This is a genomic window from Agrobacterium sp. CFBP2214, assembly GCF_030209895.1.
Taxonomy (GTDB): domain Bacteria; phylum Pseudomonadota; class Alphaproteobacteria; order Rhizobiales; family Rhizobiaceae; genus Agrobacterium; species Agrobacterium radiobacter.
The window spans coordinates 113,672-171,342 of sequence record NZ_JARVRC010000011.1 but is presented as its reverse complement, the minus strand read 5'-3'; the positions used below and the strand labels follow the sequence as shown (position 1 = coordinate 171,342).

49 protein-coding genes (2 of these 49 running past the window's edge) are annotated in these 57,671 nt (G+C 60.3%); 32 read left to right on the top strand and 17 right to left on the bottom strand.

Translation table 11 applies throughout. The features are described 5' to 3' along the window. Together QRN60_RS23585 and QRN60_RS23580 are read right to left on the bottom strand one after the other, a co-directional pair. Positions 1 to 861, bottom strand: partial view of a LacI family DNA-binding transcriptional regulator gene (locus QRN60_RS23585; protein ID WP_031234012.1) — the 5' portion only. Its footprint begins 162 nt before the window's first position; the window shows 861 of its 1,023 coding nt (coding positions 1-861); it begins with the start codon at positions 859 to 861; its stop codon lies off the left edge, out of view. Positions 862 to 1,018: 157 nt separating this feature from the next. Then, positions 1,019 to 1,339 (bottom strand): hypothetical protein, encoded by a 321-nt coding sequence (locus QRN60_RS23580; protein WP_003505663.1) that lies wholly within the window; start codon positions 1,337 to 1,339, stop codon positions 1,019 to 1,021. 294 nt (positions 1,340 to 1,633) lie between these two features. On the opposite strand from QRN60_RS23580, the gene QRN60_RS23575 reads away from it, so the two are divergent. From QRN60_RS23575 to QRN60_RS23520, 12 genes are all read left to right on the top strand, one after another. Then, positions 1,634 to 2,437, top strand: a complete 804-nt coding sequence (locus tag QRN60_RS23575) for a transporter substrate-binding domain-containing protein (protein ID WP_020810902.1) — start codon at positions 1,634 to 1,636, stop codon at positions 2,435 to 2,437. Positions 2,438 to 2,503: 66 nt separating this feature from the next. Continuing rightward, positions 2,504 to 3,208 (top strand): amino acid ABC transporter permease, encoded by a 705-nt coding sequence (locus QRN60_RS23570; protein WP_060727219.1) that lies wholly within the window; start codon positions 2,504 to 2,506, stop codon positions 3,206 to 3,208. Continuing rightward, the gene (locus QRN60_RS23565; RefSeq protein ID WP_020009852.1) at positions 3,205 to 3,864 is read left to right on the top strand and encodes an amino acid ABC transporter permease; all 660 of its coding nucleotides are present in this window, start codon (positions 3,205 to 3,207) and stop codon (positions 3,862 to 3,864) included. Before QRN60_RS23570 ends, QRN60_RS23565 begins: the two co-directional genes overlap by 4 nt. After that, positions 3,845 to 4,576 carry an amino acid ABC transporter ATP-binding protein gene (locus QRN60_RS23560; protein ID WP_020810951.1) on the top strand — a complete coding sequence of 244 codons (732 nt, stop codon included), beginning with the start codon at positions 3,845 to 3,847 and terminating at the stop codon, positions 4,574 to 4,576. Before QRN60_RS23565 ends, QRN60_RS23560 begins: the two co-directional genes overlap by 20 nt. 23 nt (positions 4,577 to 4,599) lie before the next feature. Next, a complete protein-coding gene (locus QRN60_RS23555) occupies positions 4,600 to 5,535 on the top strand; it encodes a 2-hydroxyacid dehydrogenase (RefSeq protein ID WP_020810952.1) in 936 nt (311 codons plus the stop codon). Between the two features lie 228 nt (positions 5,536 to 5,763). Next, entirely contained in the window at positions 5,764 to 7,938 is a 2,175-nt protein-coding gene (locus QRN60_RS23550; protein WP_111784970.1) for a putative bifunctional diguanylate cyclase/phosphodiesterase, read from the top strand. Between the two features lie 186 nt (positions 7,939 to 8,124). Continuing rightward, positions 8,125 to 9,048, top strand: a complete 924-nt coding sequence (locus tag QRN60_RS23545) for a LysR family transcriptional regulator (RefSeq protein WP_003505672.1) — start codon at positions 8,125 to 8,127, stop codon at positions 9,046 to 9,048. Between the two features lie 116 nt (positions 9,049 to 9,164). Beyond that, complete coding sequence (locus QRN60_RS23540; protein WP_031234029.1) at positions 9,165 to 9,644, top strand: formate dehydrogenase subunit gamma; 480 nt, start codon at positions 9,165 to 9,167, stop codon at positions 9,642 to 9,644. Next, positions 9,641 to 11,197: a formate dehydrogenase beta subunit gene (locus QRN60_RS23535; RefSeq protein WP_020810955.1), complete on the top strand. Its 1,557-nt coding sequence runs from the start codon at positions 9,641 to 9,643 to the stop codon at positions 11,195 to 11,197. The genes QRN60_RS23540 and QRN60_RS23535 overlap by 4 nt, the downstream gene beginning before the upstream one ends. A gap of 4 nt (positions 11,198 to 11,201) precedes the next feature. Further along, positions 11,202 to 14,084, top strand: coding sequence for a formate dehydrogenase subunit alpha (gene fdhF, locus QRN60_RS23530; RefSeq protein WP_020810956.1), 2,883 nt, complete (start codon positions 11,202 to 11,204; stop codon positions 14,082 to 14,084). 71 nt (positions 14,085 to 14,155) lie between these two features. After that, positions 14,156 to 14,500: a formate dehydrogenase subunit delta gene (locus tag QRN60_RS23525; RefSeq protein ID WP_020810957.1), complete on the top strand. Its 345-nt coding sequence runs from the start codon at positions 14,156 to 14,158 to the stop codon at positions 14,498 to 14,500. A 115-nt stretch (positions 14,501 to 14,615) separates the two neighbouring features. After that, complete coding sequence (locus QRN60_RS23520) at positions 14,616 to 16,268, top strand: OFA family MFS transporter (protein WP_020810958.1); 1,653 nt, start codon at positions 14,616 to 14,618, stop codon at positions 16,266 to 16,268. Between the two features lie 112 nt (positions 16,269 to 16,380). Here QRN60_RS23520 and QRN60_RS23515 read toward each other — a convergent pair whose 3' ends face one another. From QRN60_RS23515 to QRN60_RS23505, 3 genes are read right to left on the bottom strand one after another with little or no spacing between them, the layout of a single operon-like run. Further along, a complete protein-coding gene (locus QRN60_RS23515; RefSeq protein ID WP_129565025.1) occupies positions 16,381 to 17,277 on the bottom strand; it encodes a dihydrodipicolinate synthase family protein in 897 nt (298 codons plus the stop codon). Between the two features lie 29 nt (positions 17,278 to 17,306). Further along, positions 17,307 to 18,188, bottom strand: a complete 882-nt coding sequence (locus QRN60_RS23510) for an SMP-30/gluconolactonase/LRE family protein (RefSeq protein ID WP_111791435.1) — start codon at positions 18,186 to 18,188, stop codon at positions 17,307 to 17,309. Positions 18,189 to 18,242: 54 nt separating this feature from the next. Then, on the bottom strand, positions 18,243 to 18,962 hold the full coding sequence (locus QRN60_RS23505; RefSeq protein WP_080864427.1) for a FadR/GntR family transcriptional regulator: 720 nt from the start codon (positions 18,960 to 18,962) through the stop codon (positions 18,243 to 18,245). A 300-nt stretch (positions 18,963 to 19,262) separates the two neighbouring features. Between QRN60_RS23505 and QRN60_RS23500 the strand changes: the two genes are divergently transcribed. The 12 genes from QRN60_RS23500 to QRN60_RS23445 all read left to right on the top strand — a co-directional run bounded on the left by QRN60_RS23500 (position 19,263) and on the right by QRN60_RS23445 (position 35,314). Then, positions 19,263 to 21,212 carry an ABC transporter substrate-binding protein gene (locus QRN60_RS23500; protein ID WP_020810963.1) on the top strand — a complete coding sequence of 650 codons (1,950 nt, stop codon included), beginning with the start codon at positions 19,263 to 19,265 and terminating at the stop codon, positions 21,210 to 21,212. A gap of 121 nt (positions 21,213 to 21,333) precedes the next feature. Continuing rightward, the gene (locus tag QRN60_RS23495) at positions 21,334 to 22,320 is read left to right on the top strand and encodes an ABC transporter permease (RefSeq protein ID WP_003505682.1); all 987 of its coding nucleotides are present in this window, start codon (positions 21,334 to 21,336) and stop codon (positions 22,318 to 22,320) included. A 9-nt stretch (positions 22,321 to 22,329) separates the two neighbouring features. Then, on the top strand, positions 22,330 to 23,454 hold the full coding sequence (locus QRN60_RS23490; protein WP_020810964.1) for an ABC transporter permease: 1,125 nt from the start codon (positions 22,330 to 22,332) through the stop codon (positions 23,452 to 23,454). Between the two features lie 7 nt (positions 23,455 to 23,461). Next, a complete protein-coding gene (locus QRN60_RS23485) occupies positions 23,462 to 25,186 on the top strand; it encodes an ABC transporter ATP-binding protein (RefSeq protein WP_162690408.1) in 1,725 nt (574 codons plus the stop codon). A gap of 43 nt (positions 25,187 to 25,229) precedes the next feature. Beyond that, a complete protein-coding gene (locus QRN60_RS23480) occupies positions 25,230 to 26,417 on the top strand; it encodes a galactarate dehydratase (protein ID WP_003505685.1) in 1,188 nt (395 codons plus the stop codon). Continuing rightward, the gene (locus QRN60_RS23475) at positions 26,404 to 27,270 is read left to right on the top strand and encodes an aldose epimerase family protein (protein ID WP_107676768.1); all 867 of its coding nucleotides are present in this window, start codon (positions 26,404 to 26,406) and stop codon (positions 27,268 to 27,270) included. The genes QRN60_RS23480 and QRN60_RS23475 overlap by 14 nt, the downstream gene beginning before the upstream one ends. 136 nt (positions 27,271 to 27,406) lie before the next feature. After that, positions 27,407 to 28,207, top strand: a complete 801-nt coding sequence (locus tag QRN60_RS23470; protein WP_080867391.1) for a FadR/GntR family transcriptional regulator — start codon at positions 27,407 to 27,409, stop codon at positions 28,205 to 28,207. 78 nt (positions 28,208 to 28,285) lie between these two features. Further along, complete coding sequence (locus QRN60_RS23465) at positions 28,286 to 29,794, top strand: ABC transporter substrate-binding protein (protein ID WP_031234031.1); 1,509 nt, start codon at positions 28,286 to 28,288, stop codon at positions 29,792 to 29,794. Between the two features lie 66 nt (positions 29,795 to 29,860). Continuing rightward, positions 29,861 to 30,808, top strand: coding sequence for an ABC transporter permease (locus tag QRN60_RS23460; RefSeq protein WP_080867393.1), 948 nt, complete (start codon positions 29,861 to 29,863; stop codon positions 30,806 to 30,808). A gap of 11 nt (positions 30,809 to 30,819) precedes the next feature. Continuing rightward, positions 30,820 to 31,692, top strand: a complete 873-nt coding sequence (locus tag QRN60_RS23455; RefSeq protein ID WP_003505690.1) for an ABC transporter permease — start codon at positions 30,820 to 30,822, stop codon at positions 31,690 to 31,692. 21 nt (positions 31,693 to 31,713) lie between these two features. Then, positions 31,714 to 33,498, top strand: a complete 1,785-nt coding sequence (locus QRN60_RS23450; protein ID WP_111791838.1) for a gamma-glutamyltransferase family protein — start codon at positions 31,714 to 31,716, stop codon at positions 33,496 to 33,498. Between the two features lie 4 nt (positions 33,499 to 33,502). Continuing rightward, positions 33,503 to 35,314: an ABC transporter ATP-binding protein gene (locus QRN60_RS23445; RefSeq protein WP_111791854.1), complete on the top strand. Its 1,812-nt coding sequence runs from the start codon at positions 33,503 to 33,505 to the stop codon at positions 35,312 to 35,314. Positions 35,315 to 35,354: 40 nt separating this feature from the next. Here the strand turns inward: QRN60_RS23445 and QRN60_RS23440 are convergent, their stop codons facing one another. From QRN60_RS23440 to QRN60_RS23415, 6 genes are read right to left on the bottom strand one after another with little or no spacing between them, the layout of a single operon-like run. Next, a complete protein-coding gene (locus QRN60_RS23440; RefSeq protein ID WP_080864420.1) occupies positions 35,355 to 36,164 on the bottom strand; it encodes an inositol monophosphatase family protein in 810 nt (269 codons plus the stop codon). Beyond that, the gene (locus QRN60_RS23435; protein ID WP_112278131.1) at positions 36,161 to 36,997 is read right to left on the bottom strand and encodes a glycerophosphodiester phosphodiesterase; all 837 of its coding nucleotides are present in this window, start codon (positions 36,995 to 36,997) and stop codon (positions 36,161 to 36,163) included. The genes QRN60_RS23440 and QRN60_RS23435 overlap by 4 nt, the downstream gene beginning before the upstream one ends. Before the next feature lies 1 nt (position 36,998). Then, the gene (locus tag QRN60_RS23430) at positions 36,999 to 38,033 is read right to left on the bottom strand and encodes an ABC transporter ATP-binding protein (RefSeq protein WP_112278132.1); all 1,035 of its coding nucleotides are present in this window, start codon (positions 38,031 to 38,033) and stop codon (positions 36,999 to 37,001) included. A gap of 9 nt (positions 38,034 to 38,042) precedes the next feature. Then, the gene (locus QRN60_RS23425) at positions 38,043 to 38,867 is read right to left on the bottom strand and encodes an ABC transporter permease (protein WP_020810974.1); all 825 of its coding nucleotides are present in this window, start codon (positions 38,865 to 38,867) and stop codon (positions 38,043 to 38,045) included. Between the two features lies 1 nt (position 38,868). Next, the gene (locus QRN60_RS23420; RefSeq protein WP_020810975.1) at positions 38,869 to 39,753 is read right to left on the bottom strand and encodes an ABC transporter permease; all 885 of its coding nucleotides are present in this window, start codon (positions 39,751 to 39,753) and stop codon (positions 38,869 to 38,871) included. Further along, positions 39,750 to 40,901, bottom strand: a complete 1,152-nt coding sequence (locus QRN60_RS23415) for an extracellular solute-binding protein (RefSeq protein WP_003505702.1) — start codon at positions 40,899 to 40,901, stop codon at positions 39,750 to 39,752. Before QRN60_RS23415 ends, QRN60_RS23420 begins: the two co-directional genes overlap by 4 nt. A gap of 273 nt (positions 40,902 to 41,174) precedes the next feature. Between QRN60_RS23415 and QRN60_RS23410 the strand changes: the two genes are divergently transcribed. Further along, positions 41,175 to 41,357, top strand: a complete 183-nt coding sequence (locus QRN60_RS23410; protein ID WP_113100917.1) for a hypothetical protein — start codon at positions 41,175 to 41,177, stop codon at positions 41,355 to 41,357. A 48-nt stretch (positions 41,358 to 41,405) separates the two neighbouring features. On the opposite strand, the gene QRN60_RS23405 is transcribed toward QRN60_RS23410, so the two are convergent. Further along, positions 41,406 to 41,609: a CsbD family protein gene (locus QRN60_RS23405; RefSeq protein ID WP_020810978.1), complete on the bottom strand. Its 204-nt coding sequence runs from the start codon at positions 41,607 to 41,609 to the stop codon at positions 41,406 to 41,408. 182 nt (positions 41,610 to 41,791) lie between these two features. On the opposite strand from QRN60_RS23405, the gene QRN60_RS23400 reads away from it, so the two are divergent. From QRN60_RS23400 to QRN60_RS23380, 5 genes are all read left to right on the top strand, one after another. Continuing rightward, a complete protein-coding gene (locus QRN60_RS23400) occupies positions 41,792 to 42,112 on the top strand; it encodes a GCG_CRPN prefix-to-repeats domain-containing protein (RefSeq protein WP_020810979.1) in 321 nt (106 codons plus the stop codon). A gap of 199 nt (positions 42,113 to 42,311) precedes the next feature. Further along, positions 42,312 to 43,007 carry a superoxide dismutase gene (locus QRN60_RS23395; protein WP_020810980.1) on the top strand — a complete coding sequence of 232 codons (696 nt, stop codon included), beginning with the start codon at positions 42,312 to 42,314 and terminating at the stop codon, positions 43,005 to 43,007. Between the two features lie 115 nt (positions 43,008 to 43,122). Next, positions 43,123 to 44,112, top strand: coding sequence for a Bug family tripartite tricarboxylate transporter substrate binding protein (locus QRN60_RS23390; RefSeq protein ID WP_020810981.1), 990 nt, complete (start codon positions 43,123 to 43,125; stop codon positions 44,110 to 44,112). 438 nt (positions 44,113 to 44,550) lie between these two features. Continuing rightward, positions 44,551 to 46,353 (top strand): ABC transporter ATP-binding protein, encoded by a 1,803-nt coding sequence (locus QRN60_RS23385; protein ID WP_113100916.1) that lies wholly within the window; start codon positions 44,551 to 44,553, stop codon positions 46,351 to 46,353. A 179-nt stretch (positions 46,354 to 46,532) separates the two neighbouring features. After that, positions 46,533 to 48,140 carry an ABC-F family ATP-binding cassette domain-containing protein gene (locus QRN60_RS23380; RefSeq protein ID WP_111793335.1) on the top strand — a complete coding sequence of 536 codons (1,608 nt, stop codon included), beginning with the start codon at positions 46,533 to 46,535 and terminating at the stop codon, positions 48,138 to 48,140. Here QRN60_RS23380 and QRN60_RS23375 read toward each other — a convergent pair. The 4 genes from QRN60_RS23375 to QRN60_RS23360 are packed head-to-tail and all read right to left on the bottom strand — an operon-like array spanning position 48,134 to position 52,729. After that, positions 48,134 to 49,084 (bottom strand): Csu type fimbrial protein, encoded by a 951-nt coding sequence (locus QRN60_RS23375; RefSeq protein WP_020810984.1) that lies wholly within the window; start codon positions 49,082 to 49,084, stop codon positions 48,134 to 48,136. The genes QRN60_RS23380 and QRN60_RS23375 overlap by 7 nt on opposite strands. Continuing rightward, positions 49,081 to 51,519, bottom strand: a complete 2,439-nt coding sequence (locus QRN60_RS23370; RefSeq protein WP_111791842.1) for a fimbria/pilus outer membrane usher protein — start codon at positions 51,517 to 51,519, stop codon at positions 49,081 to 49,083. Before QRN60_RS23370 ends, QRN60_RS23375 begins: the two co-directional genes overlap by 4 nt. Beyond that, on the bottom strand, positions 51,491 to 52,210 hold the full coding sequence (locus QRN60_RS23365; protein WP_060727215.1) for a fimbrial biogenesis chaperone: 720 nt from the start codon (positions 52,208 to 52,210) through the stop codon (positions 51,491 to 51,493). Before QRN60_RS23365 ends, QRN60_RS23370 begins: the two co-directional genes overlap by 29 nt. 21 nt (positions 52,211 to 52,231) lie before the next feature. Then, positions 52,232 to 52,729, bottom strand: a complete 498-nt coding sequence (locus QRN60_RS23360) for a Csu type fimbrial protein (protein ID WP_113100915.1) — start codon at positions 52,727 to 52,729, stop codon at positions 52,232 to 52,234. Positions 52,730 to 53,092: 363 nt separating this feature from the next. On the opposite strand from QRN60_RS23360, the gene QRN60_RS23355 reads away from it, so the two are divergent. Together QRN60_RS23355 and catB are read left to right on the top strand one after the other, a co-directional pair. Next, on the top strand, positions 53,093 to 55,882 hold the full coding sequence (locus QRN60_RS23355; protein ID WP_060727213.1) for a bifunctional aconitate hydratase 2/2-methylisocitrate dehydratase: 2,790 nt from the start codon (positions 53,093 to 53,095) through the stop codon (positions 55,880 to 55,882). A 334-nt stretch (positions 55,883 to 56,216) separates the two neighbouring features. Beyond that, entirely contained in the window at positions 56,217 to 56,852 is a 636-nt protein-coding gene (gene catB / locus QRN60_RS23350; protein WP_060727212.1) for a type B chloramphenicol O-acetyltransferase, read from the top strand. Positions 56,853 to 56,898: 46 nt separating this feature from the next. Here the strand turns inward: catB and QRN60_RS23345 are convergent, their stop codons facing one another. Then, positions 56,899 to 57,671: the 3' portion of an NAD(P)/FAD-dependent oxidoreductase gene (locus QRN60_RS23345; protein ID WP_111784972.1), read on the bottom strand. Its footprint extends 1,030 nt past the window's final position; the window shows 773 of its 1,803 coding nt (coding positions 1,031-1,803); the start codon falls outside the window, past its right edge; the stop codon is at positions 56,899 to 56,901.

Sequence of the window (57,671 nt, the reverse complement as noted above, 5' to 3'; positions counted from 1 at the left end):
AATCGCCGGATAACATTGCCTGCCGATATCGAAATCGCCAAAACCGAGGATGGAAATGCGTTCGGGCACATGAATGCCGCGGCGATGACATTCCATCAGTGCGCCGACGGCGGAAATATCCGAGACGGCGAAGATGGCCTCGACATCCGGTGCCTTGGCCAGCAGCGAGCCGAGCGTCTTTGCCCCGTGGTCATAGGAGACCGGCGCACTGCCTTCGCGGATGATAAGGTCGTCGGCAATGCCGGCTTCGCGCAGCGCCGCGCCAAAACCGAGAAGGCGGGTTTCGCCGCGCCAGTCCTTCACGTCGCCATCGGCTCTTGAGCCGAGCGCGCCGATTCTTTTAAATCCAAGTGATATCAGATGTTTGGCGGCGGTTCTTCCCACTTCGTAATTGGAAAAACCGACAGCATGATCGATCGGATGTTCGGGAACGTCCCAGATTTCCACGATGGGGATACCGGCGCGCATCAAGACTTCGCTTGCCATCTTGGTATGCACCGTGCCGGCGACGACAATGGCGTCGGGGCGGCGCTCCATCATGGTGCGGATGACGCGCTCTTCCTCCTGCAGATCGTACATGGTGTAACCGATCAGCAACTGGTAGTCGGCCGCGCGCAGCGCATTGGCGAGCCCTTGAGCGCTATCGGCGAAGTTGGAGTTGGTGAGCGTCGGCAGGATGGCGGTGATGAAATTGGTACGGCGGGAGGAAAGCGATCCGGCGATTCGATCCGGCACATAACCGAGCTTCTCGATGGCCTTCATCACCTTCTGGCGTGTCTCTTCAGACACCAGCGCAGGATCGGCCAGCACCCGCGAAACGGTCATCTTGGAGACGCCCGCGAGTTTCGAGACGTCGCTCATGGTAGCTTTTTTTGACGTGACTAACGCTGCGGCCAAGGGCGTGCGCTCCACCAAAGCATGTCTCCCTAAATTCGAACCGGTTCAGGACAAGACATACACGAAGATATCAAGGGAAAGCACGCCGCATGATTGCATATCGGTGCGGCGTGCACCGGATTTATGCGACGCGGCTATAGACCAGATGGTAAAAGCGGCCGTCGCACATGCTCATCATCTCATCCGTCAGCACACGGCCTTCCAGCCGCACGGGAGAAACCAGTGCTTCTTCCACCGCCTCCATCGACGGATAGTCGATTTCCTGCACCATGATGATCGAGGCCGCATCCGGGTCGGTGCGCTCGGTGCGCATCACCCGCACGGCCTGCGCGTTCGGCATGCGCTTCCAGACCGGCAGCAATTTCTCCTCCACGATACGGAAAAACTCCTCCTCCCGACCGGGGTGAATCCTGCCTTCGAAAATTGCCGAGCGTGTGTACATGTTTCCTCCCGAATGAATGCCGACCGAAACAGTTCTGTAGATCGGACTTGCAATGATACCGATAACATGCATTATTAGTCCTGCCAAGAACGTGAAACGGTGTCGAGCAGAGGAAAATCGATAACCAGCCGAAATTGTTGAATTTCATAGGGAATTCATCTGGTTTTGTGCTTTCGCGGTTTCTTGGGAGGAGTTTTTAGTCAATCGCGTTAAAATGTTATCGAGAACATTTTCCGGTTTGCGCAAGGCCGCTGTTCCACTTTGGGCAGCCACTATAGGGTTGGAGGAGAAACCATGAGCATATCCAGATTTCTGAAGAACATGACCGTTGCAGTCGGTGTTGTCGCAGCTTCGCTTGCTGCCACCACGTCCGCCCATGCCGTCTCGCTCAGCGAGATCACGGCGCGTGGCAAGGTCAAGATCGGCGTTCTCACCGGTGCACCGCCGATGGGCATGGTGGACGAGAAGGGCAATCCTTCCGGTTATGACGTTGATGTCGCCAATCTGATCGGCTCTTACCTGTCGCTGCCGGTGGAACTGGTGCCGCTGACACCGCCGGCGCGTATCCCGGCACTTCAGACCGGCAAGGTCGATTTCCTTGTCGCGACGCTTGCGCCGACCGGCGAACGCGCCAAGACCGTCATGTTCACGCAGCCCTACAGCGCGTTCAACATGGACATCATCTCCGGCAAGGACCAGAAGTTCGAAAATCTCGACAGCCTCAAGGGCAAACGCGTTTCGGTCAATCGCGGTTCCTCGCAGGAAACCGCGCTGCGCAAGGCTAATGTCGAAGGTCTTGAAATCGTTGTCTATGAGGACGATTCCACCAGCGCCCAGGCTCTGCTTGCTGGTCAGGTAGATGCCGTGGCCCTGCCGTCCACGGTTGGCGAAGCGATCATCAAGCAGCGTCCGGAAGCCGGTCTGCAGGTTGGTTTCACCTTCTTCCAGCAGGGCAATTCCATGGCGACGAAGATCGAGGATTTCGAGCTGCGTCAGTGGCTGAACACTTCCATCTATCTCATGAAGATGTCGGGCGATCTCGACCGTATCTCGGTGAAGTGGACCGGCCGTCCGCTGCCGCAATTGCCAAGCTTCTGATTGAGCCTTTCAACGCGCCCGCCGGGGAACATTCCGGCGGGCCGGGAAATGTCAACGGAGTGACGCATGTCCTATACTTTTCAATTCGGCGCGCTCGCCCAATATCAGAATGAGATTCTGAACGGCATATGGCTGACGATCAAGCTGTCGGTCCTCTCCATCGTGCTGGGCTGCGCTTTCGGAATTCTTCTAGCCTCGCTGCGCTCCATCAATGGCGGCATCGTCCGTATCATCGTGGACGGTTATGTGGAGGTGATCCGCAACACGCCGTTTCTGGTGCAGCTTTTCATCGTCTATTTCGGTTTGCCCGGTCTCGGCTTTCGCGTCGGGGCGGATACGGCAGCGCTGATCGGCATGACGATCAATCTTGCTGCCTATTCGACGGAAATCATCCGCGCCGGCATCGAGGCGGTGCACAAGTCGCAGATCGAGGCGGGCGAGGCTCTGGGCTTCACAAAATACCAGATCTACCGTCACGTCATCCTCGTGCCTGCCATCGCCAAGGTCTATCCCTCGCTTTGCAGCCAGTTTGTGCTGATGATGCTGGCATCGAGCATATGCTCGGCCATTTCCACCCATGAGCTTGCGGCCGCCGCAGCCTTCGTGGAATCGCAGACCTATCGCTCCTTCGAGGTCTATATCGTCGTCACGCTCATCTATCTTGCGCTGGCGCTCAGCCTGCGGCTCATCCTTGCCCTTGTCGGCATGTGGCTGTTCGGCCGCCGCGTGGCCCGCAAGACGATGACCGCCATGCCGGAGGTGCAGTCATGACTCTTCGAACTTTCGGCTGGAACGAGTTCGGCTTCCTGCTGACCGCCCTGCAATGGACCGTGCTTCTGACGATCATTGCGCTCATCGGCGGTGGCCTCGTCGGTTTCTTCGTGGCGCTGGCCCGCACCTCGAATTTCAAGGCGCTGCGCATTGCCGCCGGCACCTATATCCAGGTTATTCAGGGTATTCCGGTGCTGATGATCCTGTTCCTGTCCTATTACGGCCTCAGCCTTGCCGGACTGGAACTGCCGCCACTGATTGCCGCCGGCGCATCGATGACGATCTATACGTCGGGTTATCTCGCCGAAATCTGGCGCGGCTGCATCCAGGCGGTGCCGAAGCAGCAGTGGGAAGCATCGGAATCGCTGGCGCTTACCCGCGCCCAGCAATATCGCTACGTCATCCTGCCGCAGGCGATCCGCATTTCCCTGCCGCCGACCGTCGGTTTTGCCGTTCAGGTCGTCAAGAATACGTCCATCGCATCGATCATCGGTTTCGTCGAACTGGCGAGAGCGGGGCAGCTCATCAACAATGCCACGTTCCAGCCGTTCCGCGTCTTCGTCGCGGTGGCCGTGCTTTATTTCATCGTCTGCTACCCGTTGTCCCAGCTGTCTCGTTGGCTGGAAAGGAGGCTTCATGCCGGAAGTAATCGTTGAAAACGTTCACAAGAGCTTTGGCGCTCTGGAAGTCCTCAAAGGCGTGTCGCTGACGGTCGGCCGTGGTGAAGTTTTCGCCCTCATCGGCCGCTCCGGCTCGGGCAAGAGCACGCTGCTGCGCTGCATGAACGGGTTGGAGAAGATCAATTCGGGCCGCATCGAAATCGCCGGCCATGCGCTGGGCGGAGATGCCACAGCGCTGCGCAAGCTGCGCACCGATGTTGGCATCGTGTTCCAGAGCTACAATCTTTTCCCGCATCTGACGGTCGGCGAAAACATCATGCTCGCTCCGCGCATCGTCAAGGATGTGGCAAAATCGGAAACGAAGGACATTGCCCGCGAGGTTCTGCAACTCGTCGGCCTGTCGGAGAAATTCGATTCCTATCCCGACCAGCTTTCCGGCGGCCAGCAGCAGCGCGTGGCGATTGCCCGCTCGCTTGCCATGCGGCCGAAGGTGATGCTGTTCGACGAGGTGACCTCAGCACTCGATCCCGAGCTGACCGAGGAAGTGCTGACCGTGATGGAAAACCTCGCGAAAGACGGCATGACCATGATCCTCGTCACCCATGAAATGGCTTTTGCGCGCCGCGTGGCGACCGAGACCATCTTCATGCACAAGGGCAAGATCTGGGAGCAGGGCCGTTCTTCTGAATTGTTCGCCAATCCGCAAACGCCGGAACTCCGGCAATTCGTCAAGGCCGATGTGAAGTAGTTCACCGGCGCAAAGGAAACTCCATGACCACTGAAATCGTGCAACTGTGCCCGCTTATCCCGGCACTGGAACAGGAACTTGCCGAGCGCTTCACCGTGCATCGCCTGTTCGAAGCCGCAGACAAGGCGGCGTTCCTTGCTGAAAAGGGCGCGGCGATCCGCGGCGTCGTCACCGGCGGCCATATCGGCCTGCCGGCGGATATCGGCGCGGCGCTTTCCAATCTTGAAATCGTCGCCATCAACGGCGTTGGTTTCGACAAGGTCGATCTGACTGACGCGAAACGGCGCGGCTTCCGCGTCTCCAATACGCCAGACGTGCTGACGGCCGATGTCGCCGACCTCGCGCTTGGCCTCGTTTTGGCGCAGGCGCGCAAGCTGCCGCAGGCGGATCAGCATGTGCGCACCGGCCAATGGCTGAAGGGCGATATGGGGCTTTCCACCCGTGTGGCCGGCCGCCGTTACGGCATTTTCGGCCTTGGCCGCATCGGTCAGGCGATCGCAAAGCGGCTTGAGGGTTTTGATGCGCGCATTTCCTACACGGCGAGAAGCCGTCGCGATGTCGCCTATGATTATCATGACAGCATCGAAGCGCTGGCTGCCAATTGCGACGTGCTGATCATCGCCGCCGCCGCCACTGCAGAAACGCGCCATATCGTCAATGCGGATGTGCTGAAGGCGCTTGGACCGCAGGGTGTGCTCGTCAATGTGGCGCGCGGTTCGCTGGTGGATGAGAAGGCGTTGGTCGAAGCGCTTTCGAACGGCGTAGTCGGTGGCGCGGCGCTGGATGTCTTCGAGGATGAGCCGCGGGTGCCGGAAGCGCTTTTCGCCTTCGATAACGTCACACTCGCCCCGCATGTCGGCAGCGGCACGCACCAGACGCGGCGCGCCATGGCCGATCTTGTTCTCGCCAATCTCGATGCGCATTTTGCCGGCAAAGAGCTGCCGACGCCGGTTGTGTGACGGACAACGAATTGCCTCCTATAGGCTGACGGCGCAGCTTCTGCTGCGCCGTTCCTATTCAGGCAGGCGGGACGTCATGGAGCCAGTTGCAAAAGGCAGGTTTCCCGGCAATCTCTTTTCGCCGTTCATATTTATATAATACGTATAAACCTACTATTCTGCTTCCTTGCAAAGTAATGAGGCGGAGAGGTGCGTTCCAAAGGCCCGAAGACAGCCGAGCAGAACCTGATGCCGCGAAAAAAGCGCGGCGTCACGCCATCTGCCACTCCTGCCATGAGCGAGAATGCCAATCCTTCCGACCGGCACGCGCTTCTGGAAGCGATGATCGACCACGTACCGGATTTTATCTATGCCAAGGATCTGGAAGGACGCTTCCTTTTCGCCAATCGCGCCATCGTCACCGAAAACGGCTTTGATACGGTCGAGCAACTGATCGGGCTCACCGATTACGATATTAACGGTGAGGCAGCGCGGCGTGCCGGCATTCCCGATACCGAGGCGCGGGTCATGCGCACCGGCGAACCGGATCTCGGTTACGAGGAACGCGCCATGCGCGGTGATATCGACCGCTGGCTCATGATGTCGCGCGTGCCGCTGAAGGACAAGGCTGGCAACATCATCGGCGTGGTCGGCGCCTCGCGGGATATAACCCAGAAAAAGGCTTCGGAGAGACTGCTTCAGGCGCAGGCGCATATTCTGGAAATGATCGTCGCCGCCGCGCGTATTGAGGATTTTCTCGAGGAGTTCGTCAAGGCCATCGAAAATCTCGCAACCGGACTGGCCTGCGCCGTGCGGGTGTTTGATGCGGCAGATGGGGAGCCCTCCGTTTATGCCTCGCCCGCACTTGCGCAGGAGGAGGGGCTGGCCGCACTTGTTTCCAGCGTCAGTGATCCTGAGTGCCTCACCCATCCGGCAGAACACATCGCCTTCAGTTTCGATATCCCCGCCAGCGAAGGCAAGGCGCATGGTTTCGTCTGGTGCATGCTGGCCAGCCGCAAGCCGGAGGCGGCGCTGCTGGAGTTTATCGGTGCTGCGGCGCGTATGGCGGGCCTGGCGATTGACCGCAAAAGGGCGTCGGAACATATCGCCTTTCTGGCTGATCACGACATGCTGACCCGGCTGCCAAACCGTCGTTTCCTCGATACGAGATTGCCTGAAATTTTGGCGGCGGCGGCAAAGACGCACCGACGGGTCGGCATCGGCTTCCTCGATCTCGACAATTTCAAGCAGATCAACGATACGCTCGGCCACAGCATCGGCGATACGCTTTTGTCGAAAACCGCCGAGCGCATTGCGAAAAGCCTCCGGAAAAACGATCTCGTTCTCCGGGTAGGCGGGGATGAATTCGTCATCATTCTTGAAGAAGGCAGGAACGATGTAGAAGCCCGGCTGCAGCGCATCCGTGCCGCGGTCTCGCAGCCATTGCGCATTGGTAATTACGATATCAAGGTCACATGCAGCATCGGCATGGCCTTTTTCCCGGAGCATGGGGAAACCACGGCGGAAATCGTCGCGGCCGCCGATCTTGCCATGTATGAAGCCAAACATAACGGGCGCGACAGCATTGCCACCTTCACCCCCAATATGGCGGATGATCTGAGGAAGAAGTTCACCCGCATCGAGGAATTGCGCAAGGCCGTGAAGAGAGACGAGTTCGTGCTGCACTTCCAGCCGCAGGTCGATCTTGTCAGTGGCGCAATCAGCGGCGTGGAGGCGCTGGTGCGCTGGCAGCACCCCACGGAAGGTTTGCTTGGCCCTGCGGAATTCATCGGGCTTGCGGAAGAAACCGGGCTGATCGTGGAACTCGGAGAAAGCATTCTCAGGAATGCCTGTCGTCAGGCGCAGGCATGGGCGGCCGCCGGCCTCTTGCCCGTCAAGATGGCGGTCAATATCTCGCCGCGGCAGTTTCAGGGCGGGCTGGTGCAGCAGATCAGGTCGGTGCTGAAGGAAACCGGCCTTGCTCCATCGCTCCTGGAAATCGAAATCACCGAGACGCTCATCATTCAGGATGTCGAAACATCGGTCCGGATCATGCGGGCCATCAAACAGATGGGTGTCAGCCTGGCGTTGGATGATTTCGGGATCGGTTATTCCTGTCTTGGCATGCTGAAGACCTTTCCGCTGTCCTGCATGAAGATAGACCGCTCGTTTCTCACCCACCTGCCCAAAAAAACCAAGGACAGCGCCATCGTCTCGATCATGATCCAGCTTGCCGGGTCTCTGGGTATCGATGTCATTGCCGAAGGTGTGGAAGCCGGCGAACAGGCGGCATTTCTGCGTGATGCCGGTTGCCCCTATGGCCAGGGTTATTATTTCAGCCGGCCGGTGCCCGCAGAGGTGATTGAAAACATGCTGGCGAAGAAGACGATATTCCCCACCGGCTTAACCGAAGACAGCAAATAGGCTGCCCCGGCGGCCGATTGTTTCAAATCGGCCAGACGTGGCTGTCCCCGTTTGAGGGAATTTGGTCTTGTCGTCAGCGCACGGTTTGCAGGAAAATACCCGCATCCATTTGCGGGCTTCCCCGCCTCGCTTTAGTGTTCTTCTGCTCGCACCATCCGCATGGTCGCGAGTCACGCGGGAGGATGCATGATCGACAAGCTGGAATTTTTCATTGCATTGGCGCGAGCAGAGCATTTCGGCCGTGCCGCGGAGGAGTGCGGCGTTTCCCAACCCAGTCTCTCGGCTGCGATCCGGCAGCTGGAGGACCAACTGGGTGTCGTTCTGGTGGTGCGTGCGGCGCGTTTTCAGGGGCTGACACCGGAGGGCCAGCGTGTCCTCGAATGGGCGCGCCGCATCGTTGGCGATACTCGCACCATGCGTGAGGAAATGCGCGCAGCCCGCAAGGGTCTGGCGGGCCACATCCGGCTTGCCGTCATTCCGACGGCGCTTGCGATGGTCCCGCGATTGACGGAGTCCTTCCAGGCGCGTCATCCTGATGTGACCTTTTCAGTCACGTCGCGCACCTCGCTTCAGGTGTTGAGCCAGATCGAAAACCTCGAGATCGATGCGGGAATCAGCTATCTCGACAACGAACCACTTGGTCGAGTGACCACGGTACCGCTTTATTCGGAGCGATATCACCTCATCACGGCAGGCGGAACGCCGCTCGCCGATCAGGAAAGCGTTACCTGGAAGCAGGTTTCCGGTCTTAGGCTATGCCTATTGACTTCGGATATGCAGAATCGCCGCATCATCAACAAGCATATGGCCGAGGCAGGCGTGGAGGCAAAGCCGACGCTCGAATCCAACTCCATGATCGTGCTGTTTTCCCATATACGAACCGGACAATGGGCTTCAATAATGCCGCGTAACCTTGCGGAATCATTTGGTTTCCCGAAACAGATAAAAATCATTCCGATCACCGAACCGGACGCGGAGCATCTCGTGGGCTTGATTGCCACACACCGCGAACCACACACGCCGCTTGTTTCCGCGCTGCTTCACGAGGCTCGTCAACGGGCCGCGGAAAAGGCGTTTGATAGGAATTTCCTATCAACTGACGGAAACTGATTATTGACCTGATCCCGCCCATCTCGACATTCTTCCAAACGATGCAGGGGCTGCGAAGGGATTTCACTATATCCCGCTCATCATTCCTTGCCCCGTCGGTTTGGGAGGACTGGCTTATGAATATCAGAGCGGTTGCCGCAGATGAGGCGGCCCGTGTTTCCGCCGTCATTGACGAACATCTCCACCTGGAGGGGCCGCTGTTGCCCATTCTGCACGCGGTGCAGGAAGAATTCGGCTACATCCCGGAAAGCGCCAAACAGATCATCGCATCCGCGTTGAACATCTCACGCGCGGAAGTCCATGGCGTCATAACCTTCTATCCCGATTTTCGCGATCATTCTTCCGGCCGACATGTCTTAAAGCTCTGTCGCGCCGAGGCCTGCCAGTCGATGGGTGGCGAGCCTCTTGCGGACACCATCAAGACCCGGCTCGGCCTCGACTGGCACGAAACCGCCGCTGACGGCTCTGTCACGCTGGAACCCGTCTTCTGCCTCGGGCTTTGCGCTCAGGCGCCGGCCCTGATGCTGGACGGCGAAGTCCATGCCCGTCTTGACGAGGACTGTCTTGGCGACATTCTGGCGGAGGCGCGCCGATGAGTGTCACCATTTTTATTCCCGGCGATTCCGCCGCGCTGGCTGTTGGCGCAAACCGCGTGGCCGAAGCGATCACCCGCGAGGCGACCAGCCGCAATCTTGATGTGCATATTGTCCGCAACGGTTCGCGCGGCATGCTCTGGCTTGAAGTGCTTGTGGAAGTGCGCACCGAACATGGCCGTATTGCCTACGGACCGGTCAAGGCAAGCGACGTTGCTTCGCTCTTCGATGCAGGGTTTCTCACCGGCGGCGAGCATCGTCTCTGTCTCGGGCCAACCAAGGATATCCCATTCCTGAAAAGCCAGACGCGTCTCACATTTGCGCGTTGTGGCGTCACCGATCCGCTGTCGCTTGAGGACTATCGCGCTTATCAGGGCATGAAAGGTCTCGAAAAAGCCGTCGCCATGGCGCCGCTGGACATTGTTGCCCAGGTGACCGAGAGCGGCCTGCGCGGACGTGGCGGCGCGGGTTTCCCGACGGGTATCAAATGGAAGACCGTTGCGGATGCGGTCGCCGACCAGAAATACATCGTCTGCAATGCGGACGAGGGCGATAGCGGCACCTTTGCCGACCGCATGATCATGGAAGGTGATCCCTTCGTGCTGATCGAAGGCATGGCGATTGCCGGCCTTGCCGTCGGCGCGACGAGGGGCTTCATCTATACGCGTTCGGAATATCCTTACGCTATCAAGGTCATGGAACAGGCGATCGAGATCGCCCGGCGCGAAGGCATTCTTGGCCCGTCCGTGCTCGGCTCCGGCCGCGCCTTTGATATGGAAGTACGCATGGGCGCGGGCGCTTATGTCTGCGGCGAGGAAACCTCGCTTCTGAACAGTCTTGAAGGCAAACGCGGCACGGTGCGCGCCAAGCCGCCGCTGCCTGCCCTGCAGGGTCTGTTCGGCAAGCCCACCGTCGTCAACAATGTCATTTCGCTCGCCTCCATTCCGGTCATCATGGATCGCGGCGCGGCGTTTTATCGCGATTTCGGCGTTGGCCGTTCGCATGGCACGATCCCGATCCAGCTTGCCGGAAACATCAAACATGGCGGGCTTTACGAGACCGCCTTCGGCCTGCCGCTCGGACAGCTCGTCAATGATATCGGCGGCGGCACGATCACCGGCCGCCCCGTCAAGGCGGTGCAGGTGGGTGGTCCGCTCGGGGCCTATTTCCCGGTTTCCTTATTCGACACGACCTTCGACTACGAGGCCTTTACCGCTGCCGGTGGCCTGATCGGCCATGCGGGTATCGTGGTTTTCGATGACACGGCCGACATGCTCCATCAGGCGCGGTTTGCGCTTGAGTTCTGTGCCGTCGAAAGCTGCGGCAAGTGCACGCCCTGTCGCATCGGCTCGACGCGTGGCGTCGAGACGGTGGACAAGATCGCGCTCGGCATCGAGCGGGAGAAAAACACCGCACTCCTCGAAGACCTCTGCGAAACCATGAAATTCGGTTCGCTCTGCGCGCTCGGCGGCTTCACGCCCTATCCAGTGATGAGCGCGCTCCGGCATTTCCCTGCTGATTTTGCCCCCATCCCACGTGTTGAAGCGGCGGAGTAAGACCATGGCCCTTGTGACAGAATTCGACTATGGAACCCCCAAATCCCTCGCGACTGACATGGTGACGCTCACCATCGACGGACGTCAGGTAACCGTCCCGGCCGGAACGTCGATCATGCGCGCCTCGCGCGAAGCTGGCATCGATGTTCCCAAGCTCTGCGCCACCGATATGGTGGATGCCTTCGGCTCCTGCCGCCTCTGTCTTATCGAGGTGGAGGGCCGCAATGGCACCCCCGCCTCCTGCACCACGCCGGTCGCTGCCGGTCTCGTCGTGCACACGCAGACGGAGCGGCTGAAGCAGATCCGCAAGGGCGTGATGGAGCTTTATATCTCTGATCACCCGCTTGACTGTCTGACCTGCGCCGCCAATGGCGATTGCGAACTGCAGGATATGGCGGGTGCCGTTGGCCTGCGCGATGTGCGTTACGGTTATGAAGGCGACAACCACGTCAAGGCCCGCGACGGTGATGGCGATCTCAATGCCCGCTGGATGCCGAAGGACGAAAGCAATCCCTATTTCACCTACGATCCTTCCAAATGCATCGTCTGTTCCCGCTGCGTGCGCGCCTGCGAGGAAGTGCAGGGCACCTTCGCACTGACGATCGAAGGGCGCGGTTTTGAGAGCCGGGTCTCGCCCGGCGCACATGAGGCTTTCCTCGATTCCGACTGCGTTTCCTGCGGCGCCTGCGTGCAGGCCTGTCCGACGGCGACGCTTACCGAAAAATCGGTGATCGAGATTGGCCAGCCGGAACATTCGATGGTCACGACCTGCGCCTATTGCGGTGTGGGGTGCTCCTTCAAGGCGGAAATGCGCGGTGAAGAGCTGGTGCGCATGGTACCGTGGAAGGACGGGCAGGCCAATCGCGGCCATTCCTGCGTCAAGGGCCGTTTTGCCTATGGTTACGCCACCCACAGGGACCGCATTCTCAACCCGATGATCCGCGAAAAGATCAGCGATCCATGGCGGGAAGTCACGTGGGAGGAGGCCTTCTCTCACGTTGCCTCGGAGTTCCGGCGTATCCAGGGGCAATATGGCCGGGAATCCATCGGCGGTATCACCTCGTCCCGCTGCACGAATGAAGAAACCTTCCTCGTCCAGAAACTCATCCGCGCCGGCTTCGGTAATAACAACGTCGATACCTGCGCCCGCGTCTGCCATTCGCCGACGGGTTATGGTCTCGGGCAGGCTTTCGGCACCTCCGCCGGCACGCAGAATTTCGACAGCGTCGAGCAGTCCGATGTCGTGCTTGTGATCGGCGCCAATCCGACGGATGGCCACCCTGTTTTCGGCTCGCGGCTGAAGAAGCGGCTGCGTCAGGGCGCAAAACTCATCGTCATCGATCCGCGCCGCATCGATCTCGTGCGTACGCCGCATGTAGAGGCCGCTTTCCATCTGCCGTTGCTTCCGGGAACCAATGTTGCCGTGCTGACGGCACTGGCGCATGTGATCGTCACGGAAGGGCTGTTCAACGAGGCCTTCATCCGCGAGCGCTGCGACTGGTCGGAATTCGAGGACTGGGCGGCTTTCGTGGCCGAGCCGCGGCACAGCCCGGAAGAGACGGAACGTTTTACGGGCGTTCCGGCGGAAGATCTGCGTGGTGCTGCCCGGCTTTATGCCAAGGGCGGCAATGGCGCGATTTATTATGGTCTCGGTGTCACCGAACACAGCCAGGGTTCGACCACCGTCATGGCGATCGCCAATCTGGCCATGGCGACCGGCAACATTGGTCGTCCGGGCGTGGGCGTCAATCCGCTGCGCGGCCAGAACAATGTGCAGGGCTCCTGCGACATGGGGTCTTTCCCGCACGAGCTTCCGGGCTACCGGCATATTTCAGACGATGCGACGCGTGACGTCTTCGAGAAACTCTGGGGTGTGAAGCTCAACAACGAGCCGGGGTTGCGTATCCCCAATATGCTCGATGCGGCCGTGGATGGCAGCTTCAAGGGCATCTACATTCAGGGCGAGGACATTCTGCAATCCGACCCGGATACGAAACATGTGTCCGCCGGTCTCGCCGCCATGGAATGTGTCGTGGTGCACGATCTCTTCCTGAACGAGACGGCGAATTATGCCCATGTCTTCCTGCCGGGTTCCACCTTCCTTGAAAAGGACGGCACCTTCACCAATGCCGAGCGCCGTATCAACCGCGTGCGCAAGGTCATGTCGCCGAAGAACGGTTATGCCGACTGGGAAGTGACGCAGAAGCTGGCGCAAGCCATGGGTCTTGCGTGGAATTACGCCCATCCGTCCGAGATCATGGATGAGATCGCCGCAACGACGCCGAGCTTTGCCAGTGTTTCCTACGCCTATCTGGAAGAAAAGGGCTCGGTGCAGTGGCCCTGCAACGAGAAGTTCCCTGACGGTTCGCCGATCATGCATGTGGACGGTTTCGTGCGTGGCAAGGGCAAGTTCATCCGCACGGAATATGTGGCGACGGACGAACGCACCGGGCCGCGTTTCCCGCTGCTGCTCACCACCGGCCGCATCCTGTCGCAATACAATGTCGGGGCGCAGACACGGCGCACCGAAAACGTCGTCTGGCACGAGGAGGATCGTCTCGAAATCCATCCGCATGATGCTGAACAGCGCGGCGTGAAGGATGGCGACTGGATCAAGCTCGGCAGCCGGTCTGGAGACACGACGCTGAGAGCGCTGATCACCGACCGTGTGGCGCCGGGTGTGGTCTATACGACCTTCCACCACCCCGGCACGCAGGCAAATGTCATCACCACCGACTTCTCCGACTGGGCCACCAACTGTCCCGAATACAAGGTGACCGCCGTGCAGGTCTCGCCCTCCAACGGGCCGACCGAGTGGCAGGAGGAATATGATGCGCTTGGCCGCCGTGCACGGCGCATCGCCGGCAAGCTCGAAGCGGCGGAATAAGGAGGGCCGGGTGCGCCCGGCCTTGTCACACACAGAGGCGTCGGCTGACGGTCGGCGCGGGGGAATAGGTCATGTTGCTCAACCACACCGATGAAAAACTGGTGAGAATGGCGAACCAGATCGCGACATTTTTTCTGTCGCAGCCGGAAGATATTCGCATCAACGGTGTCGCCACGCACATCAACAAGTTCTGGGAGCCGCGCATGCGTCGCCGGTTCTTCGAGATGGTGGATGCCGGGGCCGGTCATTTTCTGCCGCTTGTGCTTGCTGCGTCGAAGGAGATCAAGCGGCCCGGTGATCCGGCAGCCGATGCGGTTGGTCTCGGCGGTGATGCGAAGGGCGCGCCGGGCGGGAAGGGCGCAATTGCGGGTGAGTCCCTTTCCGAGCCGAGCATACCCGAAAACGCGGGGGCGTGAGCGGCAAGACCACAATTCAGACTTTCCGCCGGACAGGAGGACGTCCGGCAATATCGATGTTCGCCTGGCGGGGCGAATTTGAGATGTCCAGACATTCACGAGGGAGGTAATGTCAATGGCAGTAGCAGACGCAACGGCGGGAGAGGCGGCGCAAGCCGGGTTTTTGGACCGCGAACGAATAATCGCAAGACCGGGTTTCAATCGCTGGCTGGTGCCCCCGGCGGCCCTTGCCATTCATCTATGCATCGGCATGGCCTATGGCTTCAGCGTGTTCTGGCTACCGCTGTCGAAGGCGTTGCCGGCGACGGACCCCAGCTGCTCCAGCCTTACCCTTCTGGGCGCACTGTTCACCACCGAGTGCAACTGGCGCGTGGCCGATCTCGGCTGGATCTATACGCTCTTCTTCGTTCTTCTTGGCTGCTCGGCCGCCATTTGGGGCGGCTGGCTGGAAAGAGTGGGGCCGCGCAAGGCCGGTTTCGTTTCCGCCTGCTGCTGGTGCGGCGGCATTCTGGTGGCGGCGGTCGGCGTCATCACCCATCAGCTATGGCTGATGTGGCTGGGCGCTGGCGTCATCGGCGGCGTCGGGCTCGGCCTTGGCTATATTTCGCCCGTATCGACGCTGATCAAATGGTTTCCGGACCGTCGCGGCATGGCGACCGGCATGGCCATCATGGGCTTCGGCGGCGGGGCGATGATCGGCGCGCCGCTCGCCAATCTTCTGATGAACAGCTTCAAGACGGATGTTTCGGTCGGCGTCTGGCAGACTTTCGTTGTCATGGCCCTGATCTATTTCGTCTTCATGATGGCGGGCGCCTTCGGTTACCGCATTCCGCCATCGGGCTGGCGTCCGGAAGGCTGGACGGCGCCTTCAGCAAAAAGCGCCATGATAACCCATCGCCATGTGCATCTGCGCGACGCGCACAAGACGCCGCAGTTCTGGCTCATCTGGGCGGTGCTGTGCCTCAACGTATCGGCCGGTATCGGCGTCATCGGCATGGCCTCGCCCATGTTGCAGGAAATCTTCGCCGGCTCGCTGATCGGCCTGCCTGGCGTGGGTTTTGCGGATCTTGACGCCGGGCAGAAGGCGCAGATTGCGGCGATTGCTGCCGGTTTCACCGGCCTGCTTTCGCTGTTCAACATCGGCGGACGTTTCTTCTGGGCGTCGATGTCCGACAAGATCGGCCGCAAGAACACTTATTTCTGCTTCTTCATTCTCGGCATCATTCTTTATGCGCTGGCGCCGACGCTGGCGACGATGGGTAACAAGGCGCTGTTCGTTCTGGCCTTCGGCATCATCCTGTCCATGTATGGCGGTGGTTTCGCAACCATTCCCGCTTATCTCGCCGATATCTTCGGTACGCAGTTCGTCGGCGCAATCCACGGTCGCCTGCTGACAGCCTGGGCGACTGCCGGCATTGCCGGTCCCGTCGTCGTCAACTACATCCGCGAAGCGCAGATCGCGGCGGGTGTCGCGCCCGGGCCGGCGCTCTACACCAGCACCATGTATATTCTGGCGGGCATGCTGGCGATCGGCCTCGTGGCCAACGCCTTCGTGCGGCCGCTTTCGGACAAGTGGTTCATGTTGGACGCGGAGGTCGCGGCACTGCAGGCCAAGACGGCGGCAGCCAATGCCGGCCCCACGGGCTCCTTCGGCATCGGACGCGGCGGGCTGGACGCCAAGGCGGCGCTGGCCTGGATTGCGGTCGGCATTCCGCTTCTCTGGGGCGTGTGGGTGACCGTGAAGAGCAGTCTGGCTCTGTTCGGCTGAGCCTCCATCACCCCTTCGGTGGCGCAGGATCGCTGCTCCGCCCGCAACGAATATGCCGGCCCATGGCCGGCATATTACATAGACAAAATGCAGCTTGCCGGTAACTCGTCTGTCAACGCCAGCTGGCGAGCAGCCCTTCAAGCGTCTTGCGATCCTGTTCGTCCAGACGGGCAAGTCCCGGCGCTCGAACCGGGCCAACCTTTAGGCCAAGGATTTCCATGGCTTCCTTCACCACTGTCACGTTTGCGCCGTTGCGATAGCGCGTCCGCAGCCGCTCGAAGAGTTCGATCTTTTCAACGACCTCCCTTGCCGCTGAAAAATCGCCTGACGTCAGGGCCTCATGAACCTCAAGCGAGAATTGCGGAGCCACGTTGACGAGGCCGGATGTGAAGCCGCGGGCGCCCACTGCCGAAAAGGCGGGCGCCCAGCTTTCCGCAAGGCCGCAGACATAGAGCGCGCCCTTCTGATCGGAAGCGGCTATCGCACGCGACAGAAGCATGATGTCGGTCGTTGCGAACTTGATGCCAGCAACATTCGGATGGCTGGCAAGCCTCACCATGTCATCGACCGAAAAACCGTCGGCGCGGACATAGGCAACCAGCGGCAGCTCGCTGCCGTCAGCCAGACCGATGAAATAGTCGATCTGCGACTGAGGCGCTGCAAAGGGGTCGACCGGCTGATGGGACATGACGGCGGATGCGCCCATCTCCCTTGCCTGACGCGCCATGGCGAGAGCCTCGCGCTGCGAGCGTCCAATCGCCGCCGTGACCGGGGCTTTGCCATCAACACCTTTTATCGCGGCTTCGTAGACCCTGAGAATCTCGGCCGGTGTGAGAGCGTAGAATTCGCCGGTATTGCCGGCTGCAACGATGTTGTGGATGCCCGCCCTTGCAACGCGGGCATAGACCTCGGTCGTGACACCAATGTCGACTTCCCCGCCGGCCTCATAGGCTGTTACGGGAACGCCGGAGATGCCGTGCAGAGCCTGGCGAAAATCAAATGTCGTCATCAACTGGTTTCCTCAAGATGAAAGCGTCTTCAGATGGAAAACTTGTGTACGGCTGCCCCCGCAACGGGCGCATCAAAGGCAACAAGCGTGCCCGGTGTGGCAATTCCGTTCGTCTCGGTGACGAGACTTGTGAGATAGATCGTTTTGAGATCAGGACCGCCGAAACACGGCATGGTCGGCCCCCTGAACGGCAGCCTGTAGATCTCGAACAGTTCACCATCCGGTGAAAAGCGGTTGAGACGGCCAGCCTGAACGCCGGCGCTCCAGTAACAGCCTTCGCAATCGGTCGCCGCGCCATCCGGCCTGCCTTCGTCCGGTGCGAAATCGTGAAGACGTTCGGCCGGCCCGAGCCGGCCCGTCGCGACATCGAAATCGAACGCCTGATACATGAGACCGCTGCTGTCGGAATGATACATGCGCCTGCCATCCGGGCTCCAGGCGAGCCCGTTAGAGGTGAACATGTCGCCATCGATGATGCGTTCGACGCCGCCATCCGGCGCGACGCGATAGAGGCGTGCATTGCCCGTCTGTATCGCGGCCTCGTCGCGGGTCCCCACCCAGAAATGGCCGTCCGGGCCAACCTTCCCGTCGTTGAGGCGGCTGTCAGGCCGCCCTTCGTCAGGGTCGCACAGAAGTTCGAGTTTTCCGGTCGCGGGATCAAGAAGATGCACGCCGGTCTTGAGACCCGCCACGATCAGGCCATTGTCGCAAAGACCGAGACATCCCACCTGGGCGGGCATATCATATCTGTCGAGTTTTCCGCCCGGATGCAGGCAGAAAATGGCGGGGGCGAGAATATCGACGAACCACAGATTGCCCGTCCGCTCATCCCATGCCGGTGATTCTCCAACCTTCAACGGCGTATCGATAAGGGAGCGGAGTTTCGGCTCTATGATGCGCGGCTGGCTCACTGATTATTCTCCATTGCCCCATAGGGCTTCGTCCTTCGAATCGCGGAAACGCTTCTAGCCGCCGACGCCCTGAAACATGCGGGCGCGCGCCTTCAGGATGTGGTCTTTCATCGCGTCATGCGCAGCCTGCTCCTGGCGCGCAAAGATCGCTTCCACGATTGCCGTATGCTCGTTCTGCACCTCGCGCACATGTTGCGGCGTCCGCTTGAGGCTGAGGCTGCGTGTCACCGACTGGCCGATCGCGAAATGCGGCTTGAACCAGATCCGCACCGTGATGTGGAACTGGTTATGGCTCGCCTTCGCAATGGCTTCGTGCAGGGCAAAGTCTTCCTCCGCACCAAGATCGTTGCGCTCCAGACATTGTTCCAGCGCCGCAATGGCCTGCTCGATGCGGGCTTTATCGGCGGCCTGCCAGTTGCGCGCCGCAAGTTCGGCCGCTGAAGATTCAAGGCCGGACCGGAATTCGAAAAACCGCTGCACATCTGCAAGCGAGCCGACAGGAACCTGTTGCAACACGGACGAATCCGGCTGCTGGCGCACATAGGAACCTGACCCTTTCTGGGAGACGATGAGGCCATCGTTTCGAAGCCGCTCCAGGGCTTCGCGCACCACCGGCCGGGATGCGCCGAACAACGACGCCAGATTCTGTTCCGATGGCAGCCGTTCGTTCACGGGAAACCGCCCGTCCGAAATCATGCCGATGATTTTTTCGTAGATGATGTCGCTCAGCCGAGTCTCGCCTCGAGCGGCGGCAGATGCGGTTTGATTGTCCATCAGCAGCCCTTCCGTTGCAAATCGCTGAAGTTAATGGGTTTCCTGCATTTCAATCGCAACAGAAATCCCGGGGTTTTTGTGAGCGAGGGGGCTGTCGTGCCGATTTTTTCTTCAAGCCTGATCCTGAAAACCTATCTACGAATAAAAAATATGTAAAAAGCTGTCAATACTTGTAATCATCTGAAAACGCCCATATGGTCTGCCCCTGCCGATGGAGGATCGGTATGCTGGCTGGCCGGGAGGGCTGTTGCGGCACGGTGAAAACCGTTTCGCTGCCGGTGATTTTTTGGAGGATTGTCGATGCGCGATGGCGAAGCATTTTCACTGGGCGTAACGCGCCGAACCTTTATGGCGGGGCTTGGCGGCGTGGCCGCCCTTTCCGTCATCGGGACCTCGGCGCGGGCTGCTGCCGGCAAGCAGGCGCCGCAACTGGAGGCGCTGGTAAAGGACGGTAAATTGCCGCCCCTGGCCGAACGTCTGCCGAAAAATCCGATGGTGGTGACACCGCACGAGAAAATCGGCTCCTATGGCGGCACGTTGCGCCGTGGCCTGCGCGGTTCGTCGGACCATAACGGCATCCTGCGCATGGTCGGCAATCAGGGGCTGGTTCGCTGGAATATGGACTTCACCGAGGTTCTGCCGAACCTTGCGGTGAAATGGGAAGTCAACGACGATGCTTCGCAATTCACCTTCCATTTGCTGGAGGGCGCAAAATGGTCGGATGGTCATCCCTTCACCGCAGATGATGTGGTGTTCGCCATCGAGGACTGCATCAAGAACAAGGAGCTTTACAGCGCCACGCCAGCGCAGCTCTCCGTTGCGGGCAAGGCGGTCGATGTCGAAAAAGTCGACGATTTCACGGTAAAGTTCAAATTCGCAGCGCCGAATGCGCTTTATCTCGAAAACCTCGCCACGCCGCTCGGCCAGCATCCGACGCTGTTTCCCAAGCATTATTGCAGCAAGTTCCTGCCTAAATACAACACGGCGCTTGATGCCGATGTGAAGGCTGCGGGTGTCTCCAGCTGGACGGAACTGTTCCGGGCGAAGTGCGGCGATATCGAAATTCCGTCCCGCTGGTCGAATGTCGACAAGCCGACCCTTGATCCGTGGGTGGTGAAGGAACCCTATTCCGGCGGTGCGACGCGGGTGGTCATGACCCGCAACCCTTACTTCTGGCAGGTCGATACCGAAGGCAACCAGCTGCCCTATATCGACGAAATCAATTTCGGCATTTCGCAGGATGTCGAATCGCTGATGCTGAACGTCATTTCCGGCAAGATCGACATTCAGGAGCGCCATATCAGCGTTCTCGCCAACAAGCCGACCCTGTCTCAGAACATGAAAAAAGGCGATTATCGCCTGCTCACTCTGGTGCCGTCTGCCGCGCAGCAATGCCAGATCTACCTGAACATCACCCATAAAGACCCGGCAATGCGCAAGATGTTCGCGGACAAGTCCTTCCGTCAGGCGCTGTCCATCGCGCTCAACCGGCAGGAAATCATCGACATCGTCTATTTCAGCCAGAGCGAGGGGTATCAGGCCGGACCACGCCCGACACACCCCTGGTATAATGAAAAGCTGGCGCGCCAGTTTACCGAATATGATGCCGACAAGGCGAATGATCTTCTCGACAAGGCCGGTTACGACAAGAAGAACGGCAACGGTATGCGGTTGCGGCCTGATGGCCAGCCCGTCTTCTTCTCGATCGATGTCATCCCGACGCTCTATCCCGATCTGGTCGATGCGCTGGAACTGGTGAAGGCGCAATGGGCGCAGATCGGTGTCGACATCAAGGTCAACACCATCGAACGCGCGCTCTATTATACACGCGGCGATGACAACGCCCATGATGCTGCCGTCTGGCCCGGCCCCGGCGGTCTCGACCCGATGCTTGATCCGCGCGATTTCTTCGCATTCCACCCGCAGGGTTCGCGTTACGCCATTCCGTGGGCGCTCTGGTACACCTCGAATGGCCAGAAGGGCGAAGAGCCGCCGGAAAGCCAGAAGAGGCGCTTCAAGCTGTTTGACGAGGCGCGCTCGACGGCCGACCTTGCCAAACGCGGCGAGAAGATGAAGGAAATCTTCGATATCGCGGCGGAAGAGTTCGAGACGATCGGTCTCTGCCTTGCCGTTGGTGGTTTCGGCATCATCCGCAATAATCTGCGCAATGTGCCGGAAACGGAACCCGACAGCTGGACATGGCCCAACCCCGGCCCGGCGCTGCCGCAACAGTTCACCTTCACAAGCTGATACCACCACATGGGCGTCGCTGCCGTAACGCGGCGACGCCTCTCAGGTTGTTTCGACCATCCGCATACCGTTTCCTCAGTGGAAGGCAGTGCGTATGGCACAATGTGATTGCGAGAGCGACATGCTGCTTTTTATCGTAAAACGCCTGCTGTGGATGATACCGTCCCTGTTTGCCGTCAGTTTCCTTGCCTTTGTCCTGATCCAGCTGCCGCCCGGTGACTATGTGACGACCTATATCGCCACACTGGCTGCCTCCAACGAGGTCATCGACCACAATACCGCGGCGCAGCTGCGTGAACGTTTCGGCCTCGATGATCCCATGATCGTGCAATATCTGAAATGGATATGGGGCATCATCAGCCGTGGCGATTTCGGCATCTCGTTCGAATGGCAGCAGCCGGTTTCGGGCCTCATCTGGGAGCGTATGGCGCTGACGCTGGTTCTGGCCATCGCAAGCCTTCTCGCCACCTGGGCCATCGCACTTCCGATCGGCGTCTTCTCCGCCGTGCGCAAATATTCGATCGGCGATTATCTCTTCACCGCCTTTTCCTTCTTCGGCCTTTCCATACCCTCGTTCCTGCTGGCGCTGGTGCTGATGTATGTGGCTGCGGTGGAGTTCGGGGCCGATGTCGGCGGGCTGTTTTCAGCTGAATATGAAACGGCCTCCTGGAGCATCGCCAAGATGGTTGACCTTATGGCTCATATCTGGCTGCCGGTCGCCATTCTTGCCGTGTCTTCCACCGCAAGCCTCATCCGCGTCATGCGCGCCAACATGCTGGACGAATTGCCCAAGCCCTATGTGACCACGGCGCGGGCGAAAGGCTTGTCCGAGTTCAAGCTGCTGACGAAATACCCGCTCAGAATTGCGCTCAACCCGTTCATTTCCACCATCGCATGGCTTTTGCCCAACCTCATTTCGGGCTCCGTGGTGGTCGCCATCGTGCTCAATCTGCCGACGGCCGCACCCCTGCTTCTGCAGTCGCTGATGGCGCAGGACATGTATCTCGCCGGCGCTTTCGTGCTTCTGATCTGCGCGCTGACGCTGATCGGATCGCTTATCAGCGACATCCTGCTTGCGCTGGTCGATCCGCGCATCCGTCTCGAATAGGAGGGCGCCATGAGCGATATCACCATTACCACCAATGCCCGGCAGGACCGCGCCGCCGTCGCCTCGCAGTGGCAGCTCATCTGGTGGGCATTCAAGCGCCACAAGCTGGCCATGGCCGCCCTGTTCATCACCGTTGCCATGTATATCGTTGCGCTGGTGCCCGGCTTCTTCGCCATCAACGATCCGGTGCTGCAGAACGCCCGCGCCACCTTCCATCCGCCGCAGCGCGTCCATTTCGTCGATACGACCGAGGGTTTCTCGCTCGGGATGCATTATTATCCGCTGAAGCTGACCCGTAACCCCGAAACGCTGGCTGCCGTGTTCGTGGAAGATACGGCCAAGAAAATACCGATTCAGCTTTTTGGCAGGGGTTACGAATATTCCGTATTCGGCCTGTTCAACACGAATATCCACCTGCTGGCTTCCACCGACAAGACGCGCCCGCTTTTCCTGTTCGGCGCGGACCGCCTCGGACGCGATGTCTTTAGCCGCGTGGTGCAGGGTGCGCAGGTTTCCCTGTCGATCGGTCTCGTCGGCGTGTTTTTCTCGCTGCTGCTCGGCGTCGTCCTGGGCGGTATCTCCGGTTATTATGGCGGCCGCATCGATTTCGTCATGCAGCGCGTGATCGATTTCGTGCTGTCGCTGCCCACCATTCCCATCTGGCTGGCGCTGGCCGCCGCCCTGCCGCAGGGCTGGCCTGCCACGCTTCAATACATGATGATCACCATCATCCTGTCCCTGACCGGCTGGGCGCAGCTTGCCCGCGTCGTGCGCGGCCGGTTCCTGTCGCTCCGAACCGAAGAATTCGTGGCCGCGGCGCGGCTGGATGGCGTGCCGGAAGGGCGCATCATCTTTCGCCATATGCTGCCGAGTTTTTCGAGCCATATCATCGCCTCGGTCACGCTTGCGGTTCCGGCGATGATCCTTGCGGAAACCTCGCTCTCATTCCTCGGTCTCGGTCTCCAGCCGCCGACGATTTCCTGGGGCGTGCTGCTTCGCGAGGCGCAGAACATCCGCTCGATCGCAACCGCGCCATGGCTGTTCCTGCCGGGCGTCGCTGTTGTCATTGCCGTCATGGCGCTCAATCTGCTCGGTGACGGCCTGCGCGATGCAGCCGATCCCTATAATAAGTGAGGTCCTGATGAGCGACATTCTCTCCATGAAGCCCGCCAGGCCACTGCTCGAAGTCCGCAATCTCGTGACCGAATTTCCGGTCCGAAACGGCGTCTTCCGGGCGGTCAACGATCTGTCTTTTTCCATCGATCCCGGCAAGACCCTCTGCGTCGTCGGCGAAAGCGGCTCCGGCAAATCCGTCACCGCCCGCTCGATCCTGCAGATCATCGACACCCCCGGCCGCATTGCGACCGGGTCGATCATCCTCAACCGCGCCGATGGCACGTCACTCGATCTGGCAAAGCTCGATCCGCGCAGCCGGGCCATCCGCTCGGTGCGCGGCGCTGATATCGCGATGATTTTTCAGGAGCCGATGTCGTCGCTTTCACCCGTGCATACGGTGGGTGATCAGATCACCGAGGTCCTGCGTCTGCATCTGAAAATGAGCAAGGCACAGGCGCGGGCCGAGGCCATCGAGCTGCTGCGGCAGGTGGAAATTCCCAATCCCGAAAAGGCGCTGGATCGTTACGCTTTCCAATATTCGGGCGGCATGCGCCAGCGTGCGATGATCGCCATGGCGCTGGCCTGCAAACCGCAACTGTTGATCGCCGACGAACCGACGACGGCGCTTGACGTCACCACACAGGCCGAAATACTCGACCTGATATCGCGGCTGCAAAAGGCGCATGGCATGGCGGTGCTGTTCATCACCCATGATATGGGCGTGGTGGCGCAGATCGCCGATGACGTGCTGGTCATGCATCATGGCGTCGCCAAGGAATATGGCACCGTTGAGCAGATATTCCACAGCCCGCAGGATCCCTATACCCGCATGCTGATCGGCTCCGTGCTGAAGCTGGAGCAGAAGGCGGAAATCCGGCTTGCGCGGCCTCCACTCGATCTAACGGCTGCGCCGGTGCTCGAAGTGAACGACCTTTCCATGCACTTCGGTGAAATGAAGGCGCTGGATGGCGTGTCGATCAAGCTTCTCCCGGGCGAGACGCTTGGCATCGTCGGCGAAAGCGGCTCCGGCAAGACAACGATGGGCCGCTCCATCATGCGTCTTTACGATCCGACCGGCGGCGAGATGCGTTATCGCCGGGCGGATGGCACGGTGGTCGACTTGGCCAAAATCGAAGGTGCCGAACTGAAAGCCGCGCGGCGTGAGTTGCGTATGGTTTTCCAGGACCCTTTCGGCTCGCTCAATCCGCGCATGACGGTGGCGCAGGTCATCGGCGAGCCGTTGCTGGTCAACGGCATTGCCAGGGGCAAGGAACTGGATGAACGCGTCTGCGCCCTGATGGAGCAGGTGGGTCTCGACCCGGCCGGGCGTGAACGTTACCCGCACGCCTTTTCCGGCGGACAGCGCCAGCGCATCGGGATTGCCCGCGCCATCACGCTGAAACCCCGCATCATCGTTGCGGATGAGGCGACGTCAGCGCTTGATGTTTCGGTGCGGTTCCAGGTGCTGGATCTGCTGATGCGCCTGCAGGACGAGCTTGGTCTCGCCTATATCTTCATCAGCCATGACATCGGCGTTATCAGATACATGTGCGACCGTGTCGGGGTGATGTATCGCGGCAAGCTTGTCGAAGTGGGAGACGCCGAAAAGGTCTGCAACGCGCCCGACCATCCCTATACGCAGGCGCTTCTTTCCGCCATTCCGCGCCCGGACCCGCGGGACCGGGACCGCACCCGCAGGTTCCGCTACGTCGAACCGCCAGAGATCAAAAACGGGATCGCCGCCCGATAGTGTTGCGCCCGTTGCGCGCTGCAATTCATGAGGAAGACTAAGCATGAAAATCGATCGCATGCGGGTATTCGTCACCCGCGACAAGGACCGCCCCCGCGTCATCGTCGCTCTCGATACGGATGACGGTTTGACCGGCTGGGGCGAATGTTACAATCACGGCCCCGATCTCGCCTTGCCGCCGGTGCTGGATTACCTCTATGGCTTCCTCGCCGGACAGGACCCGACGCGGGTCGAATATCTCTACAATCTCCTTCTCCAGCAGAACCGTTTTCCGCCCGGCGCGCTCGGTCTGTCAGCAATATCTGCGCTTGATCATTGCCTGTGGGACCTTGCCGCCAAGGCAGCGGGCGTGCCTGTTTACAAGCTGCTGGGCGGCGAAGTGCGCGACCGCATCAAGGTCTATGCCGGCGTCTACACGGCACCGGATGCGCCGGCGGCAAAGGAAGAGTTCGACCGCCTCAACGAGGGCTGGGGCTTCACGGCCTTCAAGCTTAGCCCGTGGCGCGTGGATATCCATGCCCACCGCTGGGGTGAGGTGGTGCGCAGTTCCGCCGACTATTTCCGCTCGCTTCGCGAGACCGTGCGGTCTGACTACGACATCGCCTTTGACGCCCATGCCAAGATTTTTGAACCCGCCGCCGCCCGCCAGCTTGGCAATGCGCTTGCGCCTTACGATCCGCTGTTTTTCGAAGAGCCTTTGCGTCCCGAAAACATCGAGATGTGGGGAGACCTGAAGCAGGGGCTGAACTGCACGCTGGCAACAGGCGAAAGTCTCTATAATCGCAATGAGTTCCTGCGTCTTCTTCAAGTAAAGGGTGCAGACATCATTCAGCCTGACATCTGCGTCGTCGGCGGCATTTCCGAAATGCGCCGCATCGCCACGCTTGCGGAAGCCCATTTCGTCAGCATTGCGCCGCATAACCCGATGGGGCCGCTCGCTACCGCCGTCAACGTGCATTTCTCCGCCGCCCAGCAGAATTTCCGTATTCTCGAATACCGGCTGCCGAAAGGGCAATGTTATGTCTATGGCGGCACCGATCTTGAAAAACGCGAGGATGAAACCCGCTATGTCGTCGACCCCTATCTGCCGAAGGACGGATATCTGGAACTGAGGCCGGATCGTCCCGGCTGGGGGGTGGAGATGGATGAAAAAGCCATGCAGGAAGACGGTTACATTCACTGGCAGAGACGGGTGCCGAAACGGCCTGACGGCTCCTATGCCTTTGCCTGAAACGATCGCGATTGCCTGCGGGCGGCTCTCTGCCCGCCTGCGTCCCGCATGGGGCGGCAGGATGACCTATCTGCACCACGCGGACTACGGTGATATTCTGGCGCCAGCAACCGGGGAGGATTTCCAGCCGTTCAACTGGCCGCGCGCCGGCGCCTATCCGCTGTTTCCTTACCACAATAGGCTCTATGGGAGCTCGTTCGTTCATGCGGGCATCCGCCATGAGCTTTCTCCCCATCCGGCCCTTGCGCCTGATGCCATGCATGGACCTGCGCACCGGCGAGCCTGGGAGATTTCCGGTCTGGCTTCGGATCGGGCGGGGCTGGTACTCCACTATGAGGCTGACGGGGAATGGCCTTTTTCCTTCCGCGCTGAACAGTCTTTTCTGCTCGAAGACGCCGGCCTCACCGTGGACCTGTCGATCACCAATCTGGCGGACGTACCCGCGCCGATGGCGCTGGGCTGGCATCCCTATCTGGCTGCCGGATTTGGCTGCGAAGCGCGCACGGATGCAAGGCTGGAATATCCGCTGGACCCGCAGAACGTGCCGACCGGCCAAGCAGCCGTACTTCGCCAGACGACCGTCATTCCCGCAGCGACGGGATACACGGAGCATTATACAGGTTGGTCTAATGCGCATGTCCAGTTTGACGGGTTTTCACTGCTGATCGAGGCCGATCCCGTTTTCGGTCATCTGGCTGTCCACCGCATGGACAGCTATCTTTGCCTCGAGCCCGTTTCCATGGCCGCCGGAGCGCTCGGCTTGCCGGAGGCGCAGCGGGAAGCGCTTGGCGTCAGGATCGTTGCGTCCGGCGAACATCTATCGGGGCGAATCCGGCTTTCCGTCGGGCCTTGAGGGAGGCAGGGCGCGCGCGAACGCCATGCCCCTGCGTCCTATCTCCACAGTCAAAAAAACGCCACATGCCCATATTTTGAGCGTCAGAAATTGTCGTTCAAAAATGCGCTTGACGTCGGCGAAAATTTCTCACCAAATGAACCAATACAAGATTGGTTCAAGCAAATGGTGCGGTGTGGCAGCAGGCCCTAACGACAATTCCAACTACGCGCTGGCGCGGTTGCGTGAATATATTCAGGCGAATCATCTCGTCAGGGATGGCCGTCTGCCGACGGAACGGGCCTTTGCGGAGACTTTTAACGTCGGCCGTCGGTCGATCCGCCGCGCGCTGGAGGTTCTGGAAGCCGAAGGCCTCATCTGGCGGCGGCAGGGGGCCGGAACCTTTGTGGGTGAAAAACCTGATGATTGGTCCGCCCAGGTCACGGAATTGGTCGCCGGTACGGATTTCATGGAAATCATGGAGGTGCGCCTGCGCATCGAACCGCAGCTGGCGCAGCTAGCGGCGATGCGCGCCAAGCCGGCCGAGGTGGAGCGCATGCGGGCGCTGGTGGAAAAGACCGGCCAGAGCACGGATGCAGATGCCAAGGAATTGTGGGATGGCTCGCTCCATCGCCAGATCGCCCAGAGTGCCGGCAACAAGCTGTTTCTCTCGATTTTCGATGTCATCAATCGTGTCCGCCAGGATGATGCCTGGCAGTCGATACGGGAACTCGCCCGGCGCAGCGGAACAAATGTGAGGGCGTCTTTCGAACAGCACATGGCCATTGTCGACGCCATCGCCGATCGCGATCCAGCGCGTGCCGGTGAAGCCATGCGCCAGCATCTTCTCATGCATCAGGAAAGGCTGATCCGCGCCACCTCGCTCGGCTTTCTGGAAGAGGGATCCGGGGAGGGCAATACGGCCGGCGCCGATAATTCGCTGACCGAGGCTTCTTAAGGCCACGGATGAAAACTGTCGCCCCGTCAGGGGCGGCCAATGACAAAAAGTCAAAATAACCAGACCAGAGGAACGAACATGAAGAAAATCCAGACATTGACTGCTGCGCTGTTGGCGAGCGCATTCCTGACCACGCCGGCGCTATCCTCCGAATTGCGCATCGGCCTGAACGACGATGCTGATGTGCTCGATCCAGCACAGTCGCGCACCTTCGTCGGCCGCATCGTCTACACCGCCATGTGCGACAAGCTGGTGGATATCTCGCAGGACATGAAGATCGTGCCCCAGCTCGCCACCGAATGGGCCTGGTCCGAAGGCGGCAAGGTTCTGACGATGAAGATCCGTGATGGCGTGAAATTCCACGATGGTGAGAAGCTCGATGCAGCTGCTGTCGTCGCCACTATCGAGCGCAACATGACGCTGCCGGAATCCCGCCGCAAGAGCGAGCTATCGTCCGTCGAGAAGGTCGAGGCGACAGGGCCGCTGGAAGTCAAATTTACGCTGAAGACGCCTGACGTCACCCTGCTGGCGCAGCTTTCCGACCGCGCCGGCATGATCGTCGCGCCGAAAGCGGCCAAGGAACTGGGTGCGAATTTCGGCTCCAAGCCGGTCTGCGCCGGGCCGTTCAAATTCGTCGAGCGCATCCAGCAGGATCGCATCGTGCTCGAGAAGTTCGCGGATTATTGGGACAAGGACAAGGTCCTCGTTGATAAGATCGTCTATCTGCCGATCCCCGACACCACCGTGAAGCTTGCGAACCTTCGCGCAGGCGACCTCGATATCGCCGAGCGCATCTCGGCTTCCGATGCGGAATCCGTCAGGAACGACCCCAAACTGACCTATGCCGATGTCATCGGACCGGGTTACATGGCCATGTATGTCAACATGAACAATGGCGCGCGTGCGGACAATCCGCTCGGCAAGGACAAGCGCCTGCGCCAGGCATTCTCCTATGCGATCGACCGAGAGGCGATCGGCCAGATCGTCTTCGAAGGGACGTCAAAGGGCGGCAATCAGGCTTTCCCACCCTCAAGCCCCTGGTTCAACCAGAACCTGCCGGTGCCGCCGCGCGATATCGACAAGGCCAAGCAGTTGATGAAGGAGGCGGGTTACGAGACGCTCGATGTCGAGCTTCAGCACGCCAACAACACCACGCAGACGCAGATGATGCAGGTCATCCAGTCCATGGCGGCCGAGGCTGGCTTCAACGTCACCCTGAAGGCCACCGAATTTGCCACACTCCTGTCCGAGCAGACCGCCGGCAATTACCAGCTCAGCCGTTCAGACTGGTCGGGACGTATCGATCCCGATGGCAACCTGCATCAGTTCGTCACCTGCAAGGGCGGCATCAACGATGTGAAATATTGCAATCCCGAGGTCGACAAGCTGCTGAACGAGGCCCGCGCCTCGACCGAAGATGCAGTCCGCAAGGAAAAATATGATGCCGCAAGCGTCATCCTCAACGACGACATGCCGATCATCTATCTCGGCCACCAGCCCTATGCCTATGCCATTTCCAGCAAGGTCAAGGGCTGGGCGCCGTCGCCTGACGGTATGATCCGCCTTCTCGGCGTTTCCAAGGATTGACCGTTTCGCATAGGCCGCACGGCTTGCCGTGCGGCCCCCAGACCGGACACAAACGGGGGCAATGCCATGCCTGTTTATATCGGCAAGCGACTGCTGGTCGCGATCCCGACGCTTCTCATCATTTCAATCTTCGTTTTCTCGCTGCAGAAACTGCTGCCGGGCGATCCGGTTCTCGCCATGGCCGGCGAGGAGCGCGATCCCGCGACGATCGAATTCTTGCGCGAGAAATATCGCCTCAACGATCCCGTGCCGCTGCAATATATCAACTGGCTTGGCGGCGTGGTGACCGGCGATTTCGGTATTTCGCTGCGGTCTAACCAGCCGGTGCTGGAACTGATCGGCCAGAAGCTGCCGGTTACCATTCAGCTGGCTGTCATGGCGATGTTCTTCGCCATGGTGATCGGCATCCCCATCGGCATTCTGGCCGCCGTCAAGAAGAATACCTGGATCGATTACACCGCCAATATCGTTGCGCTTTCCGGCCTGTCGATCCCGAATTTCTGGCTCGGCATCATGCTGATCCTGCTGGTGTCGGTAAAACTCGGCTGGCTGCCGGCATCCGGTTATGAATCGATCTTCGTGGACCCTGTCCGTTCCATCGAAACGATGATCATGCCAGCCTTCGTGCTGGGCAATGCGCTTGCGGCAACGCTGATGCGGCACACGAGGTCTGCGATGGTTGCAGTCTTGAGTTCGGACTACATCCGGACCGCCCGCGCCAAGGGGCTTTCGCCGCGCGAGATCGTCCTGTCGCACAGTTTCCGCAACGCGCTTCTTCCCGTCATCACGCTGCTGGCGCTGCTCTTCGGGGAACTGCTGGCCGGTGCGGTTCTGACGGAGCAGATATTCACCATTCCTGGTTTCGGCAAGATGACGGTCGATGCGGTTTTCACCCGCGACTATGCCGTCGTGCAGGGCATCGTTTTATGCACCGCCGTCGGTTTCATCCTCATGAACCTGCTGGCCGACATTGCCTATGTCCTGCTTAACCCCCGCCTCAGGGCGACGATCTGAGGCCTGATATCATGACCGTTCTCGATCAAAATCTATCCGTACCGGCGACACGGCAGGAAAGCCGTGCCTGGAAAAAAATGAAGCGCAACAAATCGGCGCTTGTCGGCATGATTATCGTGCTGTTCTTCGCCGTGCTTGCCATCGCCGCGCCGATCCTGCCGATCGCGGACCCGGTCGCGACCAGCTGGTCGGCGATCCGCAAGGCGCCGTCTGCCGCCCACTGGCTCGGCACTGATGATCTCGGCCGTGATATTCTCTCGCGCATGATCTATGGCGCGCGCGCCTCGCTGATGGCCGGCGTCGTCTCGGTGATGATCGCGGTGGTGATCGGCGTGCCCTTCGGCCTGATATCAGGTTATTTCGGCGGCTGGGTGGATATGGTGATATCCCGCATCACCGAAGCGCTGCTCGCCATGCCCTTCCTCATCATGGCGATTGCATTGGCTGCCTTTCTCGGCCCGAGCCTCACCAATGCGATGATCGCCATCGGTCTTTCCGCCATGCCGATCTTCGTGCGGCTGACGCGCGGGCAGGTGCTGGCAGTCAAGATGGAGGACTATGTCGAGGGCGCGAGGTCCATCGGCCTCAACCACATCGACATCATGACGCGTTACATCCTGCCGAATGTCTTTGCCCCCATCATCGTGCAGGCGACACTGACGGTGGCGACCGCCATCATCGCGGAGGCGAGCCTTTCATTCCTTGGCCTTGGCCAGCAGGCGCCGGCGCCATCCTGGGGTTCGATGCTGAATACCGCGAAGAATTTCCTCAGTCAGGCGCCGTGGATGACGATGTGGCCCGGCATCGCCATCTTCCTCGTCGTCATCGGTTTCAATCTTCTGGGCGACGGCCTGCGCGACGCGCTCGATCCGCGCGAAGCATGATTTTTTACAAGGAATATCGGAATGAATGAATTCACCACACGCCCTGAAATCCTTGGCACCTTCGGCGTCGTCACCTCGACGCACTGGATCGCATCGGCCGTTGGCATGGCGATCCTCGAAAAGGGCGGCAATGCTTTTGATGCCGCTGTGGCCACCGGTTTCGTCCTGCAGATTGTCGAACCGCATCTGTGCGGTCCCGGCGGGGATATGCCGGCCGTGTTTTACTCGAAGCAGAAGGACAAGGTGGAAGTCATCTGCGCACAGGGCCCGGCCCCGAGCGGCGCCACGATTGAGCATTACACGTCGGAAGGGCTGAAGCTGATCCCCGGCGACGGGCTGCTCGCAACCGTCATTCCCGGCGCCTTCGACGGCTGGATGCTGATGCTGCGCGACTATGGCACGATGAGCGTGCGCGAGGTGCTGGAGCCCGCAATTTATTATGCCGAGCACGGGCATCCGACGTTGCCGCGTGTCTCCGCCACCATCAAGGGCCTGGCCGATTTCTTCGAGAAGGAATGGCCGACATCCCATGAGACGTGGTTGCCGGGCGGCGCGGCGCCCGAACCTCACGCCAGTTTTCGCAACCCGGTTCTCGCCACCACCTATCAGCGGATCGTCACCGAATCCGAAGCGCGCTCAGGCCGCGAAAACCAGATCGAGGCGGCGCGCGATGCCTTCTATCGGGGTTTCGTAGCGGAAGCCATCGACAGCTACGTAAAGACCGCAGAGGTGATGGATGCCAGCGGCGCAAGGCACAAGGGCGTGCTGACGGCGCAGGATATGGCGGACTGGAGCGCGACCGTCGAAGCGCCGCAGACGCTCGACTATCAAGACTGGACGATTGCCAAGACGCCCGCATGGGGGCAGGGTCCGGTTCTCTTGCAATCGCTTGCGCTGCTGAAGGGCTTCGACATTGGGAGTATGGACCCGTCCGGTCCCGATTTTATCCACACCATCGTCGAAGCCATGAAGCTCGCTTATGCCGACCGCGAAGTCTATTACGGCGACCCGGAATTCGGGCAAATCCCGACCGAATATCTTCTCTCGGAAAATTACAATGCCGGACGCCGCGCGCTGATCGGCAGCGAGGCGTCGCTGGAGCTGCGTCCGGGCACCGTGCCGGGTTACCAAAAGCAGGTGGATGCCACCATGGCCATGCTGGCCGAAATGAGCGGCACCGGCACCGTCTACGAGCCGACCATGTCGCATCTGACGGAAAAGCGCGGAGACACGGTCCATATCGACGTCATCGACCGCTGGGGCAACATGGTTTCCACCACGCCTTCGGGCGGCTGGCTGCAATCCTCGCCCATCGTGCCGGGTCTCGGTTTCGCGCTCAATTCCCGCGCCCAGATGTTCTGGCTGAAAGAGGGTCTGCCTACCTCGCTCGCGCCGGGCAAGCGCCCGCGCACGACGCTGACGCCCTCGCTTGCGCTGCATCAAGGACGTCCCGCCATGGTCTTCGGCACGCCGGGCGGCGACCAGCAGGACCAGTGGCAACTGCCCTTCTTCCTGCGTTATGCCCATCACGGCAAGAACCTGCAGGCGGCGATAGATATGCCGCTGTTCCACACAGCGCATTTTCCGGGCTCGTTTTATCCGCGCACCAGCTCGCCGGGGGAAATCACCGTGGAAAGCACCGTGGGTGAAGCGACCTTGCAGGAGCTTCGCCGTCGCGGACACCGCGTCACGGTTGCCGATGCATGGTCCGTCGGGCGGCTCACCGCCGCGCGGCGGGATGCGGACGGCCTCTTGCGCGCCGCCGCAACACCGCGGCTGATGCAGGCCTATGCGGTGGGGCGTTGACACCATGGAAACAAAACCCGTCCTGTCCGTCCGTAACCTGACGACCTCCTTTCTCGTTGATGACAACTGGAAAAGTGTGGTGCGCAATGTGTCCTTCGATGTCGCGCCCGGTGAAACCGTCGCGATTGTCGGCGAATCCGGTTCCGGCAAGTCGGTCACGTCGCTATCTCTGATGCGCCTGCTTGCCCCGGCCTCCAGCCGGATCGAAGGCGAAGTCCTGCTCAACGGACGCAATCTGCTGGCGCTTTCCGAAAAGGACATGCGCGGTGTGCGCGGCAACGATATCTCGATGATCTTTCAGGAGCCGATGACCTCGCTCAATCCGATCTTCACCATCGGCCGCCAGATTTCCGAAGTCCTGATCAGGCACAAGGGGCTTTCGAAGCCGGAGGCGCGGGCAGAGACGGTGCGGCTTCTGGAAAAGGTCCGCATTCCCAATGCGGCCAGCCGTTTTGACGAATATCCGCATCAGTTTTCGGGCGGCATGCGCCAGCGTGTGATGATCGCCATGGCGCTCGCCTCGCGGCCGAAACTGCTGATCGCCGATGAGCCGACGACGGCTCTCGACGTCACCATTCAGGGCCAGATCCTCGACCTGATCAAGCTGCTACAGGAAGAGGAGGGCATGTCGGTCCTTTTCATCACCCATGACATGGGTGTGGTGGCGGAGATCGCTGACCGCACGATCGTGATGTATCGCGGCGATGAGGTCGAGACCGGGCCGACGGAGGACATCTTCCGGCACGGCAAACATCCCTATACGCGGGCGCTGCTTTCGGCGGTTCCGAAGCTCGGTTCGATGCGTAACCGGCAATGGCCGACGCGTTTTCCGGTTCTCGACATGAAAACCGGTCTTTCGACCGAGCCGGAGGAGGTGGCGGAAACGGTTGCAAGCGGCAAGACGCCGGTTCTGTCGGTCAAGAACCTTGTGACGCGCTTTCCCATCCGCTCCGGCCTGCTGGCGCGCCAGACGGGTGCGGTTCACGCCGTCGAAAACGTTTCCTTCGACCTGTTTCAAGGAGAAACGCTGTCGCTGGTGGGTGAATCCGGTTGCGGAAAATCCACCACCGGCCGCTCGATCATGCGCCTCGTGGAGCCGTCGTCCGGCGATGTGTCCCTCGACGGTTACGATGTGATGCGTCTCGATAACGTCGGCCTGCGCAACATGCGCAAATCGGTGCAGATGATCTTTCAGGACCCGTTCTCGTCGCTCAATCCGCGCATGACGGTGGGCACGGCAATTTCCGAGCCCTTCATCAAGCACAGGCTGGGCAGCGCCAAGCAGGCCAAGGAAAAGACTGCCGATCTTCTCGAAAAGGTCGGCCTGTCCGCCGATATGGCCAACCGTTACCCGCACGAATTTTCGGGTGGTCAGCGACAGCGCATCGCGATTGCCCGGGCACTGGCCCTCGATCCGAAGGTCATCGTTGCCGATGAAAGCGTCTCGGCGCTCGACGTTTCGATCAAGGCGCAGGTCTGCAACCTGCTGCTCGACCTGCAGCAGAGCCTCAACCTCGCCTTCCTGTTCATCAGCCACGACATGGCGGTGGTGGAACGCGTCAGCCATCGTGTCGCGGTGATGTATCTCGGCGAGATCGTCGAGATCGGGCCGCGCGCCGCCGTCTTCGACAATCCGCAACATGCCTATACGAAAAAGCTGATGGCGGCCGTTCCGGTGCCGGACCCGGCAAGACGCGGGATAAGGCGCGGCATATCCAATGACGAGCTGAAGAGCCCGATACGGGCAATGGGATATGAAACACCGACGCGAAACTACAGGACCGTATCGCCCGGCCACATGGTGCAGGTAGCCTGAGACGATTACGGCCGCCCGAAATGTTTTGAAAAGGAAACGGTTATGAGGGGTTTTTGGGCGAAACGCCGCGCAGATGCCCCATGAGATAGGCATGGGTCGCGGCATTGGCGACGATCAGCGTTCCGGTCTTCTCATAGAACTCCGGTCCGCGACCCCACCAGTCGGTCACAATGCCGCCGGCCTCCTGAACAAGAAGAATGCCGGCTGCCGTGTCGACGAATCCCGTCTCCTCGTAATAGCCCGTGAGACGACCGCAGGCGACATAAGCGCAGGAATTGGCGGCGCTGCCGACAACACGAACCGCGCCGATGGGCGCGCGAATGGCGTCGAGGCGCTGATAGGCACCGGGATAAAGCTGGAGATTGGGCGTAGGCAGGCCGGTGCCGACGCACATGAGCGCGACATCGGTGCTGGCATTGACCCGCAGGCGCTCGCCATTGAGATAGGCGCCGTCTCCCTTGATCGTGGCGAACATCTCGTCGGAAACGGGATTATAGACCAGCCCGCAGATCGTTTCATTGCCGCGGCGAAGCGCAATGGTGATGGTATAGTGCTGGCCGAAGAGAAAATTGGTGGTGCCGTCGATCGGGTCGACCAGCCAGCGATGATCCTGATCCGCCCCTTCGACAGGTGCGAATTCCTCGCCGGTCAGTCCCCAGGGATATTGTCCGAGCAGGCGCTCGCGGATCAGCGTCTCGGAATCCCGGTCCGCATCGGAAACGAAATCACCCGGTCCCTTGACGCCGATCTCGATGTCGCGGAAGCGCCTGAAATGGTCGAGCGTCAATGCGCCGGCTTCGCGGGCGGTGGCGACCATATGGTCGAGGATGGTGCTGTAATTGACTGTCATCGGCTGAAAACCTCGGCGAGCCCTTCCGGATCATCGGTGGTGATCTGGTCCACCTTAAGCCGCAGGAGGCGTTTCACCTGTTCGATGGATTGCGGTGTGACGCTGTTGATCGTCCAGGCGTCGACCCGGCGGCCGGCGGCGCGGATGGGGGCGATGATATCGACACCGGCATCCTCGGCGGCAAGCACGATCTCGTAGTCGAGATAGATCATCCCGGCATCGGGCGCGGTGGCAAGGGCGTCTTCGATGAAACCCAGGTAGTTTCCGCTTGTCTTCAGGTCTGCAAGTGTGCCGTGATCGCAGGGATCATATCCGGTGCGAAGTCCCGGCGCTGAACCGGCCAGCATGGCGATGGCGTCGAAATCGCCGCCGGACAGGACCACCGAGCTTGCTATGGGCGAAACGCTTGCTCCGAAACCGGCGACCACCTGCGGGGTAAGCGCCTGCAGGTCCTCCTTGAAATCGAGCTGCAACAGCGCGTCGGGATGAACGGTTTCGCGGGCGAGCAGGGCGCAGAGGTCTTCGAGCAGCATCACCTTCGAAGCGATCGGCTGGCCGCCATTGTCGCGCAGGTGAAGCTGACGCAGCGCAGCGGCGGATGTGTCGCGCACTCGGCCTGTGCCGGTGGTTTCCCGCTCCAGCGTCCGGTCATGCAAAACGGCGCAGCCGTGATCGGCATGAATGACGAGATCGACTTCGATGCTCGCACCAAGGCGCATCGCCTCGATGATGCGCTCGCCGGTGAAGACCGGATCGCTAGCGCGGCGGCGGGCGCGATGCCATTTGAGCCAAGTCCTGTGGCCGTCGCGTTCGATAAGGATCGGCTGGTTCATGTCAGCTCCGATAGATTGGGCGGTTGTCGCGATAGGCCGTGACGGCACGGGGCGAAATCTGTACGCCCTGTCCCGCCCGGAACATATCCGGATGGGCGACCATGGATTTGATCCTTGTACCATCGGCGAGATCAAGGTCGACAAGGCCGTGGGTGCCGTAATCCGTCACCCGGTGTACGTGCGCTTCCGGCGTTTCGGAAATCGTCAGATCGATGGCTTCCGGGCGGACGGCGAGAATGGCCGGGCCATCGGAGACGGGAAGCGGAAGGGTAAAATCGGCGCGCGTGAAATTTCCGTCTGAAACCGCACCCTCTATCAGGTTCATGGTGCCGATGAAGCCGGCGACGAAAGGGGTCTGCGGTTCGCGGTAGATGACGTTAGGCCGGTCGATCTGTTCGGTCTTGCCATTTGCCATCACGACGATGCGGTCGGCCATGGAAAGGGCCTCGTCCTGCCCGTGGGTGACGAACAGCGTGGTGATGCCGAGACGCTGCTGGATATCACGCACCTCTTCCCGCAACCGCTCGCGCAGATGCTGGTCGAGGCTGGCGAAGGGTTCGTCGAGCAGGAGGATTTTCGGTTCGAGAACCAGCGAGCGGGCAAGCGCCACGCGCTGCTGCTGGCCACCGGAGAGCTGGCTGGTGGCGCGCTCTCCATAACCGGAAAGCCCGACGAGTTCGAGCACGGCCTCCACTTTTTGCCTGATGACGGCAGCCGGCATGTGCCGCAGCTTGAGGCCGAAAGTGAGGTTCTTGAAGACGTTCATGTGGCTCCAGAGCGCATGGCTCTGAAATACCATGCCCGTTGGCCGTCGCTCCGGCGGCAGGTGGGTCACATCTTCGCCATCGATGGTGATCTGCCCGCCCGTTGGCTGCTCGAAACCGCCGACCATGCGCAGCAGCGTCGACTTGCCCGAACCGGAGGGGCCGAGAAGGCAGACGAGTTCGCCATCGGCGACATCGAGCGAGAAACTGTCGACTGCCTTGGTGCCGCCGGAAAAGGTTTTCGAGACCTCGCGGATGTGAAGTACGGACATGATGATTTCCTAACCGCCGAAACCGCGGGCGAATGCACCGCCACCGATGACGCGGCGGGCGAACATGAGGGCAATGAAGGACGGCACCCAGAGCAGCACGGACAGAACCGCGCCATACTGGATGACCATCTGGTTGTTGATGTAGCTGATCATCAGAACCGGCATCGTGCGAATGCCGGGCGCCCCGATGAGCCACGCGCCTTCGGTTTCATAAAAAGTGCCGACGAAGCTGAGCAAAACGGCGGCTGCGATGGTCGGTCCCGCCTGCGGCAGGGTAATCGACCAGAAGACCCGGAGCGGACTGGCGCCGACATCACGGGCAGCCTCTTCCATGCGCCGGTCGACGGCCTGGAATGCCGCCACGGGAATCCAGATCATGAACATCAGCGTTCCGACGAGCTGGATCAGAACGACGCCCCAGAAGGTGCCGATAAGGTTGAGCTGCAGGAAAATGGCGGCAATCGCTACCAGAAGCCCGAATTTCGGGAAGGCGTGGCCGGCCAGGAAGGAGAAGAACAGCAGGTTGCGGCCGGGAAAGCTCATGCGCGCAAAGGCATAGGCGGCGGGAAGGCAGATCATCGCCGAAAGCAGCGTCACCACCGTTGTCAGCCGCAGGCTCAGCATCAGGGCGTTCCACACGTCGGCGCGCCCCAGCGTCTGGCCCCAGAAGCGGAAACCGAATTGCTGGGGAATGACGTTGGGAAAACGCCAGACCTCGGTAAATGCCCAGGTTCCGACAACAAGCAGCGGCCCGACGATGGCGATGGTGAGAAGGGTGGCGAAAAAGATGCCGGGCCAGTCCATGCGCGTTCGCGCCGGCGTAAGGGTCGTCATGTCATTTCCCCTGGTTGCGTGCGACCGAACGCACGTAAAAGAGGCCGAATGCGATGCAGAAACCGAAAGCGATGACGGCCTGGGTCATGGCGCCGATGGGGTCCTGCACTTCGCGCAGCGTGCGCTGCATGAAGGGGCCGAGCATTTCGGGAGAGGCCGGGCCCAGGAGATAGGGCAGGGTGAAGGAAGAAAAAATGCCGAGCACCGAAAAGGAAAGCGCCACGAGAATGGAATTGGAAATGCGTGGCAGGATGATATGCCAGAAGACCTGCAGCGCGTTTGCGCCCACATCCCGCGCCGCCTCCACCGACTGGTTGGCGATGCTGCCGAGGCCTGCAAGCAGGATGAGCACGGTCAGCGGAATATTGTCCCAGACAAGACCGATGACCGGCCCCCATGGCGTGAGATAGGGCGTGCGGATTTTCGGTAGGTCGACCGCATTGAGCAAGATGTCCACCATGCCGTTCGGCCCGAGAACGCGGATGAAGGCGAAGGCGAGGATGATGGAGGGCACGAACATCGGGAAGATGGCAAGCGCCTGCACATAGGCCGAAAGACGACCACGCGAAAAGCGAAGGTAAAGCGCGATCGGCAGGCAGATGACCAGCAGGAGGATGGCGCAGACCATCGTCGTCCACAATGTCACGGCAAGATTGTCGAGACTGTAGCGATCTGAGAAGAAGAAGGCGTAGCTCGAAAGGTCGAAACTCGTTTCACCATTGGCGCCAGTGCGCCAGACGGTGCGGCCGATGGCATTGATGGCAGGCCAGATGACGAGCCAGATCATCAGGAACACGGGAATGGCGACGAGCAGGAGGCCGATGGGCCTCCTGCCTGCCGTATTGTCAATGAGCGGGCGAACCGCTCCTGCTCCGACCTCGGTCACGACTTGCGGTTAACGTTGGGAGCGACGTTGCGATACCAGCCATCATTGATGGCGGTTTCCCATTTACCGGCCGGGAAGGTCGGAATGGTCTGCGGAATGATGTCGGCGAAACGCTTGCGCAGGTCGGCCGACACATGGTCCCAGGAAACGCCGGGGAAGCCGCCCAGCTCGTTGAGGATCGCGCCCTGAATTTCTTCGGACAGCACAAAATTGGCAAGCTTCAGGGCCGCATCACGATTGGCGCCGTTGGCAAGCACCACGGCGCGCGAGAAATCACCGCAGAGCGCCAGATCCTGAAGCTGGACGAGGCCGGTTTCCTTCGGCAGAACGCCCTGATCGATGGCCTTCAGCACCTGATCGGACCAGACGGGGGTCATGGTGACGACGCCTTGGGAAAGAAGCTGCAGCGACTGCGTGTTGCCGGAGGAGTATGCGCCCTTGTCATAGAGCGACGGGGCGATATCTGTCAGCAGCGCCCATGCCTTGCCCAGAGCCTTGTCGCCGGCTTCCTGGGTGTAATTATCAACCGTAAAGGCCTTGGGATCGAGACCGTTGGCCTGATGGATGGCGCGGCGGACGAAGTTGCCGCCGGAGCCGCCCTTGTCGGGACGGTTATAAACGAACTGGCCGGGATTTGCCTTGATCCACTTGACGAGTTCATCCCAGGTCTTCGGTGCGTCCGCCGGCTTGAGCTTGCTGGTGTCATAGGCGAGCAGAACCTGGCTGCCGCGATAGGGCAGGCTGTATTCGCTGCGGATGGCAAGCGGGTTGACGCGCGAATAATTGGAAAGGCCGGCCTTTGCCATGTTCACGTAGATGCCGGCATCGATGGCGCCGGTGGGAAGCAGCGGATCGGCCGTTTCGAAATAATCTGCCTGCGGATCGGTGCCCGTCTGCTTTGCGGCGATGGCGCGCTCGCCGATGGCCATGATGCCGGCGCTGTCGCCGGCATCGACGAGGTTGAGCTTCAGGCCGGGATTGGCGGCTTCAAAAGCGGGCTTGATCGTATTGGACCAGAAATCGAGGATATTCGTATCCGAACTGGTGTACCAGTCGATCGTGCCCGGAGCAGCAAAACTCATGCGCGGTGCAAGGGCGAGACCGGCGGCGGCGCCTGCGGCGGACATCATAAAGGTGCGGCGTTTCATCTATGTCTCCGATGTTTTCGGCGCGAGTGGAACTCTGAGCGCTGACGCTTGAGAGATGGACGGGAAAGGCTCTGGCCATCAGTTGCACAGCCGTGCATTTTTGAACGGGCCGGCGGCGGTTCTAATGTCTTTCCATAACGCTTTCGTGACGGTTGATGCCGGCGCGGTCTCGCCGCCCTTTGTGGCCACGGGTGATCCGAAGGCGCCGGGGGCTCTACCAAAGCGGTTTTCGGGCAGATAGGATGACAGCGATAACACGGAGGGAGGGGAGCGATGATCGCAGCCTATATTGACGAGTTCATCATGTTTTGTGCAGGGCTGTGGATGACATGCGTCGGCTTTGGTTATCTGCCGCTGTCGAAAAACACGGTTAGTCAGCCGTCGGTTGTTCGTCATTTCAGATGGATGGGGCCTCTGCTGATCGCCATTGCCGCCGTTTTGGCCTTGGCCAGCTGACCGGGAAATTCCGCGCAAAGAAAAACCCCGCCGAAGCGGGGTCTCGTCTTACCAGGTCTGGCGTCCATACCAGTTGTCGATATCTTCCCTGGCGCGGTCCTTTTCGTAACCGTAGCGCTCCTGAATCTTGCCTTCGAGCTGCTCGCGTTTGCCGTTGATGACGTCAAGATCGTCGTCGGTGAGTTTGCCCCACTGCTCCTTGACCTTGCCTTTCATCTGCTTCCAGTTTCCTTCAACGCGATTCCAATCCATCGGTGCTCTCCCATTTTGTTTGGCTTGCACTGGTAAATGTCCGAGCCTGCGCAGGGTTCCGCGCGGCGGCCGGAATGTTCGGCGCAACTGTGGCCTGCTGCCACGAAAAGATCACGATTCATTCAGCCACAGTTCACCCGGCAGGGCGCTAAATCCCCCCATCCCACAAGGAGGGAAATAAGATGCGCAAGATGATTTTAACCGCCGGACTGATTTTCGGCGCCCTGTTCGGCACCGGTGCCAATGCCATGCCTGTGGGCCAACCGTCTGCACCCTCGGCATCCCACATTCAAACGGTGGATTATGCCTGCGGACGCGGCTTTCACCTGTCACCCCGCGGCTATTGCCGTCCGAATGGCCCGCCCCGCTATGAGCGCGGCTGGGACCGGCGCGACCGCTGGGAAGCCCGTCGTGAATGGCGCGAACGTCAGGCGAGACGGGAATGGCGTGAGTGGCGCGACCGCAGAGACTATCGCGACCGCCGAGACTACTATCGATACTGATCGGGCAAGGCCCTCTCCAGCCGGGAGGGCCTTTCTCCTATAGGGCGGTCAATTCATCCCGCATCCCGCCCCGGCAGGGCGTGAATACAGCGCCGCCGCCTCTCATCTCCATAACCTGCGACAGAATTGCATTCGGCGTGAGGAAACCCGGGCGGCAGTTTGGGGTTAGTCCCATATCACTGTTCATAAGGAGGATATGATGGACATCAACAGACGCACCATTCTCACCGCCGCCGCCGCTACTACCGCCGCTGCAATCTTTCCCCGCCCGCATGTCGCGCGTGCCGCACTGCCCCTGACGCAGCCCAGGCTTCCCTTTGCCGAAGCCGATCTGGCTCCGGTCATCTCGGCGAAAACCGTGGGTCTGCATTATGGAAAACACCACAAGGCCTATTACGACAAGTTGAACACGCTCGCCGCCGGCACGCCTTACGCCGATATGGAACTGGTTGATATCGTCACGCAGTCCGCCAAATCAAAAGAGGCGGCCGATGTCAAAATCTTCAACAACGCCGCGCAGGCCTGGAACCATGTCGCCTATTGGGACCAATTCGTACCGGGCGGTCCGAACCGGCCGACGGGTGATCTTGCCGCTTCGATAAACGAGACCTTCGGCGATTATGATGGTTTCATCAAACGCGCGGTCGATGTCTCCGATACGGTCTTCGGCACGGGCTGGGTGTGGCTGACGCGTGACGACGGCAACAAGCTCGCGCTGATCGGGTATGAGGACGGCAAGAACCCCGTCGCTGTCGGCCGCCCGGCCTATCTCGGCATCGATATATGGGAGCATGCCTATTACGTGGATTATGAAAACCGCAAGGCCGAACATATCCGCGCCGTGCTCGACAAGCTGGTGAACTGGCGGGTCATCGACGAGCGCCTCAAAGCGTAACGAATCCTCTTTCTCCTGAAACCCGCCGGAAGCGTCCGGTCCCCGGCGGGTTGCCCTGAGGTGCATTTGAGCTACTATGCGCCCATGGCGAGGAGGCCATGTTACAGGAGGGTTCATGATTTACCGGTCTTCAAAACGGCGCACGGTGCTGAAACTTGCCGCCGCGGCGGTTTCTTTGGGAATGCTGGGAACGGCTGCGAGCGCGCAGGGCTTCCCCGAGCGAACGATTACTCTGGTCGTTCCTTTCGCGGCGGGCGGTTCCACCGATGTGGTCGCGCGTGTTATCGCGCAGAAGATGGGTGATGAACTCGGCCAGCAGATCGTCGTTGAAAATGTCGCCGGCGCAGGCGGCAATCTTGGTGCAGACCGCGTGGCCCGCGCCGAACCCGACGGATACACGATCCTGATGGGCACGGTTGCCACCCACGCTCTCAACCCGCTTATTCTCAAGACCAAGCCTTATGATCCGGAGAAGGATTTCACGCCGGTCTCGCTGCTGGTGGTGGTGCCGAATGTGCTGGTCGTCAATCCGAAGCTCAACGTCAACAGCGTCGCGGAGCTTATTGCCCTGCTGAAGGCCGAGCCGGACAAACATGCCTATGCCTCTTCCGGCAACGGCACCCCGCTGCATCTTTCCGGCGAGCTGTTCAAGAGCATGGCCGGCGTCAGCATGCAGCATGTCCCTTATAAGGGTGCCGGCCCGGCGCTCAACGATCTGCTCGGCAACCAGATTTCGATCATGTTCGACAATCTGCCCTCTTCATCGGGACATATAAAATCCGGCACGTTGCGGGCGCTCGGCGTCACCACCAAGGAGCGTGCATCGTCTTTCCCGGACCTGCCGACCATCGGCGAGACCGTGCCGGGTTATGAGACCTATACCTGGAACGCGCTCTTTGCGCCCGCCGGTACGTCGGCCGAGGTGGTCGACAAGCTGAACGCCGCCGCCAAGAAGGCGCTAGCCGATCCGGCGGTGGCCGCACGCATGGCGGATTTCAGCGCCAAGATCGTCGCCTCTTCGCCGGATGAACTGAAAACCCACGTTGCGGCTGAGATCGCCAAGTGGGGACCTGTGGTCAAGGACGCGAATGTGCAGATGGACTGAGCGGCAACGGCAGGCACCATTCCGATTTTCCGCCGTGCATCCAACCTGATAAAATCGTGGCCGGCGCGTCCCTCGCATCGGCCACGGTTTATACCGTCGCATCCAGCCGGTGTGGCGTTTCCGCATCACTCACCAGCCGGTTGTAAAAACCCGCTTGGCAAGCTCCAACTGCTGAGTTACAAATCTCAATACCGCGTCAGATCGAACAAAGGGAGGCGTTGCATGACACCAGTATTCATCAAAACCCTCCCGCAGGGAATGGCCCGCCACTAGGTCATATCCATTCGCGGCCCGCCCTGAGCGCGCCCGACATGCGGTTCTGTTTTCCTTCATAGCCCGATTGATCTGACGGGATAATTTTGTCTCCCGCCCGGGCTGTGCCATCCAACTACCGTTTTGAGGACCGGTTGCCGAATCCGTCGCGCCGGGCTGGTTAAAATGTCACGCAAGAAGCTCGATTTTCGCGCTGATGCATATCGCAATGTGCTCGGCTTTGTTTTCAACCATTGGCGCAACCGGCCGGCGCTGGTGGGTTTCATCATCGTGCTGGTAATTGCCAGCACGCTGGCCGAAGTGATGGTGCCGGTCTTTTCCGGCCAGATCGTCGATGCCATTGCCGGCGGTAACGGCGCTGGCAATGGGGGCGATGGGGCGTTGCGCGCCTTCGTCATCGTTGTGTCGCTTGGGCTGGTGAGCGTGGTGCTGCGCTGGTTCATCTTCAATGGCATCATCAGGCTCACCCTGAAGACCATGGCGGAAGTCACTCATAACGGCTTCCACAAGGTCCAGCGTTTCTCCACCGACTGGCATGCCAACAGCTTTGCCGGTTCCACGGTGCGCAAGATCACACGCGGCATGTGGGCGCTGGATTCGCTTAATGACCTGCTGCTCGTCGCGCTTTTGCCTTCCATCGTCATGCTGGTGGGCGCGACCATCGTGCTCGGCAGCTACTGGCCGGTCATGGGCCTGATCGTCGGTCTCGGCTCGCTGATCTATGTCGGCGTCACGGTGGGGCTTTCGATGGGTTATGTCTCGCCGGCGGCAAGGTTGGCCAATGCCTGGGATACCCGGCTTGGCGGCGCGCTGGCGGATGCCATCAGCTGCAATTCGGTGGTCAAGGCCTTCGGCGCCGAGACCCGCGAAGAAACGCGCCTGGGCCATGTGCTGGTGAAGTGGGACAACCGCACACGCAGGACATGGAAGCGTGGCACGCTGAACGGCACGATCCAGAGCTTCATGATGGTCTCCATGCAGGCCGGCATTCTCGGCACCGGCCTCATCATGTGGCGACAGGGGCTGGCGACACCGGGCGACATCACCTTCGTGCTGGCGATGTTCTTCGTGCTGCAGGGTTACCTGCGCGATGTGGGGCAGGATATCCGCAACCTGCAACGTGCCGTCAACGACATGGAAGAGCTGGTGCTGCTGGACAAGATGCCGCTTGGCATCGAAGACAGGCCGGATGCCGGACCGATCAAGATCGGAAAGGGCGAGATCGTCTTCGATCACGTCACCTTCCAGTATGGCGCGCATACCACACCGCTTTATGATGACTTTTCGGTCACCATCAAGGCGGGTGAACGTGTGGGCCTGGTCGGCCATTCCGGTTCGGGCAAGACAACCTTCGTCAAGCTCATCCAGCGGCTCTACGACGTCAAGTCGGGTGCGATCCGCATCGACGGCCAGAATATCGCCGGGGTCACGCAGTCGAGCCTGCGCGGCCAGATCGCCATCGTGCAGCAGGAGCCCATCCTGTTCCACCGCACGCTGGCGGAAAACATCGCCTATGGCCGGCCGGACGCCACGCGGCGTCAGATCGAGCAGGCGGCGAAACAGGCGAGCGCCCATGATTTCATCATGTCCCTTCCCAAGGGTTATGAGACGATGGTGGGCGAGCGTGGTGTCAAGCTGTCCGGCGGCGAGCGTCAGCGTGTGGCCATTGCCCGTGCTTTCCTCGCGGATGCGCCGGTGCTGATACTGGACGAGGCGACTTCCAGTCTCGACAGTGAAAGCGAAGTGCAGATCCAGCAGGCAATGGAACGGCTGATGGTCGGCCGCACCACACTGGTCATCGCGCACCGGCTTTCCACGGTCAGGGCGCTGGACCGGCTGATGGTCTTCGACAAGGGCAAGATTGTCGAAGAGGGTGACCACCAGGCGCTTATCCGCCTCCATGACGGCATCTATCGCCGGCTGTTTGAACGGCAGGCGCTGGAGCTGACCAAGGGGCTGGTGGCCTGAAAAAACGAAACGCCGGGGTTTCCCCCGGCGTTCCCTTCCCGAACACTGAACCCACGCCACGAACACGCCGCTTTTTTCGCGTAAGGGCGTGTTCTGCGCAACACCAACAGGACGGTGAACCATGGATTTCCACCCGATCACAAAGCCGCAATGCCTTGTCATCAGGGGAACCCATATCCATGCCGCATTCCATCACTCTCTCGGACCTTTCGTGGTCAACACCTGACGGTCATCCGCTCTTTTCCAACATCAATCTTCGCTTCGGAGCGGAACGCACCGGCCTTGTCGGGCGCAACGGCGTCGGCAAGACTACGCTTCTGAAACTGATTGCGGGGGAACTGTCGCCATCCGCGGGCACGGTTTCCGCCTCGGGCAGCGTCAATCTTCTGCGCCAGAGCGTGCAGGTGGCGCCGGAAGAGACCGTCGCCGACCTTTTTGACGCGCGCGATGCACTTGAGGTCCTTGCCCGTGCGCAGGCGGGAACGGCCACTCTCGCAGAGCTTGAAGATATCGACTGGATGCTGGAGGACAAAATTGCCGGGGCGCTGGCGCAGGTCGGGCTGGATGCCTTGCCCTCCACACCGCTTTCGGCGCTGTCCGGCGGGCAGCGCACGCGGGCCGCACTTGCGGCGCAGATCCACGCCGCTCCCGACTTCCTGATCCTCGACGAACCGACGAATAATCTCGATCGGGACGGGCGCATTTTCGTCGCCGATTTTCTGGCGGTCTGGCATGGCGGAGCGATCGTCGTCAGTCATGATCGGGAACTTCTCGAAACCCTCGATGCAATCGTCGAAATGACCACGCTCGGAGCAACCCGTTACGGCGGCAACTGGAGCCACTACCGCGCACAGAAAGCGCTGGAGCTGGCCGCCGCCGAACAGGACTTTGCGCATGCGGAAAAACGTCTGTCCGAGGTCAGACGCCGGTCGCAGGAGGCGCTGGAGCGCAAGGCTCGCCGTGACAGCAGGGGCGCTGCAAAAGCGGCGAGGGGAGACATGCCCCGTATCCTTGTCGGCGCGATGAAAAGGCGCGCCGAAAAGACGAGCGGTGACAATACCAATCTGGCCAGCCGCCTGACAGCCGAGGCGACGGAAGATTTGAAGACGGCGCGGGAGCGGATCGAAATCCTGCAGGGCGTCAGCGTCACATTGCCGCCCAGCGGGCTGCACGCGACAAAGACCGTTCTCAGCCTGCAGAAGCTGACCGCCGGTTATCGGGTCGATCACCCCGTGCTTCGGAATCTGTCCTTCGAAATCACCGGGCCGCAACGTGTTGCCGCGACCGGTCCGAACGGATCGGGAAAAACGACGCTGCTTTCAGTGATCACGGGGGACCTGCCGCCATTTGAAGGGGTGGTACATGTCGGGGTGAAGTCCGTGTTTCTCGACCAGCAGGTCAGCCTGCTCGATGCGAACCTGTCCATCCGCGACAACTTCCTTAGACTCAACCCGCAGGCCGGGGAAAATGCCTGCCGCTCCGCGCTTGCGCGCTTCATGTTTCGTGCCGATGCCGCCTTGCAGATCGTTGCAACACTCTCGGGCGGGCAGATGCTCAGGGCAGGTCTCGCCTGTGTTCTGGGAGGCCCGCAGCCTCCGCAATTGCTGATCCTTGATGAGCCGACGAACCATCTCGATATCGATTCCATCGCCGCCGTGGAGGCTGGCCTTCGGGCCTATGACGGCGCCTTGCTGGTCGTCAGCCATGATGAGGCGTTTCTCGCCGGCATCGGCATCGATCGGCGGCTGGAACTTGGAAAGTCAGAGGTTCGTTCGGCCCCTCAGTAGTTCACCGTTACGACCACCGTGTCGGAGTAGTTTCCCGGTGCCGGCGTGTTCTGCGCCGGTACGCGTCCGTAGACGGTCAATGTCTGCAGGCTGCCTGTGCCGGTGCCAGTGGCTATCTCCCCCGCTGCACTTCCCCAGACATTCGTGCGGTTCGCGTCGCGGTAGAGACCATAGGTTATCGATGCGCCCGCCTGCACCATCTGGCGCGCGGCCGGAGGGCTGTTGCTCAGGCCGCCATTGAGCGTCACACTGTAGTTCAGATTGGTGGTGCAGGTCAGATTGATCGCTCCGGTCGCATTGACTGCCGTGTTCAACACGCCGTGACTGCCGAAATCGATATTCTGGGCCGAGATGATGCAGGTGGGCGCCACTGCGGCCGACACGTTGAACGGCACCTGCGTGGGGTTCTGGGTCACGGAAGAGCAGCTCGGTGCGAGCAGGGTAAATGTCGTATAGGTGAAGCTCGTTTCCGCGCCGGCGAAGCTGGAAAGATAAAGGCCGCGCGCTGCCGAGGCCTGACCGGCGTTGATCCGGCCATAGACCGTGCGGCTCGTGGTGTTGATCAGGAGCGGCAGCGCCATATCGATTGGCGGAGGCGAGCCGAGTGCGGGCTGTGTGACCGATCCCCAGGAGGTCGTCCGCGCCGCGTTTTGGTAAAGCTGGTAATTGAGAATGTTGCTGCCCTGAAGCATCCGGCGGATGCCGCCCGACTGCCCGCCGCTTCCGGCATTGATGTTGGGGCAGATGCGGATGGAAAGCGCCAGCGACAAGGGGTTGGAGCAGGTGACTGACAATGTCGCCGTCGTGTCCACGGCGCTGCCGCCTGCGAGATTGACGAAGCCGAAATTCATATCCGACATGTTGAAGGTGCAGCTTTGGGCCAGAACCGGTGAAGCGGAGAGGAAAGCGGCGATGGCAAGGGCGGCACGGGTCAGGACCTTCATTGGATGCTCCTGCATAGGGTTTCGAGAGTTGCGCGCGTCTCGCCGGCAGAGGGGACGGTGATCTGCGCCTCGCACTCGCCTTTCGTCGGCTGCAAGATGCGGAGGCGATGCGTGTCGCTGATATTGTCGAGATAGGCCTGCCCGTCATAACCGACGACGAAATCGCGCTTGTCGTCGATTTTGCCTGTTGATCCGGTTTCGATGAATTGGCCGCTTTCGTCTTTCAGCGTCACCAGCGCCACCTGACCCTCGGTTTCCACCTTGAAATTGACCACCGCTCCCGCCCGCTCCGCTGGCGTCACGGTCTGTTTCGTGCGGTCGATGCGGGCGTCGACCGGGAGATTGCTGGGGTCGAGCGTGATGTTGTTGACGTCATAGGAGCGCAGGTTCGGAAGCAATATCTTGCCGCGGCGGTTGGTCTGGCCGATAGGGCGGTTTTCCAGCAGGATATCGACGCCGGGCGCGCCCGCATCCACCACCGCGAAAGCGTCATCGATCCGGTTGCCGACAAAGACATCGCCGCCGGCGAGCGCTATCGATCCTTCGATCTGCGCATAGGCCTGTGTCGTGCGGTTGAATTGATCGACGCCCGCCGAAACGCGGGCCGCGCTGCCGCGGTAACTGCCGGAAACGGATGCGATGTCATTGCCGCCGGTCGAGCCGCGCAGACGCCAGCCATAACTTCCCTCGGCCTGCTCTTCGGATTTTCCGATCTCTGCCGTCAGCGAATATCCATCCGCATCTGACGACATGCCGGCCGAGCCGGAGACGCCGCCGCCGAACGACCAGGACAGGCCCGCGAAGACGCCGTAGGATTGGCTGTCCTCAAGGTCCCTATAGGCGGTGATGAAGATATTGCCGTTCTCGCCGAACGGCCGCGTGGCGGAAAGGCCGAGCAACCGGGATTTCCTCTCATCGAAGGTTTCCACCTGCGTATAGGAAAAGTTCAGGCTCGTTTCATCGAAAGCAAGCTGTGTGGAAACGGAAATCTGATCCACGGCTCGCGGCGGCCGCGCGCTCAGCAGGCCGGATATCGTCCTGAGTGTCGAGCTGTCGGCGGAGACCGACGCCATGTCGTGATAATCGCCGAATGCCCGTTGCGACCGGGCGTGAAATTTGAGCCCGAGCAATTCGGCTTCGACGCTTGCGGAGAGCTGGTAGCCGCTTTCCTCGCCAAAGCGGCTGGATGCGCCGGAAACCGCCGCCAGCCCATAGGCTCCAAGCGTGAAGACGCCGCCAAGGCCGATATTATAGAAATCCTCGCCGCCTTCCGCATGGCCCTCCAGCGTCAGGCCATCAGACAGGCCGTAACGAACCGTCGCTGATCCGAGCAATTTTTCGTCGTAATCGAAAGAAGAGGTTCCGTAATTGCGCCGGGCAAAACCGAGTTCCGCCGAGAAATCGACGAGACCCTTCGCCAGCAGGTCCGGTGACGTATAAAAGGGCGTTTCGGATACGGTTTCGCGGCCCAGCGCATCCCGCACCACCAGCCGCGCATTGCCCGCGCCGCTTATGACGGGAAGATTTGTGATGGAGAAGGGGCCTTCGGGAACATCCTGCGACAGGCGGCGGATATTGTTGACATAGACATCGACGGTGGAGGGCACGGCCGCTGAACCGGCAAATTCCGGCATCGGCATGGTAACGATATCCGGCCGCAGGTCGAAATTACGGCGGATCTGCAGGCCGCCGAGCCGCGTCGGGCGTGTCCAGCTCAGCCCTCCGGTGATGAGATCGCCGGCCCGGTAGCTCGTCAGCGTTTCCTCGTCTGAATAGCTCCAGGTGGTATCGAGGCGCTGGGTGTCGAACTCCGACAGGCGGGATGTACTCAGAACCTGAGACGAGGACAGCACGCCGAGCGGACCGAAGACCCTGCTTTCCAGGAGGGCCGATACGCCGTTGAAATCGGCGATGTCAGACCATTTGTTGCCGCCGGAGGAGCCATAGATCGTGTAATTCACCACACCTCCAAAATCGCTCGCGGCCTTTTCCTGCGTTTCGTCATCCTCTTCCGTCGCATTCTTGCCAGAGGCGTCGATCACCCTGTTTGCCCGCGCAGCCATTGGCAGGGTGAAATGCATGGACTGGGTGCCTTCATCGTAACGCGCCACCACGTCTGGAAGCCGGGAAATGTCGATCCAGCCATCATCGCCGACTGCGCTTTCAACCGGAGAGATCCCGATATTGTTCAGCTGCTCCGGCTCGATGAGAAACGATCCGGCGTCGTTTTGACGAAATGTGGCGATCAGTTCTGTCGAAACATCGTTGATGTAGACTTCGAGCTGAAACTGTCCCGCTTCTTTTGCGGCAAAAGAGGCTGGTTGCGCCGCAGGGGGTATGTCCTGCGCCATGGAGAAACTGCCCGATGAAATGACCGTCAGAGCGGCAATCGTCAAAACGGCAAGGTCAGCCGCCCGAGACGCGCGCCGTCGCATTGACGGGGCCGCCTTCGCTGTCTGCCGAAATCTTCAGCGTGCCGCCGCCCTTTTTGCCGCCCGTTGCCGGAACCACAAAGCTTGCGGCGGATTTGCCAAGCACATATCCCACCAGCCCCTGCTGCCGGGCAATCGCCTGCCCGTTGCCGCCGGAAAGCATCAGGTTGGCGATCCTTATCCGCCTCTCGCCCGTATTGGACACCGAGACCCTGTAGTCATTGCCCTGTGGCGTTATCTTCCAGGCCGGTTCCGCATCGCCTGTGGAGGCGGGTGAGAAGAAAACGGGGATGGAATGGCGCACCACAAGGTTGACCGTGCCGGATTGTGGTCTTCCCGCCGGCGGCAACTCATCGACGATGACGCGGTAACTCTCTTCGGCCCGCAGGGGCGCCTTGGAAAGCCGGACGATGCGGATAAGGTTTTCCGCGCCTCCCTTCAACTGCGTCATCGGCGGACTGGCGACGACGTCCTGCGCCGCCGTATAGACGTCCTGCCCGTTCTGCTGGGTCCAGCGGAATATACGCACCTGAACGTTGATCGGAGTTTTTGCATCGTTCCAGATGCGAAGGCTGGAGGCCGCCGTGGGCGCTTTAAGATCCAGAAGAACGGGTGCGACCCGTAGCGAGGCAGCCTGTGAAGGTGAAACACTCAAACCGGCAAAAAACGCAGCCGCTAAGGTAAAAAGACGCATGCGCGATCCTCCCTATGGCGATCAGTAATTGAGCGTGGCCGTCACCGTATCGGTATAGACGCCGACCGCGGGTGTCGTCTGGGCAGGTACGCGCCCATAGACAGTGAAGGTCTGCGGTGCCCCGGTTCCCGTTCCCGTTTGCCGGTCCGTCCCCACGGTGTTCCCCCACACCGTGCTATGTGCCGCAGTCGTATAAAGCGAGTAGGAAATGGTCGCGCCGGCGGGCGACGTCATCAGCCGGTTGGCGACCGTCGCCCCCGAGCCGGCGCCGGCGCTGAGGCCCAGGCTGAAGGGTGTGCTGGCCGTGCATTGCACGATAACATCACTGGTCGCATCGATATCGCTGCCGATTACGCCATTGGTGCCGAAATTGAGATTGCCGGCCGAGTTGATCTGGCATGCCGCCTGAATGGTGATCTGCACCGTGAAATTCGTCGAGGCGACCTGCGCAAGGCTTGATACCGGTGTGAAAACCAGTGCCGCCAGCGATAACAAATAGCTTGATATAGAAAACCGCATGCTGCCTCCCCAAGCTTCGCGCTGCCGATTTCGCCATACGCGATCTCGAATTACTCCGATAACGAGTAATTAGAATAAGCTAATATTCGCGCCGATTTGGTTAATAAATCCTTAACGGACGAGGCTGGAAAACTTCCGGGTGAAATGAGCTATTGGCTGCAACTTTATGAGGATGACACCAGGCCAGCGCTGAGTGCCTCGAAAGCGGCATTTTATCCGTCCACTCGTTCTTTACCGGAGTGCGGCATCTTGTCAGCGGCCCCCGGTTGGCGTAGTCGAAAACGACAGAAACCCGGGGCTTTCAACGCTACCTGCCGGTGGCGTTGTGTTTGGCTCCACAGACACCATGACGTTGGGATCGCGATGACACTTTATTTGGATTACCTGGCTGAAATCAAAAGCAGAGAACCACAGGGTCTCGCGCCCAAGCCGATTGATGACGGTGGACTGACGGCCGAGATTATCGAGCTGATCAAGGATGCCGGCAGCGAGCATCGCGCCGATGCCCTGAAGTTCTTCATCTACAACACCCTGCCGGGCACGACGAGTGCCGCGGGTGTCAAGGCTGCCTTCCTGAAGCAGATCATTCTCGGCGAAGCGATCGTGCCGGAAATCACGCCTTCCTTCGCGCTGGAACTGCTGTCGCACATGAAGGGCGGCCCGTCGATCCGCGTGTTGCTTGACATCGCGCTCGGCAACGACACTGCGATTGCTGCCGCCGCCGGCGAAGTGCTGAAGACCCAGGTCTTCCTTTACGATGCCGACATGTTCCGCCTGCGCGATGCCTACAAGGCGGGCAACGCCATCGCCAGGGAAGTGCTGGAAAGCTACGCCAAGGCCGAATTCTTCACCAAGCTTCCCGACGTTGAAGACGAGATCAAGGTCGTCACCTTCATCGCCGCCGAAGGCGATATTTCGACCGACCTTCTTTCCCCCGGCAACCAGGCGCATTCGCGCTCGGACCGCCAGCTGCACGGCCAGTGTATGATCTCGCCGGAAGCGCAGGCTGAAATCGTCGCGCTGCAGAGGCAGCACCCCGACAAGCGCGTCATGATGATTGCCGAAAAGGGCACGATGGGCGTCGGCTCGTCGCGCATGTCCGGCGTCAACAACGTGGCGCTGTGGACCGGCAAGCAGGCCAGCCCCTATGTGCCCTTCGTCAACTACGCCCCCATCGTCGCCGGCACCAACGGCATTTCGCCGATTTTCGCCACCACTGTCGACGTGACTGGCGGTATCGGCATCAACCTCAAGAACTGGGTGAAGAAGCTCGGCGAAGACGGCAAGCCGATCCTCAACAATGACGGTAATCCGATCCTCGAGCAGAAATACTCGGTCGAAACCGGCACAGTTCTCAAGATCGACGCCAAGAACCGCAAGCTGCGGGATGAAAACGGCACCGAGCTTGTCGATCTCGCATCTTCCTTCACCCCCCAGAAGATGGAGTTCATGAAGGCCGGCAGCTCCTACGCCATCGTCTTCGGCAAGAAGCTCCAGACATTCGCCGCTGAAACGCTCGGCGTCGATGCGACACCTGTGTTCGCGCCCAACAAGGAAATCTCCATCGAAGGACAGGGCCTGACCGCCGTCGAGAAGATTTTCAACCGCAATGCCGTCGGCGTCACGCCCGGGAAGGTGCTGCATGCCGGCTCCGACGTTCGCGTCAAGGTCAATATCGTCGGCTCGCAGGATACCACTGGTCTGATGACCGCCCAGGAACTGGAAGCGATGGCGGCCACCGTCATTTCGCCGCTGGTGGATGGCGCCTATCAGTCGGGTTGCCACACGGCCTCCGTCTGGGACAAGAAGGCGCAGGCGAACACCCCGAAGCTCATGTCCTTCATGCACAATTTCGGCGTCATCACAGGGCGTGACCCGAAAGGCGTCTATCACTCCATGACGGACGTGATCCACAAGGTGCTGAACGACATCACCATTGATGACCGGGCAATCATCATCGGCGGCGACAGCCACACCCGCATGTCCAAGGGCGTTGCCTTTGGTGCGGACTCTGGCACCGTTGCACTGGCGCTGGCGACTGGCGAGGCGACCATGCCGATCCCGCAGTCGGTCAAGGTTACCTTCAAGGGGACGATGCAGCCTTATATGGACTTCCGTGATGTGGTGCACGCTACGCAGGCACAGATGCTTCAGCAGCACGGCGACAACGTCTTCCAAGGCCGTATTATCGAAGTCCACATCGGCACGCTGCTCGCCGACCAGGCCTTCACCTTCACTGACTGGACAGCCGAAATGAAGGCCAAGGCGTCGATCTGCATTTCCGAAGATGAGACGCTGATCGAATCTCTGGAGATCGCCAAGTCGCGCATCCAGATCATGATCGACAAGGGCATGGACAATGCCGCCCAGACGCTGAAAGGCCTGATTGACAAGGCAGATCAACGCATTGCGGAAATCCGTTCAGGTGAAACGCCAGCCCTGAAGCCGGACGCCAATGCGAAATATTTCGCTGAAGTTGTTGTCGACCTCGATGTCATCAACGAACCGATGATCGCCGACCCTGACGTTAACAACAACGACGTTTCGAGACGCTACACACACGACACGATCCGCCCGGTATCCTATTACGGCGCGACCAAGAAGGTCGATCTCGGCTTCGTCGGCTCCTGCATGGTGCATAAGGGCGACGTGAAGATCGTCGCGCAGATGCTGCGGAACATCGAAAAGGCTGAAGGCAAGGTCGAGTTCAAGGCGCCGCTCGTCGTCGCCGCGCCGACCTACAACATCATCGATGAGCTGAAGGCGGAAGGGGATTGGGAAATCCTCCAGAAATATTCCGGCTTCGAGTTCGATGACGCCAATCCGAAGACGTCCAACCGCACCGAATACGAAAACATCCTGTATCTCGAGCGTCCGGGCTGCAACCTTTGCATGGGCAACCAGGAAAAGGCGGCAAAGGGCGACACGGTTCTGGCAACGTCCACTCGTCTCTTCCAGGGACGTGTCGTTGAAGACAGCGCCGAAAAGAAGGGTGAATCGCTTCTTGCCTCCACACCGGTCGTGGTGCTCTCGGCCATCCTCGGCCGCACACCGAGCATCGAGGAATATCGCTCCGCTGTAGACGGGATCGACCTGACAAAGTTCGCCCCGCCGAAGGTAACGCCGATCGATTCCCAGTCGGTCCATTACTAAGACCGAAGTCGTCGCGGGCGCGGGCCAAGGACGCCCGCGCCGGCGATGCGTTGAATATGCCGAATTAACGAGGACAGCGGGGAGAAGTCCCCGCTGTTGCGTTATGTGCCGGCGGAATTCCGATGTCAGCCATTGCAGGCTTCATACATGTCTTGGCTTGGCCTTCGCCGGTTTTTGCGGTAACCAGACTGCATGATAAAAGCCTCGAGTATCACCTGCATCTAGCTCCCGCCGTTGCGTGAGGAGCATCGAGCGAAAAGCCGACAGGCTTGGCGCTCGGCGTCGGCTTGCCTTGAGGCAAGCGAGTGCGAACATATGCAGTGAGATTACTCCAATGGAAAACTACTTCGAAAGCCCGTTCCGGGGCATCACGCTTGACAAGCAGGTCAAGAACCCGAACCTCGTGGTCGGGAAATACAGCTATTATTCCGGTTATTATCACGGCCACAGCTTTGAGGACTGCGCCCGTTATCTGTTGTCGGATGAAGGCGCGGACAGGCTGGTGATCGGAAGCTTCTGTTCGATCGGTTCGGGCGCCGCCTTCATCATGGCGGGCAATCAGGGCCATCGCAACGAGTGGGTCAGCACCTTCCCGTTTTTCTTCATGCCCGAGGTGCCGGAGTTCGAAAATGCAGGGAATGGTTATCTGCCGGCGGGCGACACCGTCATCGGCAACGATGTCTGGATAGGCTCGGAAGCCATCATCATGCCCGGCATCACGGTTGGTGATGGCGCCGTGATCGGAACGCGGGCGCTGGTGACGAAGAATGTCGAGCCCTATGCCATTGTCGGCGGCAATCCCGCAAAGACGATCCGCAAGCGGTTTGATGATGGCAGCATCGCCCTCTTGCTCGAGATGAAATGGTGGGAGTGGCCGGCGGAGCAACTGAAGGCGGCAATGCCGCTCATGACCAGCGGCAATGTCGCGGAGCTTTACCGGTTCTGGCAATCCGATAGGTCCCAGTCGTAAAAACGCCCGGCCCGCCTCATCGAGACGGGCCGGAACTCCCTCAGGGTCAGGACAGATGATGTGGCTTCTGAAGGCCGTAAACGGGTGTTTTCAGGCCCACCTGTCTCGCCTTGAGCTGCAGCGAGAGATATTGCGAATAGTGCCGCGATTGATGCAGGTTGCCGCCGTGGAACCACAGCGCCTGCTGTTGTGTCGGCTTCCACATGTTGCGCTGTTCGCCTTCCCATGGGCCGGGATCCTTGGTGGTGTCGGAACCGAGGCCCCAGCATTTGCCCACCTTGTCCGCCACCTCACGTGAAATGAGATCGGCCGCCCATCCATTCATCGAACCATAGCCGGTCGCATAGACCACCAGATCGGCGGGCAGTTTCGTGCCATCCTTCAGCACCACGGCATTCTCCGTCAGGTGCGAGACGTCGACACCGGATTTGAGCTTGATCGAGCCGTCGATCACGAGGTCGCAGGCCCCGACATCGATGTAATAACCCGATCCGCGCCGCAGATATTTCATGAAGAGGCCGGACTCGTCGTCACCGAAATCGAGCATGAAACCGGCTTTCTCCAGTGCCGCATAAAAATCGGCGTCCTGTTCGCGAATGCGGTCGTAAACCGGCACCTGAAACTCGTGCATGATCCTGTAGGGCACGGAGGCGAAAATGAGATCGGCCTTGCGCGTGGTCATGCCGTTTGCCACCGCCCGCTCGGAATAGAGGTCGCCGAGACCGATATCCATCAGCGAGTCGGATTTGACGATATGGGTGGAGGACCGCTGCAGCATGGTAACGTCGGCACCGGCCTCCCAGAGCGCTGCGCAGATAT

Bases quoted from the DNA above. Each gene is read 5' to 3' on its own strand.
- QRN60_RS23375 (WP_020810984.1), bottom strand. From the start codon at position 49,084: ATGAAGGTCCTGACCCGTGCCGCCCTTGCCATCGCCGCTTTCCTCTCC.
- QRN60_RS23470 (WP_080867391.1), top strand. From the start codon at position 27,407: ATGAACCAATACAAGATTGGTTCAAGCAAATGGTGCGGTGTGGCAGCA.
- fdhF (WP_020810956.1), top strand. From the start codon at position 11,202: ATGGCCCTTGTGACAGAATTCGACTATGGAACCCCCAAATCCCTCGCG.
- QRN60_RS23415 (WP_003505702.1), bottom strand. From the start codon at position 40,901: ATGAAACGCCGCACCTTTATGATGTCCGCCGCAGGCGCCGCCGCCGGT.
- QRN60_RS23460 (WP_080867393.1), top strand. From the start codon at position 29,861: ATGCCTGTTTATATCGGCAAGCGACTGCTGGTCGCGATCCCGACGCTT.
- QRN60_RS23560 (WP_020810951.1), top strand. From the start codon at position 3,845: ATGCCGGAAGTAATCGTTGAAAACGTTCACAAGAGCTTTGGCGCTCTG.
- QRN60_RS23355 (WP_060727213.1), top strand. From the start codon at position 53,093: ATGACACTTTATTTGGATTACCTGGCTGAAATCAAAAGCAGAGAACCA.
- QRN60_RS23575 (WP_020810902.1), top strand. From the start codon at position 1,634: ATGAGCATATCCAGATTTCTGAAGAACATGACCGTTGCAGTCGGTGTT.
- QRN60_RS23365 (WP_060727215.1), bottom strand. From the start codon at position 52,210: ATGCGTCTTTTTACCTTAGCGGCTGCGTTTTTTGCCGGTTTGAGTGTT.
- QRN60_RS23505 (WP_080864427.1), bottom strand. From the start codon at position 18,962: ATGGACAATCAAACCGCATCTGCCGCCGCTCGAGGCGAGACTCGGCTG.
- QRN60_RS23405 (WP_020810978.1), bottom strand. From the start codon at position 41,609: ATGGATTGGAATCGCGTTGAAGGAAACTGGAAGCAGATGAAAGGCAAG.
- QRN60_RS23520 (WP_020810958.1), top strand. From the start codon at position 14,616: ATGGCAGTAGCAGACGCAACGGCGGGAGAGGCGGCGCAAGCCGGGTTT.
- QRN60_RS23380 (WP_111793335.1), top strand. From the start codon at position 46,533: ATGCCGCATTCCATCACTCTCTCGGACCTTTCGTGGTCAACACCTGAC.
- QRN60_RS23450 (WP_111791838.1), top strand. From the start codon at position 31,714: ATGAATGAATTCACCACACGCCCTGAAATCCTTGGCACCTTCGGCGTC.
- QRN60_RS23540 (WP_031234029.1), top strand. From the start codon at position 9,165: ATGAATATCAGAGCGGTTGCCGCAGATGAGGCGGCCCGTGTTTCCGCC.
- QRN60_RS23565 (WP_020009852.1), top strand. From the start codon at position 3,205: ATGACTCTTCGAACTTTCGGCTGGAACGAGTTCGGCTTCCTGCTGACC.
- QRN60_RS23455 (WP_003505690.1), top strand. From the start codon at position 30,820: ATGACCGTTCTCGATCAAAATCTATCCGTACCGGCGACACGGCAGGAA.
- QRN60_RS23370 (WP_111791842.1), bottom strand. From the start codon at position 51,519: ATGCGACGGCGCGCGTCTCGGGCGGCTGACCTTGCCGTTTTGACGATT.
- QRN60_RS23385 (WP_113100916.1), top strand. From the start codon at position 44,551: ATGTCACGCAAGAAGCTCGATTTTCGCGCTGATGCATATCGCAATGTG.
- QRN60_RS23410 (WP_113100917.1), top strand. From the start codon at position 41,175: ATGATCGCAGCCTATATTGACGAGTTCATCATGTTTTGTGCAGGGCTG.
- QRN60_RS23490 (WP_020810964.1), top strand. From the start codon at position 22,330: ATGAGCGATATCACCATTACCACCAATGCCCGGCAGGACCGCGCCGCC.
- QRN60_RS23555 (WP_020810952.1), top strand. From the start codon at position 4,600: ATGACCACTGAAATCGTGCAACTGTGCCCGCTTATCCCGGCACTGGAA.
- QRN60_RS23545 (WP_003505672.1), top strand. From the start codon at position 8,125: ATGATCGACAAGCTGGAATTTTTCATTGCATTGGCGCGAGCAGAGCAT.
- QRN60_RS23445 (WP_111791854.1), top strand. From the start codon at position 33,503: ATGGAAACAAAACCCGTCCTGTCCGTCCGTAACCTGACGACCTCCTTT.
- QRN60_RS23395 (WP_020810980.1), top strand. From the start codon at position 42,312: ATGGACATCAACAGACGCACCATTCTCACCGCCGCCGCCGCTACTACC.
- QRN60_RS23430 (WP_112278132.1), bottom strand. From the start codon at position 38,033: ATGTCCGTACTTCACATCCGCGAGGTCTCGAAAACCTTTTCCGGCGGC.
- QRN60_RS23580 (WP_003505663.1), bottom strand. From the start codon at position 1,339: ATGTACACACGCTCGGCAATTTTCGAAGGCAGGATTCACCCCGGTCGG.
- QRN60_RS23485 (WP_162690408.1), top strand. From the start codon at position 23,462: ATGAGCGACATTCTCTCCATGAAGCCCGCCAGGCCACTGCTCGAAGTC.
- QRN60_RS23500 (WP_020810963.1), top strand. From the start codon at position 19,263: ATGCGCGATGGCGAAGCATTTTCACTGGGCGTAACGCGCCGAACCTTT.
- QRN60_RS23400 (WP_020810979.1), top strand. From the start codon at position 41,792: ATGCGCAAGATGATTTTAACCGCCGGACTGATTTTCGGCGCCCTGTTC.
- catB (WP_060727212.1), top strand. From the start codon at position 56,217: ATGGAAAACTACTTCGAAAGCCCGTTCCGGGGCATCACGCTTGACAAG.
- QRN60_RS23525 (WP_020810957.1), top strand. From the start codon at position 14,156: ATGTTGCTCAACCACACCGATGAAAAACTGGTGAGAATGGCGAACCAG.
- QRN60_RS23465 (WP_031234031.1), top strand. From the start codon at position 28,286: ATGAAGAAAATCCAGACATTGACTGCTGCGCTGTTGGCGAGCGCATTC.
- QRN60_RS23435 (WP_112278131.1), bottom strand. From the start codon at position 36,997: ATGAACCAGCCGATCCTTATCGAACGCGACGGCCACAGGACTTGGCTC.
- QRN60_RS23390 (WP_020810981.1), top strand. From the start codon at position 43,123: ATGATTTACCGGTCTTCAAAACGGCGCACGGTGCTGAAACTTGCCGCC.
- QRN60_RS23515 (WP_129565025.1), bottom strand. From the start codon at position 17,277: ATGACGACATTTGATTTTCGCCAGGCTCTGCACGGCATCTCCGGCGTT.
- QRN60_RS23425 (WP_020810974.1), bottom strand. From the start codon at position 38,867: ATGACGACCCTTACGCCGGCGCGAACGCGCATGGACTGGCCCGGCATC.
- QRN60_RS23440 (WP_080864420.1), bottom strand. From the start codon at position 36,164: ATGACAGTCAATTACAGCACCATCCTCGACCATATGGTCGCCACCGCC.
- QRN60_RS23550 (WP_111784970.1), top strand. From the start codon at position 5,764: ATGCCGCGAAAAAAGCGCGGCGTCACGCCATCTGCCACTCCTGCCATG.
- QRN60_RS23480 (WP_003505685.1), top strand. From the start codon at position 25,230: ATGAAAATCGATCGCATGCGGGTATTCGTCACCCGCGACAAGGACCGC.
- QRN60_RS23570 (WP_060727219.1), top strand. From the start codon at position 2,504: ATGTCCTATACTTTTCAATTCGGCGCGCTCGCCCAATATCAGAATGAG.
- QRN60_RS23360 (WP_113100915.1), bottom strand. From the start codon at position 52,729: ATGCGGTTTTCTATATCAAGCTATTTGTTATCGCTGGCGGCACTGGTT.
- QRN60_RS23475 (WP_107676768.1), top strand. From the start codon at position 26,404: ATGCCTTTGCCTGAAACGATCGCGATTGCCTGCGGGCGGCTCTCTGCC.
- QRN60_RS23495 (WP_003505682.1), top strand. From the start codon at position 21,334: ATGCTGCTTTTTATCGTAAAACGCCTGCTGTGGATGATACCGTCCCTG.
- QRN60_RS23535 (WP_020810955.1), top strand. From the start codon at position 9,641: ATGAGTGTCACCATTTTTATTCCCGGCGATTCCGCCGCGCTGGCTGTT.